Origin of the sequence: Rhodanobacter sp. L36 (assembly GCF_009765755.1) — a bacterium.
Taxonomy (GTDB): Bacteria; Pseudomonadota; Gammaproteobacteria; order Xanthomonadales; family Rhodanobacteraceae; genus Rhodanobacter.
In genome coordinates this window covers 900,304-957,974 of sequence record NZ_LMUV01000011.1, presented here as the reverse complement: position 1 = coordinate 957,974, position 57,671 = coordinate 900,304, and the positions used below count along the sequence as shown (strand labels likewise).

Here is a 57,671-nt window from a genome sequence, read left to right as displayed (position 1 = left end):
CGTCTCGTCGTCGCGCTGCCAGTAACCCTTCATCACCTGCGGCCCGCTTACCATGAGTTCGCCGGCCTCACCAACCGGAAGCCGCTTGCCGTCCTCCGACCAGATCGCGACATCCGTGGACGGAATCGGCAGGCCGATGGAGCCGTTGTATTCCTTCAGATCGAGCGGGTTGATGCAGACCGCGGGTGAGGTTTCGGTAAGCCCGTAGGCTTCGGCCAGCGTGCAGCCGGTGACCTTTTTCCAACGGTCGGCCACGGCACGCTGGACGGCCATGCCGCCGCCGAGCGACAGGTGCAGCTTCGAGAAATCAAGTTCGGCAAAGCCGGGTGTATTGAGCAATCCGTTGAACAGCGTATTGACGCCGGTAAGCGCAGTGAAGCCGGATTTCTTCAGTTCCTTGACGAACGCAGGCATGTCGCGCGGGTTAGTGATCAACCAGTTCAAGCCGCCCAGACGGCTGAACACCAGTCCGTTCGCGCATAGCGAAAAGATGTGATACAGCGGCAGCGCAGTGATCACCACTTCCTGGCCCGACTTCATGTTCTTGCCGATCCATGCATCGGCCTGCAGCATGTTCGCCACCATGTTGCCGTGCGTGAGCATCGCACCCTTGGCCACGCCGGTGGTGCCGCCGGTGTATTGGAGAAAGGCGATGTCTTCGTGGGCCAATTCCACTTTCGGCATCGGGTGTGCCGCGCCGCGAGTCAACGCATCGCGGAAGCGCACTGCCTGCGAAAGCTGGAACGAAGGCACCATTTTCTTGACACGCTTGAGCACGAAATTGATCAGCACACCCTTCGCGCCGAGCAGATCGCCGATGCCGGTGGTGACGATGTGCTTGACCTGCGTGTGTGCCACCACCTGCTGCAGCGTCGCGGCGAAGTTATCGAGAACGACGATCGCTTTCGCGCCAGCGTCTTCAAGTTGATGTTGCAACTCGCGCGCCGTGTAAAGCGGGTTGGTGTTGACCACCACAAGGCCGGCGCGCAACGCGCCATAAAGTGCGATCGGGTACTGCAAGACGTTGGGCATCATGATCGCGATGCGGTCGCCCTTGACCAGCTTCAGCTCACCGGTGAGATATCCGGCAAAGTGTCGGCTCATCTCCTCGATCTGACCGTAAGTGAGCCTGCGATCGAAGCTGGAGAACGCCGGCCTTTCGCTGAAGCGTCCAAAGGATTCTTCGAGTACCGCCGCCACCGACGCATACGCATGAACATCGATCTGAGCGGGCACGCCCTCGGGATAGTGATCCAGCCACGGACGTTCATTGCTCATGCTCGGGGTCCTTCACGCTGATGTCGATGTTGTGCCGAATGGTCAACGACCGTTTGACGGATCGTCACCATGCGCATGTCCTTTGCGAACCATGCGTCGAGGCATTGGAGCATGCGTCCGCGCACGGCAGCAAGACGCAGTGCGTCGTGATCTGGCTATCATCGGGCTGATGAAAATCGCCATGCTATCCCTGCTTCTGTTGCTCGGCATCACGGCCCTTGCGGGCTGTCACCACACGCCCGACGATGTGCAGGTACGCGAGTCAATCGCCTCGGTTGCCAAGGCTGCCGAAGCTGGTTCGGCGAGTGACGTCACCGCGTCGCTCAGCGACGATTTCGACGGCAATAGCGGCGAGCTCGATCGACGATCGCTCGCGAACACGATCCGACTTGTGGCGCTGCGCGGTGACCACATCGGTGTGGCGACAGGGCCAATAACGATCGAACCTCGCGGCGAACGAATCGTCGCGACGTTCACCGTCACACTGACCAGCGGCGGCAAGTGGCTGCCGGATCAACTCGGCGTTTATCACGTGGAATCGGCGTGGCGAAAGGACGGTCGTCACTGGCTTTGCTACACCGCGACGTGGACGCATTCCAACTGAAACCGCTATACGCGACGGCGCGGCACCGTATTCACCACGGAATCTGGCGACCCAGATAATCCAGATATTGGAGGCCTGCTTTTCCGGCCTGCGCGTCCATCGTGTTTGCGAGGTTCGGAATGCTTTCTTCGATACTCAGGCGGCCTTGAGGACCGCCCATGTCGGTTCGCACCCAGCCTGGCGCCATAAGCAGTAACGTCCTCGAATCATCCGCGCTACGAGCGGCGAAACTGCGCATGAAAGTGTTGAGTGCTGCCTTGCTGCCGCGATAGACCTCATAGCCGCCGTTCTCGTTGTTGGCGACGCTTCCCAACCCGGAAGACATGATGCCGATCGTGCCCCGGGGAAGTACGACGTCCTGAAACGTTTCGATGACGCGCATCGGGCTCAGCGCGTTGGTGACCATCACGCGCACAAACTCGTCGGTCGTTACGTTCGCGATCGTTTCGCCGTCACCGTTCTTGACGCCTGCGTTGACAAACAGCATGTCGAATTTTCTCGACGCAAGACGAGCGTGTAATGCAGCCACCTGTTCCGGGTCGACGATATCGACTTTCTCGATCTCGAGTCGTTCGCCATGAGACTGCGCCAAGTCGTGCAATCCGGATTTGCTCCCGGCGCGTTCGGTGGCGACAACGTCCCATCCGCGCTTGAGGTATTCCTCTGCCAAGGCAAGGCCGAGTCCGCGCGATGCGCCGATGAGTAGAAGTTTTTTGTTCGAAGAAAGAGCTGGCATCCGCATATCCTTGATCAATGTTCAACGAGGAAGAGCATGTCGCGTTTCGTCGGAAATGGAAAACGGATCATCGCTGACCCGCAAGAATCGCAAGGCTTTGGCTGCATACTTCGCAAAAAAAACGCCCCGTCATCGGGGCGTTTTCAATTCAGCATGCGGCGTTGCTCAGGCGGCTTTCTTTCCGGCCAGCTGGCGCAGCACGTATTGCAGGATGCCGCCATGACGGAAGAACTCGCGCTCTTTGGGCGTGAGCAGCATTACATAGACCGAGAACTGCTTTTTGCTGCCATCAGCCGCCGTCGCGGTGACTGTGGCTTCGCGCGACTTGCCGTCGTCGAGGCCCGTGATGTCGATGGTTTCCGCCCCGGTCAGGCCCAGCGACTGTGCGTTTTCGCCCGGCTTGAACTGGCAGGGAAGCACGCCCATGCCGACCAGGTTGGAGCGGTGGATGCGCTCAAAGCTTTCGGTGATCACGGCTTTTACGCCGAGCAGCAAGGTGCCTTTGGCTGCCCAGTCGCGACTGGAACCGGTGCCGTATTCCTTGCCGGCAAACACGACCAGCGGCGTCTTGCTCGCCTTGTATTTCATCGCGGCGTCGTAGATGGCCATCTGTTCGCCCGAGGGCACGTAACGCGTGTAGCCGCCTTCCACGCCATCGAGCATCAGGTTCTTGATGCGGATGTTGGCGAAGGTACCGCGCACCATCACGTCGTCGTTGCCGCGACGCGAACCGTAGGAGTTGAACTCCAGCGGCTGCACACCCTTGCTGATCAGGAACTGCCCCGCAGGGCTGTCTTTCTTGATCGAGCCGGCCGGCGAAATGTGGTCCGTGGTGATCGAGTCGCCGAACAGACCGAGCACGCTGGCGCCATGGATGTCCTCGATGCGCCCGGCGTCCTTGCTCATGCCATCGAAGTACGGCGGGTTCTTGATGTAGGTCGAATCGTCCCACTTGAACAATGCGCCGTCCGGCGAGGCGATCTGGTTCCAGCGGCTGTCGCCTTTGAACACGTCGGCGTAGTTCTTCTCGAACATCGCCGGGTTGATCGCACCGGCGATCATGTCGGAGATTTCCTGATTGGACGGCCAGATGTCTTTCAGAAAGACGGGCTTGCCGTCGCTGCCGTTGCCGATCGCATCCTTGGTCAGGTCGATGTCCAGCGTGCCGGCCAGCGCGTAGGCGACGACCAGCGGTGGCGAGGCCAGATAGTTCATCTTCACTTCGGGATGCACGCGGCCTTCGAAGTTTCGGTTGCCCGAAAGCACCGATGCCACCGCGAGGTCGCCTTCACCGATCGCCTGGCTGATCTCCACCGGCAACGGTCCGGAGTTGCCGATGCAGGTGGTGCAGCCGTAACCGACGATGTAGAAACCGATCTTCTCAAGTTCTTCTAGCAAGCCGGTTTTCTTGAGGTAGTCGCTGACCACCAGCGAGCCTGGGCCGATCGATGTCTTCACCCACGGCTGGGATTTCAGTCCACGGGCAGCGGCCTTTTTCGCAACCAGGCCAGCGGCCAGCATCACCGCCGGGTTGGACGTGTTGGTGCACGACGTGATCGCGGCGATCACGACCGAGCCGTCGCCGACCTTGAAGCTCTGGCCATCTTTTTCCACGCGCACGCTGCCGTTGCTGATCGCATTGGCCGGGTTGCCGATGGCGGTGGCGCCGCCTTCGTTGGCGAAATCATCCGAGGCTTTCGTCTTCGGCTTGCGGTTGGCGGTGAGCGCGCCGACCACGTCGTGGAAACTCTGCTGCACGCCTTCAAGCAGCACGCGATCCTGCGGACGCTTCGGTCCGGCCATCGACGGACGCACTTCGGCGAGATCGAGTTCCAGCGTGCTGGAAAAGATCGGCTCGATGGCGTTCTCGTCATGCCACATGCCTTGTGCCTTGGCATACGCCTCGACCAGCTGGATTTGCGCGGCGGTGCGGCCGGACAGCTTCAGGTAGTTCAGCGCTTCCTGATCGATCGGGAAAATGCCGCAGGTCGCGCCGTATTCCGGTGCCATGTTGGCAATGGTCGCGCGATCGGCCAGCGGCAAATGCCTCAGACCGTTGCCGAAAAATTCAACGAACTTGCCGACCACGCCGAGCTTGCGCAGCATCTGCGTCACGGTGAGCACGAGGTCGGTCGCGGTGACGCCTTCGGGCAGCTTGCCGGTGAGGCGGAAACCGACCACCTGCGGAATCAGCATCGACGACGGCTGACCGAGCATCGCGGCTTCCGCTTCGATGCCACCGACGCCCCAGCCGAGTACGCCGAGGCCGTTGATCATCGTGGTGTGCGAATCGGTACCGAACACCGTATCCGGATATGCCCAGCTCTCGCCATCGACATCCGCGGTGAACACCACGCGCGCGAGATGCTCCAGGTTCACCTGATGCACGATGCCGGTACGCGGCGGCACGACCTTGAAATTGTTGAACGCTTTCTGGCCCCAGCGCAGAAACGAGTAGCGCTCCTGATTGCGCTCGAACTCGATCGCGACGTTTTCATCCAGCGCGCTTTCCGAGCCGTACGCGTCGACCTGCACGGAGTGATCGATCACCAGCTCTGCCGGTGCGAGCGGATTGATCTGCGTGGCGTCACCACCGAGCTTCACCACGGCGTCGCGCATCGCGGCAAGATCGACCACGCAAGGCACGCCGGTGAAATCCTGCAGCACCACGCGTGCCGGCATGAAGGCGATTTCGGTGTCCGGTTCGACCTTCGAATCCCACTTCGCGATCGCCTCGATTTCCTTTGCCGTGACGTCGACGCCATCCTCGTGGCGCAGCAGGTTTTCAAGCAGGATCTTCAGCGAATACGGTAACCGCTTGAGGTCGAAGCGCTCGCCCAGTTTGGTCAGGCTGGCGAAGACATGGCGCTGGCCATTGACCTCGAGTGTGTCGCGTACGGAAAAGGTATCTTTCATGGGAGCTCCTGGCTGAATCCTGCGGCTGGGATGTTCGAACGTGTGTGTGGCGGATTGCCGGCCTGGCAAACAATAATTATCGCTCAAAAGTCGACACTGCCGCGATCCGATCGACGACCAACGGATGACGCCGAAACATGTTGCGAGGTGATCCGTTCCATGCAGCGGTAAACTGAGCGAATCGTTACAGGCCGACTTCGCCGCACAGGATGAGCCCGATGTCCGACACACACAAACGCCTTTCATGACATGCAGCATTCGATGATTTCGATGGCCCTGGCAGCAGTGTCCCTGCGCGATCTTGCGCTGGTGCAGGCGGTGCATCGACATGGCAGTTTCAACAGCGCGGCGCGCGCCATGCATATCAGCGCGTCCGGGCTTTCCCATCAAGTGCAGAAAGTGGAGCAGGCGCTCGGTGCGCCATTGTTCGAACGTGGTGGCCGACGCATCGTGCCGACGGCCGGCGGTCAACGACTGTTGCAGCAGATCGATGCCGTGCTCGCCGCCGGCGAACACCTGCAGCAAGTGGCGCGTGCAGGCGCGGTGGCGTTCGGTGGTGAACTGCGTCTTGGCGTTCCCGCGTCGCTTGGGCCGTACCTCCTGCCGCATCTGATTGCGCCTTTTCCGCAACATTTTCCGGGCGCGCAACTGAGCCTGTCCGAAGGCAAACCACGCGGTCTGTTGCGTCGATTGCACGAAGGCGAACTCGATGCCGTGCTGGCGCCACCGATTGGGACGATGAGTGGCATCGCCGGACGTCCGTTGTTCTTCGAGCCGTGGGAATTGATGTTGCGCGCCGATCATCCGCTGGCAGACAAGTCCGGCATTGCGCTCGATCAACTGGATCCTGCCGAAGCGACATTGATGGCGGAAAGCCACGCCGACGGGCTCGATGTCGATGGCGGCGGACACGGTCACGTGCAGGACGTGAGCCTGGAAAGCCTCGCCGCACTGGTCAGCCTGCGCGGTGGTTACGCGCTGGTTCCGGCGCTGGCGCATGAAAGATTGGCTTCAATGCCTAACATCGTGCTTGCCAAGCTGAAAGGCCAGGCGTCGGGCAGGGAGATCGCGCTGTACTGGCGCGACGCGTCGCCGTGGCACGACGAACTGCGCGCGTTTGCCGAGCTGCTGCGCAAGCTGGCACGTCAACGACCAGGTTTGAGCGTCATCGACGCGAAGCCAAAGACGACTTCGGGTTGATCACGAAACTCACGGGCAAAACGTCGCCTTGCCACGGCTCCATTTTTAAATGAAAGAGGCCGCCTTGCGGCGGCCTCTGTTTCAACACGTGTCGATGCGATCAGTTGCGCGATGCGCGCTTGCGATCGTTCTCGGTGAGGTTCTTCTTGCGCAGGCGGATTTCTTTCGGCGTGATTTCGACCAGCTCGTCGTCGTCGATGAAATCCAGCGCCTGTTCCAGCGTGAACTTGATCGCCGGCGTCAGCTGGATCGCATCGTCCTTGCCGGACGCACGCATGTTGGTGAGCGGCTTGGGCTTGATCACGTTGACGGTGAGGTCGTTGTCCTTCGCGTGGATACCGACCAGCTGACCCTCGTACACCGAGTCGCCTTCGGCGGCGAACAGCTTGCCGCGATCCTGCAGCGGCCCGAGCGAGTAGGCAGGGGTGGTGCCGCCGGCATTGGCGATCATCACGCCGTTGAGGCGCTTGGCGATCTGGCCGTCTTCCTTCGGGCCGTAATGGTCGAACACGTGGAACAGCAGGCCGGAACCCTGGGTCAAGGTCTTGAACTGGTTCTGGAAGCCGATCAGGCCGCGTGCCGGAATCTCGTAATCGAGACGCACGCGTCCCTTGCCGTCGGATTCCATGTTCTTCAGCTGGCCTTTGCGCACGCCAAGCCGTTCCATCACGGCGCCCTGGTGCACTTCCTCCACGTCGACCACCAGTTGCTCGATCGGCTCCATCTTCTGGCCGTCGATTTCCTTGATGATCACTTCCGCACGCGACACGGCCAGCTCGTAGCCTTCGCGACGCATGTTCTCGATCAGCACCGACAGATGCAGTTCGCCGCGGCCGGAGACCAGGAACTTGTCGGCGTCGGAGCCTTCCTCGACTTTCAGCGCCACGTTGTGAACCTGTTCGCGATCCAGTCGCTCGCGCAACTGGCGGCTGGTCAGGAACTTGCCGCCGGAAAGATCCTTGTTGCCGGCAAACGGCGAGTTGTTGACCTGGAAGGTCATCGAGATCGTCGGCTCGTCCACGGTCAGCGCCGGCAACGCCTCGGGCGTATCCAGCGCGCAGATGGTGTCCGAGATGGTCAGGTCGGCGATACCCGAGATCGCGACGATGTCGCCAGCCTCGGCGCCGTCCTGCTCGATACGCTCCAGGCCAAGGAAGCCCAGCACCTGCATCACTTTGCCCTGGCGCTTCTTTCCATGGCGATCGATGACGGCCACCGCCATGCCTTTCTTCAGTGCGCCGCGCTGAATGCGGCCAATGCCGATCACGCCGACGAAGCTGTTGTAGTCGAGCTGGCTGATGCGCATCTGGAACGGGCCGTCAGGATCCACGTCCGGCTTGCTCACGTGTTGCATGATCGCTTCGTACAGCGGCGTCATGTCGCCTTCGCGCACGTCGTCATTGAGGCCGGCGTAGCCGTTCAACGCCGAGGCGTAAACGATCGGGAAATCCATCTGCTCCGGCGTGGCGCCAAGGCGATCGAACAGATCCCAGACCTGCTCGACAACCCACTCGGGGCGCGAACCGGGACGGTCGACTTTGTTGATCACCACGATCGGCTTGAAGCCCATCGCGAATGCTTTCTGCGTCACGAAGCGCGTCTGCGGCATCGGGCCGTCCATCGCATCGACCAGGATCAGTACGGAGTCGACCATCGACAGCACGCGCTCCACTTCGCCACCGAAATCCGCATGTCCCGGCGTGTCGACGATGTTGATGCGGTTGCCTTTCCATGTAATGGCGGTGTTCTTCGCCAGGATCGTGATGCCGCGCTCCTTTTCCTGGTCGTTCGAATCCATCACGCGCTCGGCGAGCACGGTGCGCTCGTTGAGCGTGCCGGACTGCTTGAGCAGGCAATCGACGAGGGTGGTTTTGCCGTGATCGACGTGGGCGACGATGGCGATGTTGCGCAGATTTTCGATAGACATGGGATCGACTCGGAGCGGCGCACAGGCCGTCGCGCAGGTTTCTTGAGGGGTGAATCCACTGATTATACGGAGTTGTGTGACAACTTGCCCGTGGTTTCGACGAACGCCCGGTCGATCCTGCGGCACCGCGCACTTCGGCGGTGCCGCACTCGCATCAGGGTTTGCGGCAATCCGCCGGCAGGTTCTTGTCGACGATATCGTCGGAATGGCAATGCCACGCGTCGCCGTCGGGCGTGAAGATCAGCGTCTTGCCGCCGAGTTGCGCGTTTGCCTGCGATGGCGGCACCGCGCTGAAATGGACGCGGATATCGCCCTCGCTTTCGGCGGTGATGCTGTCGACGTAGCGCCCCTTGATGTCGGTCGGCGACGAAAGCCCAGCTTGCTGATTGTCCTTCGGCCAGTGCCCATGCTGCTGGTGATAGGCGGTGAGTGCGGTCTTCGCGGCGCCGGCAAGCGCGACGCCTTCGTTGACCTGCGCCTTGATCACGTAGTCCTGATAAGCCGGAATCGCCACGGCGGCGACAATGGCAACGGCCGCGATCGTGGTCATCGATCCGCTGCCGCTGCTGCCGGTCAGCATTTCGAGCGGCTGTTGCTCGTAAGTGATGTTGAGCGAGAGATCGTCGGTGGTGGCGCCCAGGTCCATGCCGATCACGCCCTGCCGCGGCAGGTTGAGAGAATGCGCGGCGGGCATACTGGCCAGGTCGGTGGGTTCTCCACTGAGATCGCCAAGCAACTGCAGCACCTGCAGGTAACCGTAGTACGCGTCGCGCTGGGCATCGTGCGATACGGTGGTGAAACCGAACAGGCTTTCGTTGCCGTGCCATGCCTGCGTCTTCAGCCATGCATCGAGCGACGTGTCCAGCTTTGCCGCGCCGCGATCGGCCAGCGCCTGCGGAACCCTGGCGAAGATCAGGAAATGGCCGTCTTCGATCCAGTACAGATGCGTCGAGAAACGCGATCCGATGGTTGCCCATGCACGCTGCTGTGGATTCGCGTCCGCAGCCGGTGCGGCAGCGTGACTCATGGTGAGCGAGTGGATATCGACGCCATCGATCGTCTGCGTCTTGAAGCTGCCGCCCTGGCGATGCACCAGCGCCTGCAGATGGTCGTACAAGGCCTGCTTGTCGTTGACGCGTACGGCGCTATAGACGCCTGCATCGTCCTCGAACCCGATCAGTTCAGGACCGATCCATTGCGTGAGATCAGCGATGCTGAATCCGGCTTTCTGCTGGATCATGTTTTCGACATTGCGCACGCTGGCGGCGTGTTCGGCACCGAAGTCGAGCGAGAGGTTGTTCTCGAAATTCTTGAACTGCTCGCCACCGGGCAGTGCGATATTGAAGACCCAGCGTGGCGTGCCGGCAACCTTGAAATCAGGCGCAAACCGGCCCGGCGCGAGATAGCCGAGCAATCGCGATTGCGGCGTGTGCACCACGATGCGCAGTCGTCCATGTCCATCAACCGTACCCGCGCCGAACGACACGCTTTCCGTCTTCGAAGTCAGGTCGCCGGGCAGCGTGCCTACGGTCGGTGATGGAATGGCACCGGCGGCCAGGCCGCCGAGTCCGCGCAGACTGATCCACCCGAACGTGCCTTGGCCGGACTGGTCGATCTGTTGTTCCTGGATCGAAATGGCTTTGGCCACTTCGCTGTCGGCTTTGGCACCCGCAAGATCGCCGAGCAGCGCGTTGAGCTTCGCAGGATCTGCGGGAAGGCGACTCGCCAACGCGAACAACCTGCCGCTGGCCGCATCGAAGTGCAGCGGCGTACCGTTCGCCAATTTCCCGTCGCCGTGAGAATCCAGCGGTGCGGCAAGCTTCAATGCCGCTGCGCCGATCTGTGCAAGGCGCGCGTTCATTTCATCAACACTCTTTTGCGCCATGCGCATCGACACGAGCACCTGCGTATTTGGCGAGGGCGTTCCGATCGGATCGATCAGCGCCAGTTCGATCGGCGAACGCAGGTCGGCGAGCAGCGGAAGGAGGTAAGGCGTGGCACCGGCATCGGACAGTGTCTTGTCGCTGGCGATGGCGCTGCGCAATGAGGCAATTGCCTTGAGGTTTTGCTCACTGGCCATCACTGCATCGAGCGGACGCCCCGTTTGTGCCGCGCCAAGCAAACCCCACGGCGATGCAAGGCGGATGTATCCGACGGTAGTCGCGGGGAGGTGGTCATGAAGCCAGGCCGGTTGCGAAAGTTCGTCCTGCGCGCGTTGCAACGATGCGGCAGTCGGCGCTGGCGATGAATCCCGATGGCAGGCCGTTACGCAGAAACTGGCTGCGAGAACGGCGGCCAAAGTCGTGCAGCGCGATACGAGCATTTCAGATCCCCTTGAATCCCTGAGAGGCATCGGAACGAGTCGTGTCGACATCCTCCCTGACGCGCGAAGCAGCAGCTTATCAGACGTATTCGGCGCCCGACTTTTGTAGCGGCGTAATGCGATGGCGTCGACTGTTGAGTTAGCCTCGGCGATGCGCGAACGCGTTCCAATTCCGGATCGCAGCGGAAATGCACCATGCCTTTTCCTGATGTTGAATTCGGCCAAGTACGCGTTACCGAGCATCGCGGTGACGACGATCTGCTGAGCGCGGGCGTCGGTCTGCGCGGGCTGTCCGGCTTCGTGCGAACGTTTGCCGATCCATCGCAACCGACGCCGGGCGAGTTGCGCCGGCGAGCCATTCAGTCCAGCTGGAAAGGCATCGCCGATCTCGGTCCGCTGGGCGGCTACGGTCAGGTTTACGGTGCCGTACCCGACGTGCCTGGCCGCGAATATCAGTCGTTCGCGCGCATCGCCGGTGCAAACGCGTCGCACCGCGTGCTGCTGCAACTGCCGGACCATTTCGATCGGCGGAAACGATGTCTGGTCGTCACCGCTTCGTCCGGGTCACGCGGCATCTATGGCGCCATGGCGCTGGCCGGCGCTTGGGGTTTGCCGCGAGGTTGCGCTGTCGCGTACACCGACAAGGGCGGCGGCGCTGGCTACTTTGACTATGCCGACGACACCGGCGTCGCGCTTGATGGTTGCCGCGCACGGCGTGGCGATGTCGAACTGGAGTTCGAACCGCCTGCGTCGACGACGACAGCAGGCGTCGACATCAAACACATGCATTCGGGCGACAACCCGGAAGCGCATTGGGGTCACCACGTGATCCAGGCCGCGCAGTTCGGTCTGGCGATGCTGGATCGCGCGTATCCGGCGGATGCACCGTTCACGTCGCAGAACACGCGCATCATCGCGACAGGTCTTTCCAACGGCGGCGGCGCGGTATTGCAGGCGGCAGGTCTCGATCAAGAGAATTTCTTCTCGGGCGTGATCGCACTCGAACCCAACGTCTTCTCACCGGAACGTGGACGTGCGCTCTACGACTACGCTACCGAAGCAGCAATCTGGTTGCCTTGTGCATTGGTCGCCGAGCGATTCGCGGACGCGCCGCTCGTTCGCGAGCCGGGAGGCACGACGCCAGCGGATTGGATCGCACGTTGCACGAGTCTGCGCGAGCGCGGCCTCATCGCCGGCGTAAAGACGTCTGCGCAAGGCGAACACGCCCATGAAAAATTGCGGGACGCCGGCTGGACTGATGCGGCGATGGCCACCGCGGCCAGCAGCACGGTGTTCGATCTTTGGCGCGTGATCACGGCCGGCTACGCGTCGTCCTATCTGCGAAGCCGCGCCATCAACATGCCTTGCGGATTTCGCTACGCGACCGTTGACGCTCGTGGCGTTGCGGCACCTGTCAGTTCCGCGATGCGCGCAGCCTGGTGGGCCGATGGCTCGGGCATTCCACCCGGTCACGGCATCGGCTTGCTGGGCGGCAGGGATGAGTCGGCGGATCCGACCCTGTGTGGCAGCGAAGATTTGCGAAGACTCTGGAACGGCGATGCGACAGACGCGCGCATCTTGCATAAGGCTGTCGCAGAAACAGCGGTGCAATTGCCGCGCAAGGATCTGCCGCTGTGGATCGTGCACGGTGCCAGCGACGGATTGCTGCCGGCGGCTTTCAGTTCCGAGCCTTACGTGAACTGGCTGCGCGAGAACGGCCGTCAACCTCTGTACTGGAAAATTGCGCACGCGCAGCACTTCGATGCCTTCCTGTCGTTAACGGGTTTCGGTGCTCGCCATGTGCCGCTGTTGCCCTATGGATATGCCGCGCTCGACCAGCTGTGGCGACATCTGCATGAGCACGAGGCGTGGCCTGCCGATATGCCGACACCGCCATCACATCCACGTGGTCATGGTGCGCTTGATCGGCAGGCGCTCGGGCTGCTTTGAACGGGACTCGATCGTGTCATGACGGCGGTCGTCTGCAGCGTGAGTAACCCTGCGTTATTCTGTGCGACCCTTGCGCCGCGCCACGGCGTATTTCAGCTTTCGAACCCAAGGATTTGCGATGACCATCCAAGTGACCTTCACCACCAATCGCGGCCCGATCCATCTGCGCCTGCATGAAGACAAGGCTCCGGTCACGGTTGCCAATTTCGTCAACCTTGCCAAACGTGGTTATTACGATGGCTTGTCGTTCCATCGTGTGATCGCCGACTTCATGGTTCAGGGCGGTTGCCCCGAAGGCAGTGGTCGCGGCGGCCCGGGTTACAAATTCGAAGATGAATTCAACGCATCGCTGCGTCATGACAAGCCAGGCGTGCTGTCGATGGCGAACGCCGGCCCGCGCACGAACGGCAGCCAGTTCTTCATCACGCATGGTGCGACGCCGTGGCTGGATGGCAAGCACAGCGTGTTCGGCGAAGTGGTCGATGCCGCGGACATGAATGTCGTCAACACGATCCAGCAGGGCGACACCATCGAAAAGGTCACGGTCGACGGCGACGTGGATGCGCTCCTCACGGCGCAGTCCGATCGTGTGAAAGACTGGAATTCGGTGCTCGACCAACGCGGCTGAGTCCTGGCGCAACCACGAGGAAAGCCGGCTTCGGCCGGCTTTTTGTCATGGAAAGCATCGTGCGGCCGGCCTATGATCGGAAGGCGTCAAGCATCTTCCATTCATTCAACAGGAGAAACGACATGTCATTCCTCAATGATTTGCTCGGTGGACAAGGACAACAGGCAGGCAGTGGTTCGCTGATCGGCGTTGCAGGGCAATTGATCGAGAAGGCCGGCGGCGTGCAGGGACTCATCAACATGCTGCAACAGCATGGGTTGGGCGGCGCCGTGCAATCGTGGGTTGGTACGGGGACGAACCAGCCGGTTTCAGGCGATCAACTCGGGCAGGCCTTGCAGAATGGCGGCCTCGGTTCGTTGCTGCAACAGGCGGCCGGTTCGTTGGGCGTCGATCAGAACGAGTTGCTCGGCAAACTCTCCCAGGTCTTGCCGCACGCGGTGGATCATCTGACCCCCGATGGCCAGGTGCCGGCAGACGGGCAGGGCGGTGGCTTCAATCTCGGCATGCTGGAAGGCCTGGCCGGCAAGCTGCTCGGTGGTGGTCAGCCGGCCTGACGTTGTATCTGTTTTCGATACAAAAAAAGCGGCAGGAGAAATCCCGCCGCTTTTTTTATCGATGAAAGATGGCTGTTACATCTTGAGCACGTAACGCAACACCAGCAGAAGCACGACCGCGCCGATGATCGACATGAAAAAGCCGGCAGCGTGGAACTTCGATCCCGGCGGCGGACGGCTGATGGCGTTGCCGATCAGACCGCCGATCAGCGAGCCGACGATGCCGACGCCGGCAGTCATCCAGAAGCCCATGTGATCGGCGCCAGGCAGGATGGCCCGCGCGATCCAGCCGACGAAAAAGCCAACGATGATTGACCAGATCAAATGCAGCATATGCGTATGTCCTTGAGTGAGTGGAGGCCCCTGATTCTTGCTTGAGCACGCATCCGGCACGCTCGTGTCGCCCATCGCGTCATGACATTCATCGGGATGGCTTGCGCATGATGCATCGGGCCATGGCGGAATGCACCCTGCCGGATCGCCCATTGCTGCGTGCTAAAATCATCGGGTTTGCTGATTTCACTTCCCGTGATGAGGAACCCATGCCACCACTCGCACGACGCATCGGCCGCGCCAAGCCCAGCGCCATCATGCTGATTGCCCAAAAGGCCATGCAGCTCAAGGCGGCCGGTCGCGACATCATCAGTTTCTCCATCGGCGTACCCAACTTTCTGCCCGGCGAGCATGTCTACGCCGCGGCGCGCGATTCCCTGTCGCACGACTCGGGCCAGTACGGCAGCAATCGCGGCGCGGATATCTTGCTCGACGCCTTTTTGAAACACATCGAAGCGCTCGGCTTCAGCGGTTACACACGCGCCAACCTGTCGATCGGCATCGGCGCGAAACAGGTGTTGTACAACCTCGCCGAAGCGCTGCTCGATGAGGGTGACGAGATCTGCTACGCCGCACCCTACTGGACAACGTATCGCGACATCGCGGACATCGTCGGTGCGAAGAGCAACGTGCTTCACTGCGGATCGGATCAGAATTACAAGCTGACACCAGCGCAACTCGACGCGGCGCTCGCGCGCAAGCCGAAGGTGTTCCTGTTCAACAATCCGTCGAACCCGACCGGCATGGTCTACACCGGCGATGAAATCGCCGCGCTGGCCGACGTGCTTGCACGGCATCCCGATACCTGGGTGATCACCGACGACATCTACAACTCGATGGTGTTCGACGAGATTGGTTATCACAACTTCGTTTTTGCAAAACCCGAATTGCGCGATCGCGTGATCTTCGTCGATTCGATTTCCAAAACCTACGGCATGCCCGGATGGCGCGTGGGTTTGATCGCCGGCCCGGAAGTTGTGGCGAAGGCGATCACCACGCTCAATTCCAACCACATCACCAGCCTGCCTGAAGTGATCACCGCTGCCGCCGTGGCGGCATTGAGCGGCCCGCAGGATATTCCCGTCGCCAAGTGCGCCGAGTTCGCCGACAAGCGCGACATCGTCGTCGCCGCACTCAGGGCGATTCCGGGCGTGATTTGTCCGCGACCGCAAGGTGCGTTCTATGCGTTCCCTGACGTTTCGGTGGCGTTCGGCAAAAGCCACAACGGTGCCGTCATCGAGAACGATGTGCAGTTCTGCGCGGCCTTGCTGGAATCCAAGGGCGTCGCATGCGTGCCGGGTTCCGCGTTCGGCGAGCCGCGCGCGTTGCGGATTTCCTACACCTGCCCAACGGTGCAACTCGCGCCAGGGCTTGCGCGCATCGCGGAATTCTTTGCCGAACTGAGTTGATCCATCGATCGCGACATCCGTGCCGCGCGAAGCACATACCCACCCGAGGAGCCATTCCATGAAATCCCCCGTACGAGTTGCCGTTACCGGCGCTGCCGGCCAGATCGGTTATGCGTTGTTGTTCCGCATCGCCGCCGGCGACATGCTGGGTGCCGATCAGCCGGTGATCCTGCACCTGCTGGAAATCACGCCGGCGCTGCCATCGCTGCAGGGCGTGGTCATGGAATTGAATGACTGCGCATTCCCGACGCTCGCGGGCGTTGTCGCTACCGACGACGTCAACGTTGCATTTAAGGATGTCGACTACGCCTTGCTGGTGGGTGCGCGTCCGCGCGGCCCGGGCATGGAGCGCAAGGATCTGCTGGAAGCGAACGGGGCGATCTTCGGTCCGCAGGGCAAGGCCCTCAACGATCACGCCAAGCGTGACGTGCGTGTGCTGGTGGTCGGCAATCCGGCCAATACGAATGCGCTGATCGCCCAGCAGAACGCGCCCGATCTGGATCCGGCGTGCTTCACCGCGATGGTGCGCCTCGACCACAACCGCGCGCTGTCGCAACTGGCTGAAAAAACCGGCGCGCACACCACCGATATTCGCCGCATGACGATCTGGGGCAACCACAGCTCCACGCAGTATCCGGATATCCATCACGCCACCGTCGGCGGCAAGCCGGCGATGTCGCTGATCGATCAGACGTGGTACGAATCCGACTTCATCCCGACCGTGCAGCAGCGTGGCGCGGCAATCATCAAGGCGCGTGGTGCATCGTCGGCTGCGTCCGCCGCATCGGCCGCCATCGATCACATGCGTTTCTGGGCTCAGGGTACGGCCGAGGGCGACTGGGTGTCGATGGGCATTCCTTCGGATGGTTCGTATGGCATCGCGCCGGGTGTGATCTACGGCTATCCGGTCACTGTGAAGAACGGCAAGTACACCATCGTGCAGGATCTCGCCGTCAACGATTTTTCGCGCGGCCGCATGGATGCCACCGACAAGGAACTGCGCGAAGAACGCGCGGGCGTCGAGCATCTGTTCGCAAAGAAGTGATTCGGACGTTGTCGTAAGACCAGCGGGCCGGCATACGTCGGCCCGTTTCGTTTCGCGTGTGAAAAGTGCGGTTGACGCGAGACGCTTCGTGCTGCGCTAAAATTGCCGTTTTCGCTGGAGTAGGCCATGACGATTGCATCTGCCGGCGCGCGCTTTCGCGCAGCCGTCGCCGAAGAACAACCGTTGCAAGTCGTCGGCGCCATCACCGCGTATGCCGCGCGCATGGCGCAACGCACAGGCTTCAAGGCGATCTATCTTTCCGGCGGCGGCGTTGCCGCCAATTCGCTGGGCATGCCGGACCTCGGCATCAGCACGATGGAAGATGTGCTCACCGACATTCGTCGCATCACCGATGTGTGCAATCTGCCGCTTCTGGTGGATGTCGACACGGGTTGGGGCGGGGCGTTCAACATTGCGCGCACGGTGCGCTCGTTGATCAAGGCTGGCGCGGGCGCACTGCATATCGAAGACCAGGTTGCAGCCAAGCGCTGCGGCCATCGGCCGGGCAAGGCGATCGTATCGAAAGAGGAAATGGTCGATCGCGTGAAGGCGGCGGTCGATGCGCGCAGCGACGATCAGTTCGTGATCATGGCGCGTACTGATTCGATTGCCGTGGAAGGCCTGGCATCTGCCATCGAGCGCGCACAAGCGTGTGTGGAGGCAGGTGCCGACATGATTTTTCCCGAAGCGATCTACACGCTCGACCAGTATCGCGAGTTCAAAGCTGCGGTGAAGGTTCCAATCCTCGCCAACATCACCGAGTTCGGCCAAACGCCATTGTTCACGCGCGAAGAATTGGCGGATGCGAACGTCGACATCATCCTTTATTGCTGCGGCGCGTACCGCGCGATGAACAAGGCCGCGTTGAACTTCTATGAAACCGTGCGCCGCGATGGTACGCAGAAGGCCGCAGTGCCGAGCATGCAGACGCGCGAGGAGCTCTACGGTTTTCTCGATTACCACGCCTACGAGCAGAAGCTGGATGCATTGTTCGGCGGCGGCAAGGAAGGCTGAGCGCCATGACCGAGACGTCATCGATCGAGGATGCATCGCCGGTTGCAACATACAACCGGCGCAGTCGTGGCGATGCGCTCGGTGTCGGCATCGCTTCCATGATCGGCTTGCTTGCATTGCTGGTGTCGGGTTACACGGCGTATATCCAGCGCCAGCAGGTGCGTGCACAGGTGTGGCCGTATCTGAGCAAGGCGTACGTGAGTCCGACGGAAGTTGAAGACAAACCTTATACGCTGGCTATCTTCAACAAAGGCGTGGGCCCCGCCATCGTTCAAAGCGTGCAGGTGTCGGTCGACGGCAAGTCGCAGACGACGTGGAAGAGCGTCTTCGATGTGCTGGGGCTGCCGTCCGGCAAAATGGAATTTTCGTCACTCGACGGAAATGTGCTCAGCCCGGGTGAGACGTTGCCGATCCAGGTATTTCACGATGCCGCAGAAGTCTCGCGCTTCCGTCAGGCAATGAAAATGCGTGTAACGATGCACATCTGCTACTGCTCGACCCTGGGTGAATGCTGGATGCTCGCGGATCAGAAACAGCAAGGCGAGCCCGACGTGCAAGCGATCGCCAAGTGCCCGCGGCTGGCGACTGCCGATACATTCACCGATTGAATGAAATGATGGGCGAAGGGTTTCACCTGCGCCTGCAAATGACTATCGAGATACGGAGAAACCAGTGAGCGATCAATCTTCCCAGCAAGGCTTGCCCAAGCCCAAGAAATCCGTCGCCTTGTCCGGCGTGGCGGCAGGCAACACGGCTCTCTGCACCGTCGGTCGCAGCGGAAACGATCTTCATTATCGCGGTTACGACATCCACGATCTGGCGGCCAAGGGCTGCTTCGAGGAAGTCGCGTATCTATTGGTGCACGGCGTGCTGCCAACATGGACCGAGCTCAACAACTATCGCGCACGGCTCAAGCGCCTGCGCGGATTGCCGGCGCCGGTGAAGGCAGCGCTTGAACTGCTGCCGGCAGCCACGCATCCGATGGACGTGATGCGCACCGGTTGTTCCGTGCTTGGCACGGTGCTGCCGGAAAAAGACGATCACAACGTCACAGGCGCGCGCGATATCGCGGATCGCCTGATGGCAAGCTTCGGTTCGATGCTGTTGTACTGGTATCACTTCAGCCACAACGGCAAACGCATCGAGACACAGACCGACGACGAGTCGATCGCCGCGCACTTTCTGCATCTGCTGCATGGAAAAAAGCCGAGCGACCTGCACGCACATGCGCTGGACAAGTCACTCGTTCTTTACGCGGAACACGAATTCAATGCATCGACATTCGCAGCGCGAGTCATCGCAGGCACAGGCTCGGACATGTATTCGGCGTTGACCGGCGCGATTGGCGCACTGCGTGGTCCGAAGCACGGCGGCGCGAACGAAGTGGCGATGGAAATCATCGCGCGCTATCGCAGTGCAAACGATGCCGAGGCGGATATCCGTGCTCGCGTGGAGAGAAAGGAAATCATCATCGGCTTCGGCCATCCCGTGTATACGGTGTCCGATCCGCGCAACGAGATCATCAAGGATGTGTCGCGCAAGCTCTGCACTGATGGCGGTAACCCGACGTTGTTTGAAGTTTCCGAGCGCATCGAAAAGGTGATGAGCGAGGTCAAGAAGATGTTTCCCAACCTCGACTGGTTCTCTGCCAGCGCTTATCACATGATGGGCGTGCCGACGGAGATGTTCACGCCGCTGTTCGTCATCTCGCGCACATCCGGCTGGAGCGCGCATGTGATCGAGCAGCGCGAAGACGGCAAGATCATTCGTCCCAGCGCCAATTACACCGGCCCGGAAGATCAGGCCTACGTGCCCATCGACAAGCGATAATCACGCTTGCTTGCAGAACGGGAAGCCTCGGCTTCCCGTTTTCATTCCTGCCATCGGAAAGGTGTCAGCTATGCGTCGATGGTTTGCGTTGGTGCTGTCTCCACCAGCCGCTGCCGCAGATGACCGCAACGAGCACGACATCCAGTACGTACTTGAGCGGTGCATGGGCGCTAAACCAGCCGATCAGCAAATGATCGTGCGTGATCATTCGCGCAGCAGTGAAAGCGATCGCGCCGGCGCCGATATACATGATGATGGGAAAACGTCCCATCAATTTCAGTATCAGCGTCGAACCCCACACGATCAGCGGCACGCTGATGAGCAATCCGATGATGACCAGATTCAAGTGTCCTTTGGAGGCGCCAGCGATGGCGAGCACGTTATCCAGGCCCATCAAGGCGTCAGCGACGACGATCGTTCGCAGTGCACTCCAGAAAGAGCTGGCCGTGTCGACTACGGGATCCGCCTCATCATCATGACGAAGCAGTTTCCAGGCGATCGGCAGCAGCACCAGCCCGCCCGCCAGCATCAAACCAGGCAGCTTCAATAGATAGACGACCACGGCCGTCAATGCGAAGCGCACGGCGATGGCGCCGAACGTGCCCCAGAAAATGGCCTTTTTCTGCAATGCCTTCGGCAGTCGACTGGCGGCCATGGCGATGACAATGGCGTTGTCGCCGGCAAGCACCAGATCGAGCAGGATGATGGCCAGGAGGCCGGAGAGAAAGTCGCTGACGATGAGGTTCATGAGCGTTCCATGCGCGGCGGACAATGCAGTGAACACGAACGCGCGCGGTCCGTGCTCACCACAAAAGTCTCGTTCGCAGCTTGGCTACCGCGATGACCGGAGCGAGGCGTCGCCCGTGTTGACGGTCATCGCACCTGCACGTTGTATTGCGCAGGGAACTACTCCCCTTTGGGATGGTTGTCCCGATTGTTGCGGTGGATATCGGTGCGGTCAAGGTTCACCGCAGTGCATCCTCGATGTGCGTGTCGGCTAAAATGGCGGTTTTCCGCATCGAGATATGTCCATGAGTGCGCACGACATCCGTTCCGCTGTCCGTCCCGATCCCGATCAACCTCTGGTCGATATCGCCAATTACGTTGCCGACTACCAGATCGATTCGACGGAAGCCTATGACACCGCGCGCTACATGCTGCTTGATTCGCTGTCGACCGCGATGCTGGCGATGAAGTTTCCCGAGTGTGTGAAGCATCTGGGCCCGATCGTGCCGGGCGCAACCATGTCAGGCGGCGCACGCGTGCCGGGAACCAGCCATGAGCTGGATCCTGCACAGGCAGCATTCGCGATCGGAACGCAGATTCGCTGGCTCGATTTCAACGACACGTGGCTGGCGGCGGAGTGGGGCCATCCTTCGGACAATCTCGGCGCCATTCTCGCGGTGGGCGATTACCTCAGCCGCAAGGCCGAACGCGAAGGAGGGCAGCCGCTGACGGTTCGTGACGTGCTGGGCTACGCGATCAAGGCTCATGAAATCCAAGGCTGCTATGCGTTGCTCAACAGTTTCAACCGGGTAGGACAGGACCACGTCATTCTGGTGCGGCTTGCCTCTACCGCCGTTGCGACGGCGATGCTCGGTGGCGACAAGGAACAGATCACCACCGCGGTTTCGCACAGCTGGATCGACAATGGCGCTTTGCGGACCTATCGCCACGCACCGAACACCGGACCACGCAAGAGCTGGGCAGCCGGCGATGCCTGTCGGCGCGCTGTCACTCACGCGATCAACGCGGTCTATCGTGGGGCGGTCGGGTATCCGTCCGCGCTCAGTGCCAAAACCTGGGGCTTCTATGACGTGGCGTTCAAAGGCAAGTCGTTCGAATTCGAACGCCCGTTCGGCAGCTATGTCATGGAAAACGTGCTGTTCAAGATCAGCTATCCGGCCGAGTTCCACGCGCAAACGGCCGTCGAGTGCGCCATGCAGCTTCACTCGCAGGTAGCCGGAAGGATCGACCAGATCGAGAAGATCGTGATCGAAACCCAGGAGGCGGGTTGCCGCATCATCGACAAGACCGGTCCGCTGGCGAACTATGCGGATCGCGATCACTGCATCCAGTACATGGTCGCCGTGCCACTGATCTTTGGCCGGCTCCAGGCGGATGACTACAACGACGACATTGCATTCGACCCTCGGATCGATGCGCTGCGCGAAAAGATGGTCGTCAGCGAGAACGCTCAATTCACCAAGGATTATTTCGATCCTCAAAAACGTTACATCGGCAACTCGGTGCAGGTGTTTTTCAAGGATGGGAGCAGCACGAACAGGGTGTCGATCGACTATCCCATCGGGCATCGCAAGCGCCGAGCCGAAGGCATCCCCGTGCTGCTGCAGAAATTCGAGGCGGCTATTCGCGGACATCTTCCGAGCCATCGCGCGAAAGCGATCCTTGACGTAACTCGGGATTCAAAGCATCTCGACGATATGCCTCTTCATCAGTTCCTGAGCCTTTTCACGCTGTAAAGACGGTGTGAGTGGAAAATTAAACACGACGGGGATTTGTATACGGCTCGGTCACGCTTTAGTACGAAACTGGTTGCAGCGATTTCCTGACTGAAGTTCCTGAATGAACTCTCACCGAGAAATAGTTGATAAGATGTTAAAGCGCCATCTACTTAACGATTTTGCTACACTCTCCCCGCTTCTGGCAGAGACGCCAAGCAGGGGCTTATAAAAGCTCTGAATGACGTAAGTTCAGTTCTGACGCGCGATTTCCGGTTGGGGTTGAACGGACGCGAAAACCTAATAATTGAGGAGACACCTGATGAAACGTAAGGGCTTGTATTTTCTGATCGCGCTGGCCCTGGGCGGCGTAGGTGCCGTTCATGCGCAGGACACCACCGCTCCAGCAGCTCCGGCTGCCGATAGCGCATCTTCGGATATGGCCACGTCCAGCTACGACGGTCGTTGGTACATTGCTCCGACCGTTGGTGGCTACTACAACGATACCGATCGCAACACCAACAGCCGCCAGGTCTATTACGGCTTGGGCGTGGGTCGCTTCATCGGTAACAACGTGTCGCTCGATTTGTTCGCCGACCGCACCAGCCGTGATGTCGATGCCGGCAACGGCAAGTGGTCCAACAACAACTACGGCGTTGCTGCCCGCTTCTACGCGGGTAGCTGGACTGCTTGGCGTCCATACGTCCTGGCAGCCGTCATGGGCAGCCAGCACCACTCCGCTGGCGACAGCGGTTGGTCCCCGGCCGCTGAACTGGGCGCCGGTCTGTCGAAGACCATCACCGACAGCTCCGACTTCCGCGTTGAAGCCGGCTATCGCTACGACTGGGACGACAAGACCCAGCCGCGCGAGAATGGCTACGGCGACTGGTTCCTGGGCTTGAGCATTGTTTCGCGTTTCGGCGCCCCGGCTGCAGCTCCCGCTGCTCCGGTCGCCGCGACTCCGCCCCCGCCTGATTGCTCGACCATGGACGACGACAAGGACGGCGTGAACAACTGCGACGACAAGTGCCCGGGTACCGCTGCCGGCACGATCGTTGGTCCTGACGGTTGCCCGCAGAAGGTCGTCATCGACCTGCGCGGCGTGAACTTCAAGTTCGATCGCCCGAAGAAGGGTGAGACCAACATCGCCAAGTCGCTGGCTGAGCCGAGCGCCGATTCGATCGCGGTTCTGAACCAGGCTGTCGATACCCTGCAGCGTTACCCGCAGGTGCACGTGACCGTTGCTGGTTACACCGACTCGAAGGGCTCCGACGCATATAACCAGAGCCTCTCCGAGCGTCGCGCCAAGATCGTGTACGACTACCTGACTGGCCACGGCATCGATGCCAGCCGTCTGGAAGGTCCAATCGGGCACGGTGAGAACAATCCGATCGGTGACAACGCCACGGATAGCGGTCGCGCTCAGAACCGTCGCACGGAACTGCAGGTTCAGCAGTAATCGAACCTGAGTGATCTGAAGTAAAAAAGAACCCGGCTCCGGCCGGGTTTTTTTTTGCTTGTTTTTGGCGCGAGAAGATCGTGAGGCACCTCGCTGAAGTAGTTAACCAAGGAAGGAATCGTGCGCCACTCCGACTTTCGATAGGCTATGGCGATGCCCCGTCCACTTTCTCCCGCAGCGCAGTCCAGCCAACGACAGGCAAACCATGGTCTGGCGCGTGTACTGTCCAAGCTGGGTATCTGCTCGCGCAGTCAGGCCGAACAATGGGTACGCGAGGGCAGGGTAGCTTTGAATGGCCGTATCGTCCGCGATCCCCAGCACCCCACACAGATGCATCGCCAGGCAGTCAGTGTCGACGGCAAACCGGTGGCATCGGTCGAACGAATCCACGTCATGTTCAACAAGCCGCGTGGGTTGATCGTGAGCGCGTCCGACGAACAAAGCCGGGACACGGTTTATACGAGCCTCGCGGATGCCGGTTTGCCATGGCTGGGGCCGGTGGGGCGACTGGACAAGGCCAGTGAAGGGCTGTTGCTGCTGAGCAACGATACGGTGTGGTCAGCCGGAGTCACTGATCCGGCAACTCACTTGGACAAGACCTATCACGTACAGATAGTGGGCCTTCCGAATGCTTCTGATCTCCACGCGATGCGCGAGGGAGTAAGCGACGCAGAAGATTTTCTGAGCGCCAAACAAGTGAAGCTGCTCCGCGTCGGAGAGAAAAACGCGTGGCTGGAAATCGTGCTCGACGAGGGTCGCAACCGCCATATAAGGCGATTGCTTGCAGCCCTAGATTTCGAGGTTCTCAGGCTGATCCGTGTGGCCGTCGGCCCGCTGACGCTGGGTGAACTGGGAAAAGGACAATGGCGACGACTGAGTCCCGACGAAATCGTGGCACTGGACACGCGCGCCACGGTTTGACTCTCCGCGACGCTTGCATCGGAAATGTGGCTGCGGTCAGTCGCTGATCACGCCCAAGGCGCGGCCGACCTTGGTAAACGCCGCGATGGCTTGGTCAAGATGGGCTTGTGTATGTGCGGCGCTCATCTGCGTGCGAATACGTGCCTGACCTTGTGGAACCACCGGGAAAAAGAATCCCGTGACGTAAATCCCTTCTTCCAGCAGTCCTGCAGCCATCGCCTGCGCTTTCTTCGCGTCGTACATCATCACCGGCACGATCGGGTGCACGCCCGGCTTGATATCGAATCCTGCGGCCGTCATCCGCTCGCGGAAATAACTGGTGTTCTGTTTGAGCTTTTCGCGCAGGTCGCCTGCCGACTCCAGCATGTCGAATACCTTGATCCCTGCCGCGACGACATGCGGCGGCAAGGAGTTGGAAAACAGATAGGGGCGCGATCGCTGGCGAAGCATTTCCACGACTTCCTTGCGCCCGGTGGTAAAGCCGCCAAGCGCTCCGCCAAGCGCTTTACCCAGCGTGCCGGTGAAGATGTCTATCTTGTCCATGACGTCGTGCACTTCGGCCGAGCCACGTCCGGTATCACCAAGAAAACCAGTGCAATGACATTCGTCGATGTGCACGAGGGCGTTATATTTCTTCGCAAGCGCGGTGATCTGATCCAGCGGCGCGATAAAACCGTCCATGGAAAATGTGCCATCGGTGGTAATCAGCTTGGTGCGCGCCCCCGCTGCATCGGCGGCCTTCAGCTGCGCCTCGAGATCGGCCATGTCGCTGTTGGCGTAACGGAATCGTTTTGCCTTGCATAGACGAATGCCGTCGATGATCGATGCATGGTTCAGTGCGTCGGAAATGACGGCGTCCTCTTCGCCGAGCAATGGTTCGAACAAACCGCCGTTGGCGTCGAAACAGGCCGCGTAGAGAATCGTTTCCTCGGTGCCGAAGAACTTCGCAATCTGCGCCTCCAGTTGCTTGTGCAGATCCTGCGTGCCGCAGATGAAACGTACCGACGCCATGCCGAATCCGTGGGAATCCAGCGCGTCCTTGGCGGCCTGGATCACCTCGGCATTGTCGGCCAGCCCGAGATAGTTGTTGGCGCAAAAGTTGAGCACCTTGCGGCCGCCTTCCAGTTCGATTTCGGCGGACTGCGGCGAAATGATGACGCGTTCGGCCTTGAACAGGCCTTGCTCGCGGATCGCATCGAGTTCACTGCTGAAACGTGTCTGGCCCGGGTAGCTCATGGTTGATCCGCGTGGTGGAGAAAGGCTGATTGTGAGCCTTTCTCCAGCCGTGGAAAACCGTCGACGGCATCATCGATTTGCATGACGCCGTTCCAGGCGCTCAGTGCAGTCCGAAATCCACGCGTGTGGTCTTGCCATTGTCGTCGATACTCTTGCTGTCCAGCTTCGGTGCCAGTTCGAACAAGCGCTTGTCGTCGACCTTGCCGTGCAGCCATTGACGAACCGCACTCGCGCGACGCTCCGCCAGGTGTCGCATGGCATCGTCATCAACCGCCACGTTTTCCTCGAGCATCTTTCGCATCACCTCGGGTGGTTGCGATTTGGTCAGCCCAATGAGATCGCGTTCTTTTTTGAACTTTGCATGTTTGTAGGCACGCTTGAGATTTTTGTCGACATCGTCGGCGCTCAGCTTGCCTTTGGGCGCGTCGTCATCCGCATGATCGGAAGCTTCCGCCTGAATCAGATCGTCCACCGTAACCTTGCGCAAACCGGCTTCGTCGACCTTGCGATCGACACGCCCGGTTACGTCCAGCTTCAGCGACGGTTTTTCGTTGAGAATTTTCACGATTCCGCCAAGCCGCGATTGCGCTTGCGCATCGATTCCGCTCGAACCCGGCGCGAATTCGACATAACCGAGGTCCTGCTGGTGGCCGCCCATGGCCGAAGCGAGCAAACGGAAAGGCGAGGTGATGGCGCGGCCGATGAGATTGACGAACGCGTGCCAGATCAAGCCACCGACGCTGAAATGAGGATCGCTCAAGGAGCCCGATACCGGCACATGCACGTCGATGCGGCCTTGCGCATCTTTCAGCAAGGCGACCGCCAGCTTCACCGGAAGATGGCTGATTCCCGGTCCGTCGATGCGATCGCCGAAGGTCAATTGATCGATGAAGATGTGGTTATCCGCCGTGAGCTTGCCTTGGTCGAGCAGGTAATGGACGTCCATCGTGAGCCGGCCCTTGGTGATCGGGTAACCGGCGTATTTACCCGAATACGGCGAAAGATGCGTCAACTCCACGCCGTCGGCTTTCGCTTTGACATCGAGGAAAGCTACGGGTGCCAGCGGGTTGATGGTTCCGCCGATATCCACCGGCGCGTCGTCATCGAGCTTGCCTTGCAGGGTCAATTCGGCAGGCGGGCCGCCGGCCTTTGTTCCGAAGGCGCCAATGGTTCCGTTGAGCTGGGTGATGTTCGCGGTGTAGTTGGGCTTGATGAAATTATCGGTGTAGTTGAGCTGGCCGCGAGCAAGCGCGACCCGTCCGATCTGGACGTCTGCGGCAGGCGTGGCCGACGACGTGGCAGCCGCAGCGTTTGCCTGTGCAACCGACGCAGCGACAGCTGGCGTCTGCACGGCGGTCACTGACACCGGCGCCGTGGATGGATTGCTCACCACGTCCTGCAGATTCAGCCGGCCGTTGGCGTTGACAATCACGCGCGCGTAGAAGTCGTCGAGCGACAATCCGGCAATCGATACCTTTGGCGTGTTCTCGCCCACCCGCACATCGAGGCCTCGTGCCGTGAGCGCGTTCCAACGCAGGAAATCGTTATCGCTGAGTTTGTCCTGCACGCGTACCCGACCCAACGTCAGCTGGCCGTGATAACTGATCAGCGCGGCTGGCTTGTGATCGCGATATTGCACACGGCCGTTAACGCTGACCAGCGCGCTCGAGATGCGTACGTTCAATGGCACCGTGATCAGCGATTGCAGCGAAGCCACATCGAGTCGCGTGGTGTTGATGCGCACATCCGCATCGAGCGGCTGCGGTTTCAGCGTGCCGATCACGCGATAACTACCGCGGCCGATGCCGCCGCCGAGGTCGATCTTCAGCGGCAGCCGCATGTTGTCCGACAGACCATCGACGCTGAACTTGTCGGCCTTGATGGTGAAGCTCGCGGGTTTGCCGGCGGCGCTCATGTCCTTGAAGGCGATGGTGCTTGCGTCAACGTTGAAGTGATGGATGTTCCAGTGCCACGCCGGTGATGTCGTCGCGGGATGGCGAGCGTTGCCGCGGCGCGCAGGCGATGTCGAGGGCGACTTCGCCATCAGCTCGGTCAGATCAATGCGGCCTTCGCGCGAACGTTGTGCATCAAGCTTCATGCCATGCAACGAGACACTATCGATCTGCGCTGTGCTGGTGGCCAGATCGACGCTCGCAATGTTGACGCCGAGCGTTTGCCAGGCGACCGGCGTGCGTCCACGACGGACCAAGGCAAGGTTGTTGACAGTGATGGTTGTCGGGGCAACTTGCACATTGAATGTCTTGCCCCAGTGCGCTTGCAGCGCGACGTTGGCATCCACATTCCCGCTGGTCATTTCGGCATCGAGCATCGGCGGCGCAAGTGCCAACAGCGGCGCAATCGAAACGCCTTTGATATTCACCGGGCCGACATAACGGCTCGCTGCCATATCGAGTTTGCCGCCGAGCGTGACTGTTCCGCCTGCAAGTTGCGTGGTCAGATCGATGATTGACGCGGGCGCTGCCAGAGTGGAAAGGCCTCGCACGCTGCCATGCAGATGGTCGAGTGCGAGACTCGCTGGTTTCGGTCCGCTCTGGTCCGCGTAGTCGACGCGTGCATCCTGCAAAGTGAGCACGGCAATGCGCATATCGGTCGGGTGCGCTGAAGGCTCGGACGATTTCGGCGTGGGCGTTTCGGGCATCAATGCATCAATGCTGCTGTGGCCACCGGCAAGTCGCGCGTAGTGCAACGCAAGCTGGTTGAGCTGCATGGCACCGATCCGGTAACGCGACAGCAACGGCTCGACATCATCCAGTGCAACGTCCGCGTGGCCGAGTTCGACGATCGGTGCGCCGTTGCGGGCAGTCATAGCGAAGTTGTCCAGCTGCAGTTTTCCGCCGAGTCGCAGTTGCGGCGAAGGCTTGGTGGAAATGAAGTGCAGGTCGAACTGCCCGGACAACTGCCCGCGCGGTATGACCACCGGAAGCGGCACGGGCGAATACGCCAGATAGCGCGAGAGATCGAGATGATCGAGCGCGAAGCTCATCACCGATTCGAGGCTGTCGGCAAATGGTTTGGTTTGGCCTTCCACATGCATCGCGCTACCGTCCACGCGCATCGCCAGCAAAGGTTTCACGAAGACATCGGTGTCGTGCGGCAGGTTGGCAATGAAGGGAAGGCCGAGCTCCAGCCGGTCGACGTGATGCGTTGTCCCTTGCACCTTGTCATCGAGCAGGATGTCGCCGTCATGCAGGCTGATGTTGGACAGCGAAAAGCGCGCCGGCTTGTCACCGGGCGCAGCGGGCTTGCCGGCGAATTGTTCGATCAGGTCGGAGAAGTTGAACTGCTGCGGCGCCGTGCGCACGATGTGCAACTGCGGATGCGTGACAGTGAGCGCATCGAGCACCGGCGCCAAGCGAAACAGCGAGCTCCACGAGGCATTGATGGTCAACGCATCGACATCGACGAACGATGTGATGCCGTCGCGATCTCCGATGTGCAGATGATCCAGTTCCAGTTTCAGCGTGAACGGATTGAAGTGCACCGCTTCCACCGTGACCGGGCGATGGAGCATCGCGCCGAGTCGCGCCTGCAACTGGCTCTTGAAGAGCGAAGGCGCTGCAAGAAAGCCGAACAACCCGAACAGAAGTATCAGCGCGAACAGAACAACAGTGATCTTGCGCAGGCGTCGTGAACGCGACAGGGCGACCATTTTGTCGCGGCTCGCCGCAAGGCGTTGGGGTTGCGAAGCACTGCGCTCAGCCATACCGACATGCTCCGATGACGCCATGAACGAAGGCGAGATCGGATCAGTTCGAAACCCCTTTCGATCCGATCAAGCCGTAGCAATTTCGTGCGCGTCGGAGTGTACAACGCGCTCACCGTGTTCGATGAGCGCGGGTGCCGGTTTTGCTTACCAGGTGCAGACGACCTTGCCGCAGTTGCCTGCATCCATCAGGTCGAAGCCGCGCTGGAAATCGTCGATGGCAATCTGATGGGTCAGTACTTTCTGCAGCGGAAAACCGGTCAGCACCATCTGGGTCATCTTGTACCAGGTCTCGTACATGCGCCGGCCGTAAATGCCCTGCAACGTGAGGCCCTTGAAAATCACCTTGTCCCAGTCGATGCCGGCGCCGCGCGGCATGATGCCCAGCATCGCGATCTTGCCGCCGTGGTACATGCAGTCGAGCATGTCGGAGAACGCGCGCGGATTGCCGCTCATCTCAAGGCCCACGTCGAAACCCTCGATGTGCAGGTCGGCCACGGTTTCCTTCAGCGACTGCTTGGACACGTTCACGACGCGCGTAGCGCCCATGTCGGCAGCGAGCTTGAGTCGGTAATCGTTGACGTCGGTGACCACCACATTGCGCGCACCGATGTGCTTGCAGATGCCCGCGGCAATGATGCCGATCGGACCGGCGCCGGTGATCAGCACGTCCTCGCCGATCAGGTCGAACTCCAGCGCGCAATGCGCGGCATTGCCATAAGGGTCGAAGAACGCGGCCAGCTCGGACGGAATCTGGTCGGGGATCGGCCACAGGTTCGAGGCCGGCATCGTCATGTATTCGGCGAAGGCACCGTTGCGATTCACGCCAATGCCGATGGTGTTCGGACACAGATGCTGGCGGCCGGCGCGGCAATTGCGGCAGTGGCCACAGACGATGTGGCCTTCGGCGGAGACACGGTCACCGATTTTGTAGCCGGTGACGCCCGGGCCGATTTCCACGATGCGTCCGACAAACTCGTGACCGATGGTTAGGCCCGGCGTGATCGTGCGCTGTGACCATTCGTCCCACTTGTAGATATGCAGGTCGGTGCCGCAAATCGCGGTTTTCTCGATCTTGATCAGCACCTCGTTCGGGCCAACCTGCGGCACCGGCACTTCTTCCAGCCAGATGCCCTGTTCGGGTTTGCGCTTGACCAAGGCTTTCATCGTCTGCTGCTGCATGGGAAATCCAGTGCGGGCCCGAAACGTGGGCAGGGTGGGAAACCAATCGGCAATTATAGGTCGTTCGATGCGCCGCATGCCTTGACGCGACGCGACATCCGCTGCCGACACCTGTGAGGTTCAGATATCGAGACGGTCGTAAGTGCGCTTGAAAACGATCGGCTGCTTCACCGCCGGCGTGGTCCAGGATTCCGTCACGATCAAATGATGGCCGTCGGTCGACCTCGCCCAGCGCTGCAGCAGCCTCACTTCGCCGTCGAATTGCATGGAAATCTCCAGACCATCCGCGCCCAGTTGGGATTGCACCATCGCATTGCCATTGAGCGACTGCCGCACGATGCCGTCGAGCCGGCCGTCGAGTTGATCCTTGCCGTCGAACACCACATGAATGGCCTTCGTGTCCTGCTGCACATTCATGATTGAATCCTCGGCGAGCAGCGGCGGTGGATCGTCGGCCTTGGGCGCACCGTTGCCGTCGCTGTCGTCGGTCTTGTTCTGGCTGTGATTTCCGCCGCGCCCATGCCCGCCACCCAGGCCGCCGCCGTGCCCACCGCGCCCACCCTTGTGGTTCGCGGACGGGCCACTGCTCGATGTTCCCGTTGCGGCGCCTGTGGATAGTTGCGCCGGTTTCTCGGCTTTTTCTTCCAGGTGCAACCGCGTGGCAATATCCGACGGACTATCGCTGTGCTGATCGTCCAGTCGCCAGATGCCGGTGAAATCCGCCATCGAGGTGCTGGCCGCATGAATCACGGTCGCAACGCCAAAGGACAGCGATATGGTGATCAGCACAGCTACCGGTCGGAACGATCTCAAATAAGGCACGGCACATTGGGGATGTCGAAAGTCGGATCGTGCTTCGGCTTTACCACGTTGAGTCTTCACCATCGATTCCCTGTTCGCACGAAACGACGCGCAAGGTGATCCAACGCGTTTCGTGTCGGCATCGTTGACCTGTTCCTCGCGCGGTTTATCTCGCCGTCGCCGCACGCGCAACCTCCTACAATGCGGCGATGCCTTTCGATTCGCGCCCCCTCGCCATCTTTCTGATGGGCCCCACGGCCTCGGGCAAGACCGCGCTGGCCTGCGAGTTGAGCGAGCGGTTTCCGCTGGAACTCGTCAGTGTGGATTCGGCGCTGGTCTATCGCGGCATGGATATCGGCACCGCCAAGCCGGACGCTGCGACGCTTGCGCGCTATCCACACGACCTCATCGATATCCGCGACCCGGCGCAGCCATATTCGGCCGCCGATTTCCGCGAAGACGCCATCGCCGCGATGCATCGCATCGGCGCACGCGGAAAAGTGCCACTGCTGGTCGGCGGCACGGGACTTTACTTCCGCGCCTTGCAGCAAGGTCTTTCCGACTTGCCCGAAGCCGATCCCGAACTGCGTGGACGTCTGTCGGAGGAAGCGCAGCGCATCGGCTGGCTGGCCATGCATGCACGACTGGCGAGGTTGGATCCCCAAGCCGCCGCACGCATCGGCAGCAACGATGCACAACGGCTGCAGCGCGCGCTGGAAGTCATCGAACTCACCGGTCGTCCACTGTCCGAGCTACAGCAAGCTGCGTCGATCTCGTTTCCATGGCGCGTGCTGAAGCTGGCGTTGCTGCCGGAACATCGGTCCACGCTGCACGAACGGATCGCGCAACGTTTTGACGCCATGCTCGCAGCGGGGTTTCTGGACGAAGTGCGCACACTGCGCGCGCGGGGTGATCTACATCCTGACCTGCCGTCGATGCGCGCCGTGGGTTATCGACAAGCCCTGGAACATCTTGGCGGCGCGACGGATACCGCCGAATTCCGCGATCGCGGCATCTTCGCCACGCGCCAGCTGGCCAAGCGACAGATCACCTGGCTGCGTAGCGACGTCGGGGCAAAACTGATCGATCCCGATCGGCCCGACGTGTTGAAACGCGCGAGCCTCGCTCTGGACTTGTTTATCGATCGCGCCCATTGACCGGTTAAAAGCGCAGTTTCGCCATCAAATCGGGCACCCGTTCCGCAAAGCCCCTTTCACCAAGCTTTTGAAAACAGTTAACATCCAGTCATGTTGGGTCGGGGCGCCGCTTGGCGTTTTTTCCGGACCTGTCCGTGGCAAGGGGAGAAGAAGAAATGTCCAAGGGACAATCGTTGCAGGATCCGTTTCTGAATGCATTACGGCGCGAGCGCGTGCCCGTCGCCATCTATCTGGTCAACGGCATCAAGTTGCAGGGCACGGTCGAATCGTTCGACCAGTTTGTGGTGCTGTTGCGCAACCAGGTCAGCCAGATGGTCTACAAGCACGCCATTTCCACCGTGGTGCCCAGTCGCAATGTGCGCATGGGCAATGGCCACGACGGCCCCGACCACGATGGTCCCGGCGATGCACCGTCCGGTTCCGGCGACGCGGACGCTTGATAGACAGCGTGCGCGCCCGCATGAAGTGGGTCTGTTCTGTGAGGACCACACCCACTCGTGTTCGATAGAGAAAAGAAAGGCGACCGTGCGCTGCTCCTGCTTCCTCACTCGCGGGGCGAAGGCGACACCATTCGCCGTGGTGAGGAATTCGCCGAACTGGTGAAGTCCGCCGGCGCCGAAGTGCTCGGCGTCATCGCCGCCCGCGTCGAAGATCCCAACCCGCGTTATTACGTCGGCAGCGGCAAGGCCGACGAAGTGGCCGAAGCCGTGCGCGCGCTGGAAGCCGACCTCGTGCTGGTTGATCACGTGCTGACGCCAGTGCAGGAACGAAACCTCGAGAAACACGTCGGCGTGCGCGTGGTCGATCGCGCCGGCCTGATCCTGGACATCTTCGCCCAGCGTGCGCGTTCGCACGAAGGCAAGCTGGAGGTGGAGCTGGCGCAGCTCAAGCACATCGCCACGCGACTCGTGCGCGGCTGGACCCATCTGGACGCCCAGCGCGGCGGCATGATCGGCAACCGCGGTCCCGGTGAAACCCAGCTCGAACTCGATCGCCGGCTGCTCGCCGAGCGCGTCAAGATGCTGACCAAACGCCTGCAGAAAGTGCAGACCCAGCGCGGCCAGCAACGCCGTGCGCGACTGCGCAATATTGTGCCGCGCGTGGCACTCGTCGGTTACACCAACGCCGGCAAGTCGACCTTGTTCAACGCGCTGACCACGGGTGATGTGTTCGCCGCCGATCTGTTGTTCGCCACGCTAGACCCGACCGTGCGCAAGCTCGAGAACCTCAGCTGCGGTCCAGCCGTGCTGGCCGACACCGTCGGTTTCATCCGCGAGCTGCCGCACGATCTGGTCGCGGCTTTTCGCGCCACGCTCGCCGAAGCGCGCGATGCAGATCTGCTGCTGCACGTCAGCGACGCGGCCGACGAGGAGCGCGAGCGCCTGCATCGCGTGGTGGACAACGTGCTGGAAGAAATCGATTCCGGCGACGTGCCGCAATTGCACGTGATGAACAAGATCGATCTTGCCGGCGCCGAGCCGCGCATCGATCGAGATGCGGCCGGCAAACCGGTTCGCGTCTGGTTGTCGGCGGCGACCGGCGCCGGTATCGATTTGTTGCGCCAGGCACTGGGCGAGTTGCTCGGTGGCGAACGCGTGCAATCGGAATTGCTGTTGCCCCTGTCGGCGGGGCGCCTGCATGCCCGACTCAAGGCAGCCGGTGCGATCACCGGCGAGACAGTGGATGAACACGGCTGGCAGCTGCACATCGATGCGCCGCGCAGCGTGATTGCGCCACTCAGCGGTGGTGATGCGACTGAAACGCTGCTGCTGCGTGAGCTGCTCGCGACGGTCGAATAGTGCCGGTGCTGCGGACGACTTGGCCTCCCTCTGCTAGAATCCCCGACGTTTGCGCGGCCTCAAGCCGGGCATTGCAACACTTCACCGGCGCGGCCATTCCGATGCGTGATCCCAACGTAAATTCCGGCCGCGATTGCCGGCCTCCCGGCCGTCTCAAGGAGACTGACAGTGGCGTGGAATGAACCCGGAAACGGGCAACGTGATCCTTGGGGCAAAAACCGCCAGTCCGGCAGCAAGTCGCCGCTGGATGGTTTGCTCAAGAACCTGAAATCCGGCCTCGGCAAATTCGGCCAGGGTCCCGGCAGCCTGCTGACCGGCGTCATCGTGCTGCTGATCGTCGGCTTGCTGCTCAGCAGCTACACGGTGATCGACGCGCGCCAGGTCGGCGTGGTGCTGCGCTTCGGCCAGTACTCGCGCAATCTGAGCCCCGGCTTCCACTTCAAGCTCCCGCAGCCGATCGAAGCGGTGACCAAGGTCGAGGCCACGCGTGTGCGTTCGGTCAATGACACCGTGAGCATGCTTACCCGCGACGAAAACATCATCACCGTCGATTTCACCGTGCAATACCAGGTGGATGACGCGCGCAAATATCTGTTCTCGCTCAACGACCCCGACGGCAGCATCCAGGCTGCAGCCGAAGCCGCCGTGCGTGGCGTGATCGGCGGCAGCGACATGGACCAGATTCTCTCCGCCGCCGGCGCCAACCTGGTCAGCGAGTCGCAGCAGACCTTGCAGAAAACCCTTGACGGTTACGACTCCGGCCTGCGCGTGACCGAAGTGAGCTTCCAGAACGTGTCGCCGCCGAAGGAAGTGAAAGAAGCCTTCGACGACGTCAACAAGGCGCGTGAAGACAAGCAGGGCATCGAGAACGGTGCACTGGCCTACGCCAACAAGGTCGTGCCGGTGGCTCGCGGCGATGCTGCCGCCATCGCGCAGCAGGCTGACGGCTACAAGGCCGAACGCATCGCGCGTGCGCAGGGTGACGCTACCTACTTCAGCCTCATCCTCAAGGAGTACAAGGCCGCGCCGGAAGTCACCCGCCGCCGCCTGTATCTGGAAACGATGGAGCAGGTGATGGCCGACAACGCCAAAGTGATCGACACCACCAGCGGCCGCAACATCATCAACCTGCCGGTCGGCCGCGAGCCGATCAGCGAGATGGGCACGGTGAACGCCGTGGTTCCGAGTGCCGGCGACGCTGCCAGCAACGACGCGAAGAACGGGAGCCAGCCATGAAGCGCATCGTTCCCGCCATCGTTGTCGTGTTGCTGATACTGCTCGGCCTCAACAGCCTGTTCGTCGTGGGCGAAGGTGAGAACGCACTGCTGCTGCAGTTCGGCCGCATCGTGCGCACCGACTACCGTCCCGGCCTGCATTTCAAGGTGCCGTTGCTGCAGCAGGTCATGCTGTTCGACAACCGCATCCTGTCGCTCGACGCACCGCCGGAGCGTTACTTCACCTCCGAGAAGAAAAGCGTCAACGTCGATTTCTATGCCAAGTGGCGCATCGCCGACAACGCCGCGTTCTATCGCGCCACCGGCGGCGACCAGCTGCAGGCGGAGCAACGCCTCACGCCGGTGATCAAGGACGCACTGCGTTTCGAGTTCAACGCACGCACGCTGGAAGAACTGATCTCCGGCGGCCGCAAGGACATCACCGAGCGCGTGCGCCAGCAGACCGACGCGTCCGCGCGCAAGAACCTCGGCATCGCGATCGTCGACGTGCGCATCAAGCGCATCGATCTGCCGGACGAAGTCAGCGAATCGGTCTACAAGCGGATGAAGGCCGAGCGCCTGCAGCTGGCCAACGAACTGCGCTACACCGGCCAGGAAGCCGCGGCGAAAATTCAGGCCGATGCCGATCGACAGGCGCTGGTGCTGAAGGCCGATGCCAATCGCGATGCCGCAAAGATTCGCGGCGATGGCGACGCGCAGGCTGCCGCGATTTACGCGCAGTCGTACGGACAGGATCCGGAGTTCTTCGCGTTCTATCGCAGCATGGCCGCGTACGCCAAGTCGTTCAAAGACGGCAAGGGTGTGCTGGTACTCAAACCCGATTCCGAATTCCTGCGTTACTTCAGCGACCCCGCTGCACCCAAACGCTGATCGTCATTCGCCGCGTCGCGCGGTGGCCGTTGTCACAGATCCGCCGCACCATCGGCGGCACAAACCTTGAGCGAGAACATCATGGGCAAGTCAGTAGTCATCCTTGGCGCGCAGTGGGGCGATGAGGGCAAGGGCAAGATCGTCGACCTGCTGACCGAGCGCGTCAGCGCGGTCGCGCGTTTTCAGGGCGGCCACAACGCCGGTCACACGCTGGTGATCAAGGGCAAGAAGACCGTGCTGCACCTGATCCCCTCCGGCATCCTGCGCGACGACGCGCTGTGCCTGATCGGCAACGGCGTGGTGCTGTCGCCGGCCGCGCTGATGGAAGAAATCGCGGAGCTCGAAGCCAACGGCGTCGAGGTGCGTTCGCGCCTCAAGATCAGTCCGGCCACGCCATTGATCATGCCGTACCACATCGCCGTCGATAAGGCGCGCGAGCTCGCTGCCGGCGGCAAGGCCATCGGCACCACCGGCCGCGGCATCGGTCCGGCGTACGAAGACAAGGTGGCGCGTCGCAGCGTTCGCGTGGCCGACCTCATGTATCCGCACGAGCTGCCGGCGCTGCTGAAAACCGCCGTCGAGTACCACAACTTCATCCTCACCCAGTGGCTGAAGGCCGAGCCAGTCGACTACGACACCGTGCTCAAGGACGCGCTCGCCTGGGGCGAATACATCCGCCCGATGGTCGACGACGTCGCCACCATCCTGCACGACGTGCGCCGCGAAGGCGGCAACATCCTGTACGAGGGCGCGCAGGGCGCGCTGCTCGACATCGACCACGGCACCTATCCCTATGTCACCTCCAGCAACACCACCATCGGCGGCGCGCTCGCCGGCACCGGCGTGGGCGCGGGCGACATCGATTACGTGCTCGGCATCTGCAAGGCGTATGCCACGCGCGTCGGCAGCGGCCCGTTCCCCACCGAGCTCAACGACGAGATGGGCGAGCGCCTGCGCAAGGTCGGCAACGAGTTCGGCGCCAGCACCGGCCGTCCGCGTCGCTGCGGCTGGATCGATCTTGTCGCGCTCAAGCGCGCCACCCAGATCAACGGTATCAACGGCCTGGCCATCACCAAGCTCGACGTCCTCGACGGCCTGGAAACCATCAAGGTCTGCATCGCCTACGAATACCGCGGCAAGCGCCGCGAACTCGCACCGCTCGATGCCGACGGCTGGGACGAGTGCAAGCCGGTGTACCTCGAATTCCCCGGCTGGGAAGAATCCACCGCCGGCATCCGCGACTGGAACAAACTGCCGCCCGCGGCTCGCGCCTACCTGCGGGCAGTGGAAGAACTCTCCGGCTGCCGCCTCGCCTTAGTCGCTACCGGCGCCGACCGCGAAGACACCATCGTGCTGGATGATCCGTTCGCCTGATAAGGCGAAGGAACGAAGAACTTTATCGTCGCCGCAATCAAGAAGAGCCCCGCCATGCGGGGCTTTTTTGTTACATCGATCAACGCGCACGTCGACATTCACCACACGCGCCCTTCATCCAATCCACACGAAATCCCGCAATTTTCCAACCTTTCATCCACGACCACTCCACGTGACCGCTGTCACAGTTTTTCGCGCAAGTGCGCCATTGGGGTGCATAGCGAAAGGGGTGCACATGGAGCGGTTCAAAGACAAAGTGGTGCTGATCACCGGCGCGGCATCCGGCATGGGTGCGGCGATGGCGCGGCGGTTTTCGAAAGAGGGCGCCAACGTGGTGCTGGTCGATCGCAAGCGGCCGGACAACACCGCGGCCGATCTTCCGGCCGATCGCACGCTGGTGATCCAGGCCGACGTCTCCGACTCCTCCGACATCAGCCACGCCGTGGCGACCACCATCGAGTACTTCGAACGGCTCGACGTGATGATCAACAACGCCGGCGTGGTGGAGCAGGGCGACCCCACCGAGATCGACGACGAGGCCTGGAACAAAGTCATCGGCACCGACCTCAACGGCGTGTTCTTCGGTAGCCGCGCCGCCATCCCCCATCTCATCAAGACCAAAGGCTGCATCGTCAACACCGCGTCCGTCTCTGGCACCGGCGGCGACTGGGGCATGAGCCCGTACAACGCAGCCAAGGGTGGCGTGGTCAACCTCACGCGCTCGCTCGCACTCGACCTCGGCAAGAAAGGCGTGCGCGTCAACGCCGTCTGCCCCAGCCTCACCCGCACCGGCATGACCGAAGAAATGCTCAAGGACAAAGACCTCGTCGCCAAATTCGTCGAACGCATCCCCCTCGGCCGCGTCTGCGAACCCGAAGAAGTCGCCGCCGTTGTCGCCTTCCTCGCCAGCGCCGACGCCAGCTTCATGACCGGCGCGATGGTCGCCGTCGATGGCGGCGTGTCGGCTTCGAACGGGCAGCCGGCGCAGTAGGAAGTATGCGATGTAAGAGTGAGGAGCTACGTCCCTCATAGGCATCGAGGATCAACGCTTTGATTGCGTCGAAATCAGCCGAAGTAGCTATGGCAAGTTCTAGATCACCCGTACCCCAATGACCGAACGTTCGCGCATCACGTGCGTTAGATGGAAGCGGAGCGAGCTTGTCTGGGTTCAGATGGAGAAAGAGTAGCAATCGACTTTTCTGCGGCACTATCGTGGCGAAATTTTTCAAGCGCTGAAGGCTACATATAGCTTCAGCTCATTTCGCTGCACATCATCGCCCAGTGAACCGATGTGATCCTCCATGGACGTCAACAGATCTTTTAAGTTCGGCGGCAGGCTGATCAACCACTCGGCGTAACTTTTATCGCCTCCGCTCTTGACTGAAGCAACGCCGGTGGTAGGAGGAGGGGCAGCCGTTTTTGTTGGTCTGGCTGCGGCTTTCGTCGGACTGCTGCTTGCGTTGACAAGTTCAAGCAACAGCAACGCATCGCCAAAACGACGGTAGCGGACTAACTCGATATTCCTGCTGATTTGCTGCACAGCGTGACCGTCGTAGCGGGTGAAATCCGCAGCGATGCAGACCAAGCGTGGAGCGCTCCAGTCAATCAGATCCGCCGCAATATCGCCAAGATGTTTCATCACCAGAAGCTTGAACTCAGCTTGGTGATCCATCAGCCAGTCGAGATAATACAAGCCCTGGTTGATCACGTTCTCACCAGTGGAGCGTTTGTATTCCAGGATTACCGGGCAATGGTTTTCATCCAGTCCTAGCGAATCGATGCGACCGCCGTGAGTCTTGCCAGTGGAGTATTCGCTGGCGAGGAAGCGAATGCCAAGCAGGGTATCCAGATTGATTTCGATCAGCGTCTGCAGCGGTCTTTCTAGATCGGACGCATAACCCTTCAACTCGCTGGCCTTACCCGCGTCAAGCTGAAAAAGCTGGATATCACTCATGCTCGGCACCCTTCGTCGCTGACGGTTTTCGAAAAATCATTTCATTCTATTTCTGCAGACCGGGGTAGCGCAGCAGCGACATCTCGGAACGAAGCGAGTGCAGCTTCCAAATGGTCGACGATCTCCTGCGCCAATACATCCGGTGGAGGCAAGTCATCGAGATTGTCGAGGCTGTCGTCTTTGAGCCAGAAGATGTCGAGGCTGGCTTTGTCGCGGGCGGTCAGTGTTTTGTAGTCGAAATATTTGAATCGCTCCGACTCCTTGCGCTTGTTTCGATTGGCGGGCCGGTAGCAATCGATGAAGTCCTGCAGATCGTCACGCTTCAGCGTGCGAGTTTTCAGAGTGAAGTGTTTATTGGTACGCAGGTCATAGATCCACACACCCTTGGTGTGCACCTTGCCGTCTTTCGGTTTGGCATCGAAGAACACCACGTTCGCCTTCACGCCTTGCGCGTAGAAAATGCCGGTGGGAAGGCGCAGCAGGGTGTGCACGTCACAGGTTTCCAGCAGCTTGCGCCTAATCTTTTCGCCGGCGCCGCCTTCGAACAGCACGTTGTCGGGAAGCACTACCGCAGCCTGGCCAGTCGTCTTGAGCATCGCGACGATGTGCTGCAGGAAGTTGAGCTGCTTATTGGACGTGGTCTGCCAGAAGTCTTGACGCTCGTAGGTCAGTGCGTCGCGGTTGTCCTCGCCGTCTTCGTTGGTGATGGTCATGCTGCTCTTCTTGCCGAAGGGCGGGTTGGCCAGCACGTAATCGAAGGTTTTTATGGGCTCGCTGATCAGAGCGTCGGCGCGATCCACCGTGGGCGCGCCGTCGAGCTCGCCGATGTTGTGCAGGAACAGATTCATCAGGCACATGCGGCGCGTGCTGGCGACAATTTCATTGCCGTAGAAGGCCTCATGCCGCAGGAACTTCGCCTGCGCTTTGTTCAAGGTGACGCCGTCGCGGGTCAGCCACTCGTGCACGCCAAGAAAGAAGCCGCCAGTACCGCATGCGGGATCGGCCACTGTTTTCATCGGCTCCGGCTGCACGCACTCCACCATCGCCTGGATCAGCGCGCGCGGGGTGAAGTACTGGCCGGCGCCGCTCTTGGTGTCCTCGGCATTCTTCTGCAGCAAGCCTTCGTACAGGTCGCCCTTGACGTCGGTCTCCAGGCTCAGCCAGTTTTCCGCATCAATCATCTGCACCAGACGCGCCAGCTTGGCCGGGTCCTGGATCTTGTTCTGCGCCTTGAAGAAGATCGCGCCTAGCATGCCCGGCTCCTCGCCGAGCTTGCGCAATACGGTCAGGTAGTGCGCTTCCAGCGGCTCGCCGGTCTTGGCCTTCAGGCTGTTCCAGTCGCAGCTGCGTGGAACGTGCGTGTCGCGGCTGTGCGGAGGCTGCGCGTACTCGTGCGCCAGCTTCAGGAACAGCAGGTAGGTCAGCTGTTCCAGATAGTCGCCATAACCCACGCCGTCGTCGCGCAAGGTATTGCAGAAATTCCAGAGCTTCTGGACAAGGACGCTTGAGTTCACAGAAGAGCCTCCACCCAAGCTTTGTCTCGGTGCGTGCCAATAGCCGACCGATAGAAACTTGAGTACTCGTGATCGTTAGAAAGGTACTTTTTTAGCTCATCAATGACATCTTGATTGGTGTTCATCCCAACAGCGGCAATCAAAAGAGCTAGTGTTTGCCACGCACTTCGCTTGCTCTCCGGCGTATTCCACTCATTAAAACCAAGGCGCTCGATCGTGTATTTCGCGCGTTCGAACTCCCAAGTGCCAATCGAGGCTGCAGGCTTCACCTCTCCATCAATGCCGTCCGCCAACAAGGCACAGTCCGCCTGCAGACAAGGGTCCAATAGCTTGGGTAACTCGGAGGCAAGAAGCCCCGCTGAACTCTTGCATCGGTGAGCTTCATCTTGAATTGGGAATTCGTTGGCCTTGCCGTGCAAATTGTCTGTTTCGCTGTTCTCTGGACGATTGCACCGTTGGCAAGCAAGACGAAAATTCGACCATTCGTAGGCAAGCCAGTAGTAACCCGCATGCCCCTCTAAAAGGACGCCGTTTACTGTAACCCCAAGCTTGGGTCGAAAGTGGTCGACGTCGAACGAGGCGCGTGTGCTTTTTGCTTCGCAATACCAACACTTGTATCCGCTGGCATTCGATAGCCATTTCTTGAGTCGTCCCCAACTACCGTGTTTCTTCAGATAGCTTGATCGCTGCTTTTGTGTGGTCATTGCGCCTAAGGCTGCAACCCTTTTTGTATGAATTTTTGTCCACCTTACTGGTAGATTTGGCGGTAGTGGAATAGCAATAAGTCTCAACGTTCCCGCTCCCGCAAATTTCCAAGAAGGCTAAGCACTAAGGCGTCAAGGGCCTTTTGCTTATTTTCGGGCGTAAGAATCGCTTCATCAAACGGATCATCCGCCGCCAGGTCGAATCTTGCCCTCAAATATTCTTGTTCCAGTCGATCGCGGGATGCGAAATTAAAGTCCAGCCCTTCCAAACGCTCACGAATTTCTACGAGCCGAGCTCGATCAGTTTCATCTAGCGATGTCTGCTTCTTTGTAGATAGTTCATGCAGTTCGAGCAACTCGTCATTAGTTGCTTTGTCCAGACTCGAGCCAAGACCAAACATGTCACTTGTCACGATGCCCGCAAAGCCCATTCCTTTAGGATCTAATGATGGGTTCTCGGCGTGCACAGTGCCAGTGTCAACATTGCGATAAAGAATCTGGACTTGTTCCTTCTCAAGCTCCGCAATGGCCAGTGGATTGTGAGTAGTCAGCAAAATATGACTATTCTGTTTCGCGTCCCCACTCTGGCCTACAAAAGTACTCAGATAGCTTAGAAAATTGACGCACCAACGGGGATTGAGATGGGTGTCCGGCTCATCGAGTAAGAAGAGACTTTCTTCTTTGGCAGTGAACCGCAACAAGCCAAGCACTGTGAGCAATTGCTGTTCGCCCTCGCTTAATTCCCGAAATGTCACGCTCCCATCATTTTTGTTCAGACGCACATGAATTCGAACTTCCTCGATAAGTTCAGATACGTAGGTGCTCTCTAAATCGCGAAAGAATTCATTAGGGCTCTGATCACCAACAAGATCTCTCAGCGAGTCGATGTCCTTCACGTAGAGGTATTTGTATTCGTGCCTGCTCCCGTTCTTGTTCCAAATAGACTTTGGCGCAGCTCGTTTGATTGAGATCGGTGCTAGCGCGACCCGCATCAATCGGTCCAAGAATCGCTGTACCAATCCTCGTGCAAACCAGAAGCGGGGGTCCCCGTCGGTAGACTTCCACGGTGGTTTGCGAAGTACGAACAAGACGGACTCGACCCCTCCTTCGGGGTCGATACCTAGTTGATCAAAAAGGAAGTCTTTTACCATTTGATCGGGTCTGATAAGGAATGCAAGAAGTACAAATTGACTATGAACCGGGAGCGCGTAGAACAACCGCTTGGGTGCCGGATCTTTCTTAGACTTGAGCAGGTCCTCGTAGTAGTCCTTCAGATAAGGGAGGAAGATCTCACGCATACGCGTGCTCTCGCCCGAGTAGTAGCTAAAGACGTAGCGTGGAAGATGCTCGGACTCAGCTTTTAGAAAGACACTCAGTTTGATCTTTTCACCGAATGGCTGCTTCCCGACCGAGTTCCCATGGTCTACCGCGTGATTACGCTTAGCTTCTTGAACTTGTTCATTTGTGGCGACGTGAATGATGTAACGCTCGCTTTCACGATCGGGATCGGCATCAATATGAATGTGCAGGGTGGTGTCGCCGCTGCCCATGCGATAAGCGAGTTGGAACGCGAACTCTGGTATCGGCTGCTCAGCGATTAGGTCGCGGAAGATGATGGCCAACGCCTCAAGCACGTTCGACTTGCCCGTGCCATTCCATCCGATAACCACCGTCACCCAATGGCCTTGGTCGAAGTCTATGGTGACGTTCTTTAGGTTCTTGAACTGATGCTTGGGGCTATCGGTCAAGCTTCCTATAGTGAGCTTGTCAAGTTTCATCGTCAGATTGTCCGCAGTTTAAGCAGGTCTCCTAACTTTCGGCCTTCAGCATCTTCTTCTGACTTGACCTCCAAGCGCCCTGCTTTATGGAGGTCACGCAGTTCTGCGTATAGAGGCTCGATCTGCGAAGTCTGCGCCCCATCAGCTGCACCACAGCGGCGAAATGCTTCCTGTGCTCGAAGCCAATCATCCGCTTCGGCGAGCACATCAATCAGCTTGCTCATAACGTTAGCGATCTCCTTTTGCTTCTTTATCTTGGGCGCCTTTGGCTGATTCCTCCACGTTGCACGATCGGCGCAGATGCGCTCCAGTAGAACGCTGGCCGGTTCGTCGCCGGGATCTTGCGGCACCAGCTGGCCGGCGAATGCGGCCTTCAGGATGTTTTTGCGTTGGGCGTTGGATCGGGAGATGCCACCTTCTATCGACACTCTCTGTAATTCAACGGCCTCGACAGTCGCATCCAAGAGAGAATTGATGAGCGCCATTTCCACGTTACCGCAGATCGGCACGCAGATCTTCTTGACGATAGCGGTGTTGAGATTCGGTTGTGCGGCACCTTGATTCAACGCGCGCAGTCGTTTGGTTTGCGTGCGCAGGTACCAGTAGAGATAGATTTTGAATGGATCACAAACATCAAGAAGCGCGACCAAGCCGTCGTTGATGCAACCACCGATCCGTGTGATCTTAGGTACACCAAGTGTTGCTCCGCTATTTGTAAGGAGGAGCGTGCCGGGCTCTATATATCTGCTGGCGTCCCTTCCGGCAGACGTGACGAACTGATCAACTTGATCGAGATACATGCCCTCATCGGCTGTGAGTGAGCCAACGGTGATCCAGGGAATAGCGCCCCCAAAATAACGCGGATCTCCCGCCGGCCTAGGCGACGCGCCGCGGACAACAAATGAGAGTTGGTCTACGCTCGCCCAAGCCCATCCGTCCGGCAGTGACGGCAGATCGACTGCATCTGGTGCCACCGGCTCCCTGTACTTGACCTGCCAGCCCTTGGGCGGGGTCTTGCCTTCCTCGGCGAAGTTGGCGAGTTGGCTGGCCTCCCAGCGGGTGCGGCGTTGGGTGAGGATGTGTTTCAGCAGTTCAGTGCCGGTTTCCTGCGACTCGCCGATCTGCGCGCGAGCGGCGCGCCAGTCGGCGGTGAGTGCGCCTTCCGTCGCGTCCTTCAACAGCGACTGGCGGTACTGCGCCAACTTACGCTGCGCTGCCTTCAACTCGGCCACGCCGGCATCGAGGTCGGACAGCAGCTCTTCGAGCTTTTCGACTATACGGGTTTGTTCGGCGGCAGGCGGGAGGTGGAATTCAAAGCCATCAATATCTTTTGGTCTAACGGCTGGGTAAAGCGCACCCTGTACGACCGCACACATGGCTTCGACGAATGCGTCAGTCTGAACTAGGTAGAAAAGGAGTTTTGTGTCAACCCACCGCGAGCGAAGCACGTGGAACCCAGTGGATGCGATCGCCCCTTGAGCCGAATGCGGCACTATCGCTACTGCATTCAAATTGGGCCTAGTCATAGAAACCAGCACGTCAGCCTCCGCTACTACCTGCTTTGCCCGACTTGGCGCCTCCTGAAGTGCAACCGTTTTTAGGTTGACCAGTTGTTTCGTCTCTCTGTCTACGCTGCCGATGTCGAGGTACAGAAAGTCTGTATCTGGTCCTGACTGAGAAATGCGCTGATCAATCACGTCTCCGATGGACGCAAGGCATGAGCCTGCCGGGCCAACCTTCTTAACGCTTTCAACGGAACTCAAGCTACCAACTCCTCATTCATTTCCAGCAGCAGCCCATCGAGCTGCTCGCCGAACACATTCCACGCCTTCTGCAAGCCGCCCTTGTCCGCCAACTGCGCATAGTCGAAATCTTCGCGGCTGATGGAGCAGCTGCTGGCGATGTGATCCTTGATCAATCGCAACCACTGAGTCTGTTCGTCGGTGAAGGACGTGGCGCGCTGCGCATTGTGGCGGAAAATCCACGCCTGGAATCGCTTGTCCACGCTGTCGGCAAACGGACGCAGATCATCATCCATGCCAAGTGCGAAACGCACCAGCGCAACAAGGTCGGTGAGCTGACGGCGCACGTTGGCGCCACTGACCTTGCTGGCCTGCACACGCGCATAGGCCGACCACAGCCGTTCCGTGGTGAGCATCAGCGGCGGACGCGACAGCACGTCATGCAGGTTGTCGATCATGTCGAACGTGAGAGGACGGCGCTGATAGGGCTGCTGATAGAAAAAATCCAGCGCAGCGATCTCGTCGCGGTGCGTTTTGAGGTAATCGGCAAACGTCTGCACGGTGGCTTGCGCCTGACTCTCCGCCAATGCGCTGTAGCCGCTGAAGGTAACTTGGTCCGGATTGACGTGATCGATGATCTGCTCAAGTTCACGCCGTGCCGATTCGATCAGGTCGCGCAGCTTGCTGTCATCCAATGGCTTGCAGGCGGCGCTCACGCGCTGCCGGCGAGCGTTGGTCAATTCATCAATGGTGAGCGTTTCGGCGTTGCGAGTGATGCCTGCGGTCTTTGCTGTTTCCAGTGCATCGGCGGCAATGCGGTCAGGGTCGACCGCTTGGACCAGTCCACGAGCGATGTCGTTGAGCGCGAGACCACCCGCGGTTTGCTTGATTCGCGTGAGCGCCTTGTCGTCGAGTTGCTTCGCCAATCGCACCAGCCGGCTGCCGAGGCTGAGCACGCTGTCGTCGTCGCGGTTGCCGAAGGCGATTCCCTTGAGCAGGCTGTCGAGACTCACGCCCGGTTTCTTTTCCAGCGGGCGACTTTCAGTCTTCAACGACTTCTCCACGCCGACCGCATCGATGAGCACGAAGTGCGTCTTGGCACCGTCTGCACTGTTGCTCACCTTCTTCAATGATTCGCCATCAAGGCTGCGCACGCCGCGACCCTTCATCTGTTCGTAGTAACCGCGGCTGCGCACGTCGCGCATGAACAGCAATACTTCCAGCGGCTTTACATCGGTACCGGTGGCGATCATGTCCACGGTGACGGCAATGCGCGGGTAGTACTCATTGCGGAAGTTGGACAGGATGGTGTCCGGGTCCTCGTCGGCCTTGTACGTGACCTTCTTGCAGAATGCATTGCCTTCACCGTAGACCTCGCGCACTTCTTTGATGATGTCGTCGGCGTGGCTATCAGTCTTGGCAAAGATCAGCGTCTTGGGCACTTCCTTGCGGTTGGGGTAGATGGTGCCTTCTACGGCGGCTTTCATGGCACGAATGACTTGGCGAATCTGGTCGGGGTTGACTACCGAGCGGTCCAGCTCTCTGCCGCTGTAGGTGGTGTCGTCCTCAATCTCGGCCCAGCGCTTGGCGCGAGTTTGACGCTCGCGGTGATCCACCCATTCCTTTGCCTTCAGCTCGGCACCCGCGCGGGTGATCTCGGTTTCGATCTCGTAGACGTCGTACATCACGTTGACGCCATCGACCACCGACTGTTCATAGCTGTACTCCGCCACGACGTTGCCCTTGAAGAAACCGTAGGTGCGGTTGTCCGGCGTGGCGGTGAGGCCGATCAAAAACGCGTCGAAGTAATCCAGCACCTGTTTCCAAAGGTTGTAGATGCTGCGATGACACTCGTCGATGACGATGAAATCGAATTCCTCGACTGGCACGGCCGGGTTATAGCGCACCAGCTTGCCGGCACCCACTTGTGGCACCTCGCCGGCTGAAATGTCTTCGGCTGATTCGTCGATCTCCTCGCCACTTAGGATCGAGTACATGCGTTGGATAGTGCAGATGCACACCTGCGCGTGCGGGTCGATGCGACTGCTGGATAGGCGCTGCACGTTGTACAACTCGGTGAATTTGCGACCGTCGTCCGGCGGCGAGTAGGCCATGAACTCCTGATGCGCTTGCTTGCCCAGGTTGCGCGTATCGACCAGAAACAGGATGCGTTTGGCTCCGGCGAATTTCAGCAGGCGGTACACCGATGTGATTGCGGTAAACGTCTTGCCGGCACCCGTCGCCATGTGGATCAGCGCTCGCGGCTTGGCCATCGCGAGCGATTTTTCCAAGCCTGTGACAGCGCTGATCTGGCACTCGCGGAGATTTTGCGTGGGCAGTGGCGGCATATGCTCAGCCAAGCGGCCATGCAGGGTATCCGGTTGCGTCGCCCACATGGCCAGCGTCTGCGGCTGGAAGAACTGGAACACTTCGCGGGCACGCGGGCGCGGATCGCCACCATCGGTGAAGTGGATGATTTGTCCGGTGCTCTCGTACAGGAAACGCAGCGGCGGACTGTCCTTGCGCCATTTGAGTTTGGCGCTGGCGTAACGCTCGGTCTGGGCCTCGTGGAAGGTGAGATTCTCGCCGGCCTCATCGCGCTTCGCCTCGATGACGCCGAGTGGCTGGCGATCCACAAAAAGGAGGTAATCGGCTGGGCCGCTATCAGTGGGGTACTCGCGCACCGCAACACCCGACGCGGCACCAAGATTGGCCTGCTTGGTGTCTTGAACGACCCAACCAGCTGCTTCCAGCTTGCTGTCGATCAGCCCACGGGCTCTTGCTTCCGGTGTCATCCATTTCCCCCTTACCGAACCATTAGCCGTTCGAGTGTAAGTCCTGTGCCACGGATTGAGAAAATCCCAGCGTCGCCTCCGGATGTCGAGCTTGGCTCTTCGAGAGCCAGCGTTGACTCTCCGAGTGCCAAGCGTGGCTCTCCGAGTCCCAACGCTGGCTCTTTTTCATCGGCGCTTGGGTCTTTTAGAGCCAGGCGTGGGTCTTTTAGTCTCAACGTTGGCTCTCGGAGAGCCAAGCATGGCTCTCCGAGCCCCGACGCTGGCTCTTTTTCGGCGGCGCTTGGGTCTTTTAGTCCCAACGTTGGCTCTCCGAGAGCCAAGCATGGCTCTCCGAGCCCCGACGCCGACTCTTTTTCGGCGGAGCGTGGGTCTTTTTGCTCGGCGGATGGAGTCGGAGCGTGCCGCACCGGCTTTGGATCGCATGCGCGCGCGGCGATGCCCTACACGCGCCGGTCGGGAATTCCCATGCCAGCCAACGGGTTGCGCGGTAGTCGGCAAGCTACGCTGAATCGCTGGCCATGGTGGCTGGCTTCAATGACAGGGATTCTTAAGGAGAAGATGCATGAGTCAGAACTTGTTTGACTTCGATTTCAACGCTGACGCGCTCGCCTCGATCGATGCGGCGCTGACCACACTTGAGGCGGGGCTGGTTTCGCTGATTGCGCTGACACCCGATCAGCGGCATGAGCTGACCAAGATGGGCGACAAGTCCGAGGCGTTCTGCCGGCAGGCGGGCCACGTTTTCGCTCAAAATCCGGGCGTGTTGCCGGGCAATTTCGACCTCGCCGGCTATCAGCGCGATATCGCCGCGCTGGATGCATTGCGTCCGCGCCTGATTCGCCTGGGCAAGTTGCATCAACGTGGGGTCGATACGGAAATGGCGATCGGCAGCGACTTGATGACCAACGGGCTGGAAGGCTACGCGACCTTCAAGGTGGCCGGCAAAGGGCAGGGCCTGGACGAGGCGCGCAAGGCACTCGCAGCACGTTTTGTGCGCGGCCCGTCGAAAACAACTACACCGCCGCCCGTTCCCCCAACGGCCTGATTCAAACCTTGCCGACACGTGAACCGGAGGCCCCGCACCGTCGGGGCCTCTTCACGTATTGACCTGCATTTCGCACGGTCGTGGCTACGCTCCACACCACATTCACCCAAGGAAACGCCCCATGTCCGACGACCATGCCAAGACGCCTGCCGACCATATCGGCGACACGCTGGCGCAGCTGAAGGAGATGCGGCATTACTCCAAGAACAACGTGGAGACGCTCACGGCGTCGTGGCTGCTGTACGACGGCGAGTTGTCGAAGTTGAAGCAGGCGGACAAAATCGCCGCGCTGATGGATCGGCAGAACCAGTTGCACGACGCGCTGGAAACCACGATCACCGAACTCGAGGACGTGCTGGAAAAAATGCAGCCGCCGCCGGAAGAGTAAGGCCGCGGCGCGGGGGGCCAAGAATCACGCGCCCCGCGTGTTATGCCTGCAGCAAGTTGGCGCTTGGGAGGTCGCACCATGCGCTGCGGCGTTCGCCGAACACCTCGACGGTAGGTGCGGGGAAACCGGGGTCGGCGAAGGCGCCAGCTGGAATTGAGAGCATGCCGGGACGGGCTTCCAGCGCGAAGACGAGCGTGTTGCCGCAGCGCGGACAGAACTTGTACGACACGGTGCGGTTGTCCTCCGAGATGCGGTCGTACATCCGGTAGTCGCCGTGCACATCGACATCGGCCTCTGCCCACGTCGCGTTCCACGAAAATTCGCTGCCGCTTCGCCGTTTGCAGACAAGGCAGTGGCAGATGGAAACGCGTGCCGGTTCACCGCGGCAAGTGACGGTGAGTTCGCCGCATCGGCAGCTGGCGGTTCGTGTCGTGGTCATGCGTGGCTTCCCTTTTGACGGCGTTGCAATGGTCGCCGTCGAGTCTAGTCGTCGCCGCTTTCCAGATCATCCATGCCGACCGTGCATTCCGGATGCTCGCAGTGACAAACGGCAGACGATGGATCGACCGCAGCCGTCGCCGCGTGCTGGCGGCAATGATCGCTGCAGTAATCCTGGCCGGGTGGCACCGAGCATTGGCAGGGCAGGTGGGCGCATTGATCGTAGATGGTCGCGTTCAAGGCTTGATCCTCATGGTTTCTTCCACAGCTTCACCAGCGGTCCATTCGCGCCGCTGACCGGATCACTCGCCGGAAACGGCAGCTTCTCGATGCGTTCGAGCATCTCTTCCGTCGGCGCCTTGCGGCAGATGTCGAAGTCCTGATCGGGCGGATACGCGCCGACCACCAGAAAATCATCGCTCGCGCGCAGCCTGCGATGGCCGGTGCCGGCTGGCAACACCAGTACGTCGCCGCGGCGAATCGAGAGGTCGTGCCCACCTGGGCCACCGAGCGTCACGCGTGCTTCGCCGCCGGCAATGCCGAGCACTTCGTGCGCGGTGGAATGGTAGTGGTGATAGTCGTAAATGCCGTCGCGCCACTGCGGCGGCCAGCCGTTGTCGCGGAACATTTTTTCGAACGCGGACGCCATGGCGTCGCCCTCGTGCGCGTCAGACACGTCGCGATAGAGCAGCGCGGGCAAGCGCGGATGGTTCGGTACCCAGTCGTGCCGGTAGAGCTTGAACACTTCGGGTGTCATGAGTGTTTCCTTCGCTACTCGGCCAGGGCTGTTTCGCGGTGCCGGTGAGCGCAACGCCTCCTTGAAGGCGTTGCGCGTCGTAGTTCAGGCGAGCGTTCGCACTTTCGGTTCGCGTGCCCACTGGCGTGTCTTGGCCGCCTTGATGAAACCGGCGGCATCGCCTGCATCGACGACGCCGGCATCTTTGGCAATACCGCCAGCCTTCAACACGACCTGCGCGCCGGCATCGGCAGCGATGGCTTTCAAATGGCCAAATGCATCGCGCACGAAATCCACTGCGGCGGCTTCTTTCGCAAGCAACTTGCCCGCTGCATCGGAGAGCACCACGGCGACGGCGTCGAACACCACCGAGGGCGTGCCGGCGAGTTGGCCGTCCGCCGGTTGTTGCTTGCCGTCGCTGAGTTTCGCGCCGCCGACTTTCAGGCAGACGATCTTGACGCTGGCACCGGCCGCTTCCGCCGCCTTGCGCAAGGCCTTGATCGCGGCGGCATCGGAATCGTCGTGTACCAGAATGCCGACGGCGCGGCCCTTCAAGGTGTCTTTCATCTTGCCGATGATCTGCAACGCGGGCGACGCCGGCTGATCTTTCGCAGCGACGGCCTTGGGCTGTGCTGCAGGAAGCTTCGGCATGCCGAGGCCGTCGGCGACGCGGCGCGCGAGATCTTCCTCGATGTTGCGCAAGTGGCCGACCACCGCTTCGCGTACCGCCACCGTTTCCACCTTCGACAATTCGAACACCAGTGCGGAGGCGATATGCGCCTGCTCGGGCGTGGTCTGGCTACGGAAGAACTGTCGCGCCTGGCTGTAGTGATCGGCGAAACTTTCGGCGCGGATGCGACTCTTGTTTCCTTCATCGGAAGGTTCCGCAAAGCTGCGGAAACCCGCCGGTATGGCGCGTGCCGACGAGGGGTCGAGTGAGCTCGGCTCGTACGCCACGCGGCCTTTCGGCACCTGCATCTGCATGTGGCCATCGCGCTGCTGATTGGCGAACGGACATTTCGGCGCGTTGATCGGCAACTGGTGGAAGTTGGGCGAACCCAGGCGCGAAAGCTGCGTGTCGAGATACGAAAACAGCCGGCCCTGCAGCAGCGGATCGTTGGAGAAATCGATGCCCGGCACCACGTGCGACGGGCAGTACGCGACCTGTTCGGTTTCGGCGAAAAAGTTGTCCGGCCAGCGGTCGAGCACCATGCGCCCGATGACGGTGAGCGGCACGAGTTCCTCGGGGATCAGCTTGGTCGAATCCAGATGATCGAATGGAAAGCGATCGGCTTCTTCTTGCGTGAAGAGCTGCACGGACAGTTCCCACTCCGGGAAATTGCCGGTGGTGATCGCCTCGAACAGATCGCGACGATGGAAGTCCGGATCGGCGCCGGCGATCTTCACCGCTTCGTCCCACACGGTGGATTGCAGGCCGAGCTTGGGACGCCAGTGGAATTTCACGAAGGTCGAGTCACCGTTCGCATTCACCAGCCGGAAGCTGTGAATGCCGAAGCCCTCGATCATGCGCAGCGAGCGCGGAATCGTGCGGTCGCTCATCGCCCACATGATCATGTGCATCGATTCGGGCGTCAGCGAAATGAAATCCCAGAACGTGTCGTGCGCAGTGGCCGCCTGCGGGAAACCGCGATCGGGCTCCATCTTCACCGCGTGGATCAGGTCGGGAAACTTGATCGCATCCTGGATGAAGAACACCGGGATGTTGTTGCCGACCAGATCCCAGATGCCTTCTTTCGTGTAGAGCTTCACGGCGAAACCGCGCACGTCGCGTGGCGTGTCGACCGAACCGGAACCGCCGGCGACGGTGGAGAAACGCGTGAAGAGCTCGGTGCGTTCGCCGACTTCGGTGAGCACGCGCGCCGTGGTGTATTTCTTCAGCGATTTTGTGAGCTCGAAGAAGCCGTGCGCTGCGGAACCGCGCGCATGCACGATGCGCTCGGGGATGCGCTCATGGTCGAAGTGGGTGATCTTGTCGCGGAGGATGAAATCCTCCAGCAGGGTCGGGCCGCGCTCGGTGCTGCGCAATGAATTCTGGTTGTCGCTGAGTGGCGTGCCCTGGTTGGTGGTCAGTGCGGGATGCCTGCCGCCCGCCATCTGTTGCAGCTCGTCGCCATGACCGCGCGTGTCGCGATCCGTCTTCGAATCGTTATGTTTCGAATCGTTGCGCGCAACGGCCTTGGGGGACGGGTTGGATTTTTTCGCCATGACGTGCTCCGGAGCATGAAGGGATAGAGGCACGCGTTAGGCACCGCTTCCGATCCTGAGCTGCGCGGAGTGAACGGGTTGTCGCTGAGGGATGAATACGTGCGCGACTCGTGACTCAACGCGTCGCCGCAACGGCGTGCTGGCCGGCGGCATCCGGATGAAGGCACTGCGAGCTTTTCGGCGCGGCGTCGGCGTTCACGCATAATTGGAAATCGGTCGGCAGGCTGTTGACGCTTTGCTTCTGCCCTGCAGCCACGATGAGCTCGAGCACCGGCGACTCATCGCATGTCGCGACTTCGGTGCATGCGTGCGCGAACACGCTGTAGTGGCATTGGCCGCTGCGGCTGTCCACGCATGCGAAGGTCGACTTCGAACCGAACACGGTGACGCGGCTGTTGATTGAATCGGTGCCGTTGGCATTGCTGCGCATCACGATCGTGCGATCAGGGCGGTTGCAGCCGGTGAGGGCGGCGGCGATACAGAACAGGGTGACGAGCTTGTGCATGGTCTGCCTCGTGGGTGATGAGTCGCTGCCGCTACATGTGGCGAAACAGCGTCATGAAAGGCTGGCTGACGGTGAGTGTTTCCGGTCGCTGCTTCAGTCGCAGCGTGCCCTTGCCGGTGTCGTCGCGGATCACCGCGGCGATGGCTTTCAGGTTGACGATGGTGGAGCGGTGAATCTGCTTGAAGGTGTTCGGGTCGAGCTCGTCGAGCAGTTCGCGGATCGGTTTGCGCAGCAGCGATTCGCCATCCGCCGTCACCGCGACGGTGTACTTGTTGTCGGCACGGAAATACACGATGTCGTCGACCATGATCAGCCGCGTCTCGCGACCGGCGCTGGCAGTGATCCAGGTCAGCGGCGTCGCGTGTCCGCTCGGCGTCGCGGCCTGTGCGAGTTGGCGCAGGGTCTGCGCGATATCGGCAGGGATGCCGCTGGCGGCGCGGGCCTTGAGTCGTTGCACGGTGGCTGCCAGTCGCTCGGGCACGATCGGCTTGAGCAGGTAATCGACCGCGCCGCGATCGAACGCATCGATGGCGTATTGATCGTACGCGGTGGTGAAAACGATCTGCGTGGCAGGACTGGATTCGATGGCCGCCGTGGCGACTTCGAGCCCGGTGAGGCCGGGCATGCGGATGTCCAGAAAGGCCACGTCGGGTTTGTATTCGGCGATGGCTTCCAGTGCGGAGGCGCCGTCCTCGCACTCGGCGATGACGTCGAGCTCGGGCCAGGTTTCGGCGAGCAGGCGACCGAGTGCGCTGCGCAGCAGGGCTTCGTCTTCGGCGATGACCGCGCGGCTCACGCGATGATTCCCGTGGATGCTGGCCTCGTGGATACCGGTACGGTGATGGTGGCGGCGACGCCGGCCGGCACGTTGGCGACGACGGCGAGCGATGCTTCGCCGTCGTACATCAGGCGCAGCCGTTCGCGCACGTTCTTCAGGCCGATGCCGGTGCCGCCGCTCGCATCGCCGAAGCCCTGGCCGTCGTCGGCCACGGTAATCGCGATGGTGTCGTCGTCGCGACGCGCGAAGATCCACACGGTGCCGCCGGCGGGCTTGGGCTCCAGCCCGTGCTTGATCGCGTTTTCCACCAGTGTCTGCAACATCATCGGCGGCAGCGGCGTGATGCGCAGCGCTTCGGGCACGTCGATCTGCAGGCCGAGCCGCGTGCCCATGCGAAGTTTCAATATTTCCAGATAGGCGCGTGCGCGTTCGAGTTCATCGCCGAGCATCGAGAGCGTGTCATCGACGCTCGGCAGCGAGCGGCGCAGATAGGTGATGAGGTGGCCGAGCATCTCGTCGGCCTGCGCCGGGTTGCTGCGCGTGAGGTATTGCGCGCTGGCCAGCGTGTTGTAGAGAAAGTGCGGCTCGACCTGCGCGTGCAACAGGCTGAGCTTGGCGACGGTGAGCTCTTTCTCGGTCGCGGTCTGCGCGTTCGCCTTCGTTTCGTTGCGGCGGCGTTCGGCGACGCGGCGGGTGATGGCGCGGGTGATCGCCTCGGCGTTTTCCAGGTTGGTGCCGTCGTCGACGCGGAACCAGTCGCTCCACGCGCCGCTTTCCGGCTCACAGATCAGCGTGACGCTGCCGATGCCGTCGCCGGGCGTGACGGTGGCGAGGATCTGGTTGCGCATGTGGCCCATCCATCGGCTGGGATCGAACGCGCCGAGCATGTGACGGCCGTAAGTGTCGGGACGCTTTACGCGGGCACGCACTTGCAGGCTGTCGCGAAAACTCTCGACGTGTTCGGTTCGCGGCAGTTCGCGGATCGCCGCGTCGAGCAGGTCGAACGCCTCGCCGGCTTCGAACGGCATCTCGATCTGCCGGCGCTGGCGATTGCCCAGCGTGCCTTCGTCGATGCGCCCGACGATGAGCCGCACCCGGCGCATGTGCGAAAAGGCGCCGGTGATCACGAACACCATCGCGATGCAGCCGACGAAAAACACCGGCGCGGGATTGTGACTGCCGAGCGCGTTGAAGCACAGGGCGATCACCAGGAACAACGCGAACCACGCCACCACGATACGCACGATGAAGAAGAAGCTTTTGATCACGATGGTCCCCGGTGTGTTTCCTGTGACGCCGAGCATAGCCAGCCGCGGCACCGGGCTCACGGCCTTTGCGACGAAAACCCGGATGGCGCGACGAAACACGGCAAGCGCGGCGCGAAGACAGCGCGCATTCCTCCGGCGATTACAAGCCATCGACAGCATGACTTCCGGCGGTGTCTGAAAACGGGCAGGGAATGCACTATCCGTCGTTGCGCAGAGAGTAGAGATGCTGTGCTGCAACGCAGGGGCCGCGGTCCCTTGCCAACGTAGACCGATCGTCCGTGGGACTGTCGAAACCGATTCCGAGGGAATGTCATGCGAAGCTTTCTGTATTCCGCCATCGCGCTGGCGCTGACTGGCACATCGACCATCGGCATGGCGGCGAGCATGCCCGCCGCCGCGCCCGCCGTGCAGGCCACGACGCAACTGCCGCGCGGCGTGGTGCCTTCGCACTACGACGTATCGGTGACGCCGCACGCGCAGTCGATGAATTTCGACGGCAAGGTGACGGTGACCGTCGATGTGCTCAAGCCGACCAGCAGCATCACGCTCAACGCGATCAACATGACGTTCTCGTCGGTGTCGCTCACGCCCGCCAGTGGCAAGGCGATTGCCGCGCCGAAGGTGAGCGTGGACGAGCAGGCGCAAACCGCAACCTTCACGTTTGCCACACCAGTTCCTGCCGGCAGCTATCGCCTGGCGATGGCGTACACCGGAAAGATCGAGACGCAGGCCAACGGTCTTTTCGCGATCGACTACGACACCAAGGCCGGCAAGAAGCGCGCGCTGTACACGCAGTTCGAGAATTCCGACGCGCGCCGTTTCATTCCTTCGTGGGACGAGCCGGCCTACAAGGCCACGTTCAATCTCGAAGCCGTGGTGCCGAGCGCCGACATGGCCGTGAACAACATGCCGGTGGCGTCGAAGACCGATGTCGGCAACGGCATGACGCGCGTGCGTTTTCAGCAGTCGCCGAAGATGTCCACGTATTTGCTGTTTTTCAGCGTGGGTGAATTCGAGCGCGCCACCACCATGTCGGGCAACACCGAGATCGGCGTGATCACGCAGAAAGGCATGTCGTCGCAGGCCGGCTTCACGTTGAAATCGGCGAAGGATGTGCTGCACGAATACAACGATTATTTCGGCGTGCCGTACCCGCTGCCCAAGCTCGACAACATCGCATCGCCCGGTCGCAGCAATTTCTTTTCGGCCATGGAGAACTGGGGCGCGATCTACACGTTCGAATACGCGTTGCTGCTGGACCCGTCGTTCTCGACCCAGTCGGACAAGCAGGAAGTGTTCAACACGGCAGCGCACGAAATGGCGCACCAGTGGTTCGGCGATCTGGTGACGATGAGCTGGTGGGACGACCTGTGGCTCAACGAAGGCTTCGCGTCATGGATGGCTTCGCGCACCACCCAGCGCCTGCACCCGGAGTGGAACACCGTGCTGGATGCGGTCGGCACGCGTGAATCGGCGATGTCGCTCGATGCGATGGCAACCACGCATCCGGTCGTGCAGCACGTGGAAACGGTGGAGCAGGCGAGTCAGGCCTTCGACAACATCACCTATGCCAAGGGCGAGGCGGTGATCCGCATGCTCGAGGCGTATGTCGGCCCGGACGTCTGGCGCGCCGGCGTGCGCAGCTATATCAAGGCGCACGCGTACAGCAACACGACGTCCGACGATTTGTGGCGCGAAGTGGAAGCGGCAGCCGGCAAGCCGATCACCGCCATCGCGCATGATTTCACGCTGCAGCCGGGCATTCCGTTGATTCGCGTGGAAGCCTCCGCATGCAGTGATGGCAAGACCATGCTCAACCTCGCACAAGGTGAG

General features: G+C 60.6%; 48 protein-coding genes (2 of these 48 only partly in view). 24 read left to right on the top strand and 24 right to left on the bottom strand.

The features are described from left to right. On the bottom strand, positions 1–1,278 hold the 5' portion of the coding sequence (locus GSQ73_RS13985; protein ID WP_158885003.1) for an AMP-binding protein. The gene continues 402 nt to the left of window position 1, outside the view; the window shows 1,278 of its 1,680 coding nt (coding positions 1–1,278); its start codon is at positions 1,276–1,278; its stop codon lies off the left edge, out of view. Positions 1,279–1,459: 181 nt separating this feature from the next. On the opposite strand from GSQ73_RS13985, the gene GSQ73_RS13980 reads away from it, so the two are divergent. After that, positions 1,460–1,882, top strand: a complete 423-nt coding sequence (locus GSQ73_RS13980; protein ID WP_254063411.1) for a hypothetical protein — start codon at positions 1,460–1,462, stop codon at positions 1,880–1,882. A 31-nt stretch (positions 1,883–1,913) separates the two neighbouring features. Here the strand turns inward: GSQ73_RS13980 and GSQ73_RS13975 are convergent, their stop codons facing one another. Beyond that, positions 1,914–2,618, bottom strand: a complete 705-nt coding sequence (locus tag GSQ73_RS13975) for an SDR family NAD(P)-dependent oxidoreductase (protein ID WP_158884999.1) — start codon at positions 2,616–2,618, stop codon at positions 1,914–1,916. Positions 2,619–2,783: 165 nt separating this feature from the next. After that, positions 2,784–5,534, bottom strand: a complete 2,751-nt coding sequence (gene acnA, locus GSQ73_RS13970) for an aconitate hydratase AcnA (RefSeq protein ID WP_158884997.1) — start codon at positions 5,532–5,534, stop codon at positions 2,784–2,786. 249 nt (positions 5,535–5,783) lie between these two features. On the opposite strand from acnA, the gene GSQ73_RS13965 reads away from it, so the two are divergent. Beyond that, entirely contained in the window at positions 5,784–6,734 is a 951-nt protein-coding gene (locus tag GSQ73_RS13965) for a LysR family transcriptional regulator (protein WP_158884995.1), read from the top strand. A 100-nt stretch (positions 6,735–6,834) separates the two neighbouring features. On the opposite strand, the gene typA is transcribed toward GSQ73_RS13965, so the two are convergent. Together typA and GSQ73_RS13955 are read right to left on the bottom strand one after the other, a co-directional pair. Continuing rightward, positions 6,835–8,661, bottom strand: coding sequence for a translational GTPase TypA (gene typA, locus GSQ73_RS13960; RefSeq protein ID WP_158884993.1), 1,827 nt, complete (start codon positions 8,659–8,661; stop codon positions 6,835–6,837). A gap of 154 nt (positions 8,662–8,815) precedes the next feature. After that, the gene (locus GSQ73_RS13955) at positions 8,816–10,741 is read right to left on the bottom strand and encodes a pilin (protein ID WP_158884991.1); all 1,926 of its coding nucleotides are present in this window, start codon (positions 10,739–10,741) and stop codon (positions 8,816–8,818) included. Positions 10,742–11,179: 438 nt separating this feature from the next. On the opposite strand from GSQ73_RS13955, the gene GSQ73_RS13950 reads away from it, so the two are divergent. The 3 genes from GSQ73_RS13950 (at position 11,180) to GSQ73_RS13940 (ending at position 14,116) form a co-directional block, all read left to right on the top strand. After that, positions 11,180–12,934 carry a 3-hydroxybutyrate oligomer hydrolase family protein gene (locus tag GSQ73_RS13950; protein WP_158884989.1) on the top strand — a complete coding sequence of 585 codons (1,755 nt, stop codon included), beginning with the start codon at positions 11,180–11,182 and terminating at the stop codon, positions 12,932–12,934. Positions 12,935–13,052: 118 nt separating this feature from the next. Beyond that, positions 13,053–13,562, top strand: coding sequence for a peptidylprolyl isomerase (locus GSQ73_RS13945; RefSeq protein WP_158884987.1), 510 nt, complete (start codon positions 13,053–13,055; stop codon positions 13,560–13,562). Positions 13,563–13,684: 122 nt separating this feature from the next. Further along, a complete protein-coding gene (locus tag GSQ73_RS13940; protein WP_158884985.1) occupies positions 13,685–14,116 on the top strand; it encodes a YidB family protein in 432 nt (143 codons plus the stop codon). 75 nt (positions 14,117–14,191) lie between these two features. On the opposite strand, the gene GSQ73_RS13935 is transcribed toward GSQ73_RS13940, so the two are convergent. Next, positions 14,192–14,449 (bottom strand): GlsB/YeaQ/YmgE family stress response membrane protein, encoded by a 258-nt coding sequence (locus tag GSQ73_RS13935; RefSeq protein ID WP_158884983.1) that lies wholly within the window; start codon positions 14,447–14,449, stop codon positions 14,192–14,194. A 209-nt stretch (positions 14,450–14,658) separates the two neighbouring features. Here GSQ73_RS13935 and GSQ73_RS13930 point away from each other — a divergent pair, with 209 nt between their 5' ends. The 5 genes from GSQ73_RS13930 (at position 14,659) to prpC (ending at position 19,747) form a co-directional block, all read left to right on the top strand. Beyond that, the gene (locus GSQ73_RS13930) at positions 14,659–15,858 is read left to right on the top strand and encodes an aminotransferase class I/II-fold pyridoxal phosphate-dependent enzyme (RefSeq protein WP_158884981.1); all 1,200 of its coding nucleotides are present in this window, start codon (positions 14,659–14,661) and stop codon (positions 15,856–15,858) included. A gap of 58 nt (positions 15,859–15,916) precedes the next feature. Further along, a complete protein-coding gene (locus GSQ73_RS13925) occupies positions 15,917–16,903 on the top strand; it encodes a malate dehydrogenase (protein WP_158884979.1) in 987 nt (328 codons plus the stop codon). A 126-nt stretch (positions 16,904–17,029) separates the two neighbouring features. Continuing rightward, the gene (gene prpB, locus GSQ73_RS13920) at positions 17,030–17,917 is read left to right on the top strand and encodes a methylisocitrate lyase (protein ID WP_158884977.1); all 888 of its coding nucleotides are present in this window, start codon (positions 17,030–17,032) and stop codon (positions 17,915–17,917) included. Between the two features lie 5 nt (positions 17,918–17,922). After that, complete coding sequence (locus GSQ73_RS13915; RefSeq protein ID WP_158884975.1) at positions 17,923–18,525, top strand: hypothetical protein; 603 nt, start codon at positions 17,923–17,925, stop codon at positions 18,523–18,525. Between the two features lie 64 nt (positions 18,526–18,589). Continuing rightward, positions 18,590–19,747 (top strand): 2-methylcitrate synthase, encoded by a 1,158-nt coding sequence (prpC, locus tag GSQ73_RS13910; RefSeq protein WP_158884973.1) that lies wholly within the window; start codon positions 18,590–18,592, stop codon positions 19,745–19,747. 64 nt (positions 19,748–19,811) lie between these two features. Here prpC and GSQ73_RS13905 read toward each other — a convergent pair whose 3' ends face one another. Continuing rightward, positions 19,812–20,495, bottom strand: a complete 684-nt coding sequence (locus GSQ73_RS13905; protein ID WP_158884971.1) for a TerC family protein — start codon at positions 20,493–20,495, stop codon at positions 19,812–19,814. A 283-nt stretch (positions 20,496–20,778) separates the two neighbouring features. Here GSQ73_RS13905 and GSQ73_RS13900 point away from each other — a divergent pair, with 283 nt between their 5' ends. From GSQ73_RS13900 to GSQ73_RS13890, 3 genes are all read left to right on the top strand, one after another. Then, positions 20,779–22,230, top strand: a complete 1,452-nt coding sequence (locus GSQ73_RS13900) for a bifunctional 2-methylcitrate dehydratase/aconitate hydratase (protein ID WP_158884969.1) — start codon at positions 20,779–20,781, stop codon at positions 22,228–22,230. Between the two features lie 301 nt (positions 22,231–22,531). Continuing rightward, positions 22,532–23,668: an OmpA family protein gene (locus GSQ73_RS13895; protein ID WP_158884967.1), complete on the top strand. Its 1,137-nt coding sequence runs from the start codon at positions 22,532–22,534 to the stop codon at positions 23,666–23,668. A 153-nt stretch (positions 23,669–23,821) separates the two neighbouring features. Continuing rightward, complete coding sequence (locus tag GSQ73_RS13890; protein ID WP_158884965.1) at positions 23,822–24,589, top strand: pseudouridine synthase; 768 nt, start codon at positions 23,822–23,824, stop codon at positions 24,587–24,589. Between the two features lie 36 nt (positions 24,590–24,625). Here GSQ73_RS13890 and kbl read toward each other — a convergent pair whose 3' ends face one another. From kbl to GSQ73_RS13870, 4 genes are all read right to left on the bottom strand, one after another. After that, on the bottom strand, positions 24,626–25,825 hold the full coding sequence (kbl, locus tag GSQ73_RS13885; protein WP_158884963.1) for a glycine C-acetyltransferase: 1,200 nt from the start codon (positions 25,823–25,825) through the stop codon (positions 24,626–24,628). Between the two features lie 100 nt (positions 25,826–25,925). Beyond that, a complete protein-coding gene (locus GSQ73_RS13880; RefSeq protein WP_158884961.1) occupies positions 25,926–29,549 on the bottom strand; it encodes a DUF748 domain-containing protein in 3,624 nt (1,207 codons plus the stop codon). A 147-nt stretch (positions 29,550–29,696) separates the two neighbouring features. Further along, a complete protein-coding gene (gene tdh, locus GSQ73_RS13875; protein ID WP_158886487.1) occupies positions 29,697–30,716 on the bottom strand; it encodes an L-threonine 3-dehydrogenase in 1,020 nt (339 codons plus the stop codon). Positions 30,717–30,851: 135 nt separating this feature from the next. After that, positions 30,852–31,553 (bottom strand): hypothetical protein, encoded by a 702-nt coding sequence (locus GSQ73_RS13870; protein WP_158884959.1) that lies wholly within the window; start codon positions 31,551–31,553, stop codon positions 30,852–30,854. 188 nt (positions 31,554–31,741) lie between these two features. On the opposite strand from GSQ73_RS13870, the gene miaA reads away from it, so the two are divergent. The 7 genes from miaA (at position 31,742) to GSQ73_RS13835 (ending at position 38,958) form a co-directional block, all read left to right on the top strand. Then, the gene (gene miaA, locus GSQ73_RS13865) at positions 31,742–32,689 is read left to right on the top strand and encodes a tRNA (adenosine(37)-N6)-dimethylallyltransferase MiaA (protein WP_158884957.1); all 948 of its coding nucleotides are present in this window, start codon (positions 31,742–31,744) and stop codon (positions 32,687–32,689) included. Between the two features lie 155 nt (positions 32,690–32,844). Beyond that, positions 32,845–33,129 carry an RNA chaperone Hfq gene (gene hfq / locus GSQ73_RS13860; protein ID WP_158884955.1) on the top strand — a complete coding sequence of 95 codons (285 nt, stop codon included), beginning with the start codon at positions 32,845–32,847 and terminating at the stop codon, positions 33,127–33,129. A gap of 57 nt (positions 33,130–33,186) precedes the next feature. Then, the gene (gene hflX / locus GSQ73_RS13855; protein WP_158884953.1) at positions 33,187–34,488 is read left to right on the top strand and encodes a ribosome rescue GTPase HflX; all 1,302 of its coding nucleotides are present in this window, start codon (positions 33,187–33,189) and stop codon (positions 34,486–34,488) included. A 168-nt stretch (positions 34,489–34,656) separates the two neighbouring features. After that, positions 34,657–35,724 (top strand): FtsH protease activity modulator HflK, encoded by a 1,068-nt coding sequence (hflK, locus tag GSQ73_RS13850; protein ID WP_158884951.1) that lies wholly within the window; start codon positions 34,657–34,659, stop codon positions 35,722–35,724. Further along, a complete protein-coding gene (hflC, locus tag GSQ73_RS13845; protein ID WP_158884949.1) occupies positions 35,721–36,593 on the top strand; it encodes a protease modulator HflC in 873 nt (290 codons plus the stop codon). The genes hflK and hflC overlap by 4 nt, the downstream gene beginning before the upstream one ends. A gap of 81 nt (positions 36,594–36,674) precedes the next feature. Further along, positions 36,675–37,967 (top strand): adenylosuccinate synthase, encoded by a 1,293-nt coding sequence (locus GSQ73_RS13840; protein ID WP_158884947.1) that lies wholly within the window; start codon positions 36,675–36,677, stop codon positions 37,965–37,967. Positions 37,968–38,202: 235 nt separating this feature from the next. After that, positions 38,203–38,958: an SDR family oxidoreductase gene (locus tag GSQ73_RS13835; protein ID WP_158884945.1), complete on the top strand. Its 756-nt coding sequence runs from the start codon at positions 38,203–38,205 to the stop codon at positions 38,956–38,958. Between the two features lie 234 nt (positions 38,959–39,192). Here the strand turns inward: GSQ73_RS13835 and GSQ73_RS13830 are convergent, their stop codons facing one another. The 6 genes from GSQ73_RS13830 to GSQ73_RS13805 all read right to left on the bottom strand — a co-directional run bounded on the left by GSQ73_RS13830 (position 39,193) and on the right by GSQ73_RS13805 (position 48,454). Beyond that, positions 39,193–39,921 (bottom strand): DUF91 domain-containing protein, encoded by a 729-nt coding sequence (locus tag GSQ73_RS13830; RefSeq protein ID WP_216844783.1) that lies wholly within the window; start codon positions 39,919–39,921, stop codon positions 39,193–39,195. Between the two features lie 41 nt (positions 39,922–39,962). Further along, positions 39,963–41,435 carry a class I SAM-dependent DNA methyltransferase gene (locus GSQ73_RS13825; protein WP_158884943.1) on the bottom strand — a complete coding sequence of 491 codons (1,473 nt, stop codon included), beginning with the start codon at positions 41,433–41,435 and terminating at the stop codon, positions 39,963–39,965. Further along, positions 41,432–42,139, bottom strand: coding sequence for a hypothetical protein (locus GSQ73_RS13820; RefSeq protein ID WP_158884941.1), 708 nt, complete (start codon positions 42,137–42,139; stop codon positions 41,432–41,434). Before GSQ73_RS13820 ends, GSQ73_RS13825 begins: the two co-directional genes overlap by 4 nt. Before the next feature lie 83 nt (positions 42,140–42,222). Beyond that, positions 42,223–43,917 (bottom strand): ATP-binding protein, encoded by a 1,695-nt coding sequence (locus tag GSQ73_RS13815; RefSeq protein ID WP_158884939.1) that lies wholly within the window; start codon positions 43,915–43,917, stop codon positions 42,223–42,225. A gap of 2 nt (positions 43,918–43,919) precedes the next feature. Then, on the bottom strand, positions 43,920–45,680 hold the full coding sequence (locus GSQ73_RS13810; protein ID WP_158884937.1) for a restriction endonuclease subunit S: 1,761 nt from the start codon (positions 45,678–45,680) through the stop codon (positions 43,920–43,922). Further along, positions 45,677–48,454, bottom strand: coding sequence for a type I restriction-modification enzyme R subunit C-terminal domain-containing protein (locus tag GSQ73_RS13805; RefSeq protein ID WP_158884935.1), 2,778 nt, complete (start codon positions 48,452–48,454; stop codon positions 45,677–45,679). The genes GSQ73_RS13810 and GSQ73_RS13805 overlap by 4 nt, the downstream gene beginning before the upstream one ends. Positions 48,455–49,016: 562 nt before the next feature. Between GSQ73_RS13805 and GSQ73_RS13800 the strand changes: the two genes are divergently transcribed. Both GSQ73_RS13800 and GSQ73_RS13795 read left to right on the top strand, forming a co-directional pair. Then, a complete protein-coding gene (locus tag GSQ73_RS13800; RefSeq protein ID WP_158884933.1) occupies positions 49,017–49,499 on the top strand; it encodes a hypothetical protein in 483 nt (160 codons plus the stop codon). Positions 49,500–49,620: 121 nt separating this feature from the next. Beyond that, entirely contained in the window at positions 49,621–49,887 is a 267-nt protein-coding gene (locus tag GSQ73_RS13795) for a hypothetical protein (RefSeq protein WP_158884931.1), read from the top strand. A gap of 40 nt (positions 49,888–49,927) precedes the next feature. On the opposite strand, the gene GSQ73_RS13790 is transcribed toward GSQ73_RS13795, so the two are convergent. The 7 genes from GSQ73_RS13790 to GSQ73_RS13760 form a co-directional block, all read right to left on the bottom strand. After that, positions 49,928–50,326, bottom strand: a complete 399-nt coding sequence (locus GSQ73_RS13790; RefSeq protein ID WP_158884929.1) for a GFA family protein — start codon at positions 50,324–50,326, stop codon at positions 49,928–49,930. 44 nt (positions 50,327–50,370) lie between these two features. Next, entirely contained in the window at positions 50,371–50,565 is a 195-nt protein-coding gene (locus GSQ73_RS13785) for a hypothetical protein (protein ID WP_158884927.1), read from the bottom strand. Between the two features lie 10 nt (positions 50,566–50,575). Further along, positions 50,576–51,082, bottom strand: a complete 507-nt coding sequence (locus tag GSQ73_RS13780) for a cupin domain-containing protein (protein WP_158884925.1) — start codon at positions 51,080–51,082, stop codon at positions 50,576–50,578. An 84-nt stretch (positions 51,083–51,166) separates the two neighbouring features. Next, positions 51,167–53,176, bottom strand: a complete 2,010-nt coding sequence (locus GSQ73_RS13775) for a catalase (protein WP_254063458.1) — start codon at positions 53,174–53,176, stop codon at positions 51,167–51,169. Positions 53,177–53,402: 226 nt separating this feature from the next. After that, a complete protein-coding gene (locus GSQ73_RS13770) occupies positions 53,403–53,792 on the bottom strand; it encodes a hypothetical protein (protein WP_158884921.1) in 390 nt (129 codons plus the stop codon). Between the two features lie 31 nt (positions 53,793–53,823). Beyond that, on the bottom strand, positions 53,824–54,588 hold the full coding sequence (locus tag GSQ73_RS13765; protein WP_158884919.1) for a LytTR family DNA-binding domain-containing protein: 765 nt from the start codon (positions 54,586–54,588) through the stop codon (positions 53,824–53,826). Continuing rightward, positions 54,585–55,838, bottom strand: coding sequence for a histidine kinase (locus tag GSQ73_RS13760; protein ID WP_254063410.1), 1,254 nt, complete (start codon positions 55,836–55,838; stop codon positions 54,585–54,587). The genes GSQ73_RS13765 and GSQ73_RS13760 overlap by 4 nt, the downstream gene beginning before the upstream one ends. On the opposite strand from GSQ73_RS13760, the gene GSQ73_RS17870 reads away from it, so the two are divergent. Next, the gene (locus GSQ73_RS17870) at positions 55,816–56,016 is read left to right on the top strand and encodes a hypothetical protein (protein WP_174236087.1); all 201 of its coding nucleotides are present in this window, start codon (positions 55,816–55,818) and stop codon (positions 56,014–56,016) included. The two genes, GSQ73_RS13760 and GSQ73_RS17870, sit on opposite strands and share 23 nt — an antisense overlap. Before the next feature lie 134 nt (positions 56,017–56,150). Next, positions 56,151–57,671 carry the 5' portion of a M1 family metallopeptidase gene (locus GSQ73_RS13755; protein ID WP_158884917.1) on the top strand. 1,131 nt of this gene lie beyond the right edge of the window, so the window shows 1,521 of its 2,652 coding nt (coding positions 1–1,521); its start codon is at positions 56,151–56,153; its stop codon lies off the right edge, out of view.

Excerpts from the sequence above, each read along its gene's own strand:
- GSQ73_RS13795 (WP_158884931.1), top strand. The coding sequence starts at position 49,621 with ATGTCCGACGACCATGCCAAGACGCCTGCCGACCATATCGGCGACACG.
- GSQ73_RS13915 (WP_158884975.1), top strand. The coding sequence starts at position 17,923 with ATGACCGAGACGTCATCGATCGAGGATGCATCGCCGGTTGCAACATAC.
- hfq (WP_158884955.1), top strand. The coding sequence starts at position 32,845 with ATGTCCAAGGGACAATCGTTGCAGGATCCGTTTCTGAATGCATTACGG.
- prpB (WP_158884977.1), top strand. The coding sequence starts at position 17,030 with ATGACGATTGCATCTGCCGGCGCGCGCTTTCGCGCAGCCGTCGCCGAA.
- GSQ73_RS13880 (WP_158884961.1), bottom strand. The coding sequence starts at position 29,549 with ATGGCTGAGCGCAGTGCTTCGCAACCCCAACGCCTTGCGGCGAGCCGC.
- GSQ73_RS13805 (WP_158884935.1), bottom strand. The coding sequence starts at position 48,454 with ATGACACCGGAAGCAAGAGCCCGTGGGCTGATCGACAGCAAGCTGGAA.
- GSQ73_RS13950 (WP_158884989.1), top strand. The coding sequence starts at position 11,180 with ATGCCTTTTCCTGATGTTGAATTCGGCCAAGTACGCGTTACCGAGCAT.
- GSQ73_RS17870 (WP_174236087.1), top strand. The coding sequence starts at position 55,816 with ATGAAGAAGAAGCTTTTGATCACGATGGTCCCCGGTGTGTTTCCTGTG.
- GSQ73_RS13965 (WP_158884995.1), top strand. The coding sequence starts at position 5,784 with ATGCAGCATTCGATGATTTCGATGGCCCTGGCAGCAGTGTCCCTGCGC.
- GSQ73_RS13945 (WP_158884987.1), top strand. The coding sequence starts at position 13,053 with ATGACCATCCAAGTGACCTTCACCACCAATCGCGGCCCGATCCATCTG.
- GSQ73_RS13835 (WP_158884945.1), top strand. The coding sequence starts at position 38,203 with ATGGAGCGGTTCAAAGACAAAGTGGTGCTGATCACCGGCGCGGCATCC.
- GSQ73_RS13820 (WP_158884941.1), bottom strand. The coding sequence starts at position 42,139 with ATGACCACACAAAAGCAGCGATCAAGCTATCTGAAGAAACACGGTAGT.
- GSQ73_RS13780 (WP_158884925.1), bottom strand. The coding sequence starts at position 51,082 with ATGACACCCGAAGTGTTCAAGCTCTACCGGCACGACTGGGTACCGAAC.
- GSQ73_RS13830 (WP_216844783.1), bottom strand. The coding sequence starts at position 39,921 with ATGAGTGATATCCAGCTTTTTCAGCTTGACGCGGGTAAGGCCAGCGAG.
- GSQ73_RS13935 (WP_158884983.1), bottom strand. The coding sequence starts at position 14,449 with ATGCTGCATTTGATCTGGTCAATCATCGTTGGCTTTTTCGTCGGCTGG.
- GSQ73_RS13930 (WP_158884981.1), top strand. The coding sequence starts at position 14,659 with ATGCCACCACTCGCACGACGCATCGGCCGCGCCAAGCCCAGCGCCATC.
- GSQ73_RS13975 (WP_158884999.1), bottom strand. The coding sequence starts at position 2,618 with ATGCCAGCTCTTTCTTCGAACAAAAAACTTCTACTCATCGGCGCATCG.
- GSQ73_RS13980 (WP_254063411.1), top strand. The coding sequence starts at position 1,460 with ATGCTATCCCTGCTTCTGTTGCTCGGCATCACGGCCCTTGCGGGCTGT.
- GSQ73_RS13815 (WP_158884939.1), bottom strand. The coding sequence starts at position 43,917 with ATGAAACTTGACAAGCTCACTATAGGAAGCTTGACCGATAGCCCCAAG.
- typA (WP_158884993.1), bottom strand. The coding sequence starts at position 8,661 with ATGTCTATCGAAAATCTGCGCAACATCGCCATCGTCGCCCACGTCGAT.
- GSQ73_RS13905 (WP_158884971.1), bottom strand. The coding sequence starts at position 20,495 with ATGAACCTCATCGTCAGCGACTTTCTCTCCGGCCTCCTGGCCATCATC.
- GSQ73_RS13775 (WP_254063458.1), bottom strand. The coding sequence starts at position 53,176 with ATGGCGGGCGGCAGGCATCCCGCACTGACCACCAACCAGGGCACGCCA.
- GSQ73_RS13925 (WP_158884979.1), top strand. The coding sequence starts at position 15,917 with ATGAAATCCCCCGTACGAGTTGCCGTTACCGGCGCTGCCGGCCAGATC.
- GSQ73_RS13800 (WP_158884933.1), top strand. The coding sequence starts at position 49,017 with ATGAGTCAGAACTTGTTTGACTTCGATTTCAACGCTGACGCGCTCGCC.
- miaA (WP_158884957.1), top strand. The coding sequence starts at position 31,742 with ATGCCTTTCGATTCGCGCCCCCTCGCCATCTTTCTGATGGGCCCCACG.
- tdh (WP_158886487.1), bottom strand. The coding sequence starts at position 30,716 with ATGAAAGCCTTGGTCAAGCGCAAACCCGAACAGGGCATCTGGCTGGAA.
- GSQ73_RS13895 (WP_158884967.1), top strand. The coding sequence starts at position 22,532 with ATGAAACGTAAGGGCTTGTATTTTCTGATCGCGCTGGCCCTGGGCGGC.
- GSQ73_RS13840 (WP_158884947.1), top strand. The coding sequence starts at position 36,675 with ATGGGCAAGTCAGTAGTCATCCTTGGCGCGCAGTGGGGCGATGAGGGC.
- GSQ73_RS13940 (WP_158884985.1), top strand. The coding sequence starts at position 13,685 with ATGTCATTCCTCAATGATTTGCTCGGTGGACAAGGACAACAGGCAGGC.
- acnA (WP_158884997.1), bottom strand. The coding sequence starts at position 5,534 with ATGAAAGATACCTTTTCCGTACGCGACACACTCGAGGTCAATGGCCAG.
- GSQ73_RS13890 (WP_158884965.1), top strand. The coding sequence starts at position 23,822 with ATGCCCCGTCCACTTTCTCCCGCAGCGCAGTCCAGCCAACGACAGGCA.
- GSQ73_RS13955 (WP_158884991.1), bottom strand. The coding sequence starts at position 10,741 with ATGGCCAGTGAGCAAAACCTCAAGGCAATTGCCTCATTGCGCAGCGCC.
- kbl (WP_158884963.1), bottom strand. The coding sequence starts at position 25,825 with ATGAGCTACCCGGGCCAGACACGTTTCAGCAGTGAACTCGATGCGATC.
- hflC (WP_158884949.1), top strand. The coding sequence starts at position 35,721 with ATGAAGCGCATCGTTCCCGCCATCGTTGTCGTGTTGCTGATACTGCTC.
- GSQ73_RS13900 (WP_158884969.1), top strand. The coding sequence starts at position 20,779 with ATGAGTGCGCACGACATCCGTTCCGCTGTCCGTCCCGATCCCGATCAA.
- GSQ73_RS13770 (WP_158884921.1), bottom strand. The coding sequence starts at position 53,792 with ATGCACAAGCTCGTCACCCTGTTCTGTATCGCCGCCGCCCTCACCGGC.
- GSQ73_RS13790 (WP_158884929.1), bottom strand. The coding sequence starts at position 50,326 with ATGACCACGACACGAACCGCCAGCTGCCGATGCGGCGAACTCACCGTC.